General features: G+C 62.2%; 43 protein-coding genes (2 of these 43 cut by a window edge). 29 read left to right on the plus strand and 14 right to left on the minus strand.

All coding sequences use genetic code 11. The features are described from left to right. Together GM415_RS08590 and GM415_RS08595 are read right to left on the minus strand one after the other, a co-directional pair. Positions 1–1654, minus strand: partial view of a lysophospholipid acyltransferase family protein gene (locus tag GM415_RS08590; protein ID WP_158947406.1) — the 5' portion only. It extends 188 nt beyond the left edge of the window; the window shows 1654 of its 1842 coding nt (coding positions 1–1654); the start codon lies at positions 1652–1654; its stop codon lies off the left edge, out of view. 186 nt (positions 1655–1840) lie between these two features. Beyond that, complete coding sequence (locus GM415_RS08595) at positions 1841–2182, minus strand: hypothetical protein (protein WP_158947407.1); 342 nt, start codon at positions 2180–2182, stop codon at positions 1841–1843. 511 nt (positions 2183–2693) lie between these two features. On the opposite strand from GM415_RS08595, the gene groES reads away from it, so the two are divergent. The 4 genes from groES (at position 2694) to GM415_RS08615 (ending at position 7738) form a co-directional block, all read left to right on the plus strand. Continuing rightward, on the plus strand, positions 2694–2981 hold the full coding sequence (groES, locus tag GM415_RS08600; RefSeq protein WP_158947408.1) for a co-chaperone GroES: 288 nt from the start codon (positions 2694–2696) through the stop codon (positions 2979–2981). Between the two features lie 56 nt (positions 2982–3037). Beyond that, a complete protein-coding gene (gene groL, locus GM415_RS08605; protein ID WP_158947409.1) occupies positions 3038–4687 on the plus strand; it encodes a chaperonin GroEL in 1650 nt (549 codons plus the stop codon). A gap of 848 nt (positions 4688–5535) precedes the next feature. Then, positions 5536–6231: a hypothetical protein gene (locus GM415_RS08610; RefSeq protein ID WP_242012418.1), complete on the plus strand. Its 696-nt coding sequence runs from the start codon at positions 5536–5538 to the stop codon at positions 6229–6231. Positions 6232–7060: 829 nt separating this feature from the next. Then, complete coding sequence (locus GM415_RS08615; RefSeq protein WP_158947410.1) at positions 7061–7738, plus strand: PEP-CTERM sorting domain-containing protein; 678 nt, start codon at positions 7061–7063, stop codon at positions 7736–7738. A gap of 221 nt (positions 7739–7959) precedes the next feature. On the opposite strand, the gene GM415_RS18195 is transcribed toward GM415_RS08615, so the two are convergent. The 4 genes from GM415_RS18195 to GM415_RS08630 all read right to left on the minus strand — a co-directional run bounded on the left by GM415_RS18195 (position 7960) and on the right by GM415_RS08630 (position 11108). Continuing rightward, positions 7960–8082: a hypothetical protein gene (locus GM415_RS18195; protein WP_277872936.1), complete on the minus strand. Its 123-nt coding sequence runs from the start codon at positions 8080–8082 to the stop codon at positions 7960–7962. 71 nt (positions 8083–8153) lie between these two features. After that, positions 8154–8744 carry a TetR/AcrR family transcriptional regulator gene (locus tag GM415_RS08620; RefSeq protein ID WP_158947411.1) on the minus strand — a complete coding sequence of 197 codons (591 nt, stop codon included), beginning with the start codon at positions 8742–8744 and terminating at the stop codon, positions 8154–8156. 244 nt (positions 8745–8988) lie between these two features. After that, the gene (locus GM415_RS08625) at positions 8989–9327 is read right to left on the minus strand and encodes a hypothetical protein (RefSeq protein ID WP_158947412.1); all 339 of its coding nucleotides are present in this window, start codon (positions 9325–9327) and stop codon (positions 8989–8991) included. Between the two features lie 8 nt (positions 9328–9335). Continuing rightward, positions 9336–11108: a glutamine--tRNA ligase/YqeY domain fusion protein gene (locus GM415_RS08630; protein ID WP_158947413.1), complete on the minus strand. Its 1773-nt coding sequence runs from the start codon at positions 11106–11108 to the stop codon at positions 9336–9338. Between the two features lie 180 nt (positions 11109–11288). Between GM415_RS08630 and GM415_RS08635 the strand changes: the two genes are divergently transcribed. The 16 genes from GM415_RS08635 to GM415_RS08710 all read left to right on the plus strand — a co-directional run bounded on the left by GM415_RS08635 (position 11289) and on the right by GM415_RS08710 (position 32782). After that, positions 11289–12107, plus strand: a complete 819-nt coding sequence (locus GM415_RS08635) for a nitroreductase family protein (RefSeq protein ID WP_158947414.1) — start codon at positions 11289–11291, stop codon at positions 12105–12107. Positions 12108–12160: 53 nt separating this feature from the next. After that, positions 12161–12946, plus strand: a complete 786-nt coding sequence (locus GM415_RS08640) for a substrate-binding periplasmic protein (protein ID WP_158947415.1) — start codon at positions 12161–12163, stop codon at positions 12944–12946. An 88-nt stretch (positions 12947–13034) separates the two neighbouring features. Further along, positions 13035–13496, plus strand: coding sequence for a hypothetical protein (locus tag GM415_RS08645; RefSeq protein ID WP_158947416.1), 462 nt, complete (start codon positions 13035–13037; stop codon positions 13494–13496). Positions 13497–13671: 175 nt separating this feature from the next. Beyond that, positions 13672–16113 (plus strand): acetate--CoA ligase family protein, encoded by a 2442-nt coding sequence (locus tag GM415_RS08650; RefSeq protein ID WP_158947417.1) that lies wholly within the window; start codon positions 13672–13674, stop codon positions 16111–16113. Between the two features lie 38 nt (positions 16114–16151). Beyond that, entirely contained in the window at positions 16152–16916 is a 765-nt protein-coding gene (locus tag GM415_RS08655) for a substrate-binding periplasmic protein (protein WP_158947418.1), read from the plus strand. A 150-nt stretch (positions 16917–17066) separates the two neighbouring features. Further along, positions 17067–18788, plus strand: coding sequence for a sensor histidine kinase (locus tag GM415_RS08660; protein ID WP_158947419.1), 1722 nt, complete (start codon positions 17067–17069; stop codon positions 18786–18788). A 21-nt stretch (positions 18789–18809) separates the two neighbouring features. Continuing rightward, positions 18810–19241, plus strand: coding sequence for a response regulator (locus tag GM415_RS08665; RefSeq protein ID WP_158947420.1), 432 nt, complete (start codon positions 18810–18812; stop codon positions 19239–19241). 5 nt (positions 19242–19246) lie between these two features. Beyond that, positions 19247–19624, plus strand: a complete 378-nt coding sequence (locus GM415_RS08670) for a response regulator (RefSeq protein ID WP_158947421.1) — start codon at positions 19247–19249, stop codon at positions 19622–19624. Continuing rightward, a complete protein-coding gene (locus GM415_RS08675; protein WP_158947422.1) occupies positions 19621–20037 on the plus strand; it encodes a response regulator in 417 nt (138 codons plus the stop codon). Before GM415_RS08670 ends, GM415_RS08675 begins: the two co-directional genes overlap by 4 nt. A gap of 3 nt (positions 20038–20040) precedes the next feature. After that, the gene (locus GM415_RS08680; RefSeq protein ID WP_158947423.1) at positions 20041–22641 is read left to right on the plus strand and encodes a PEP/pyruvate-binding domain-containing protein; all 2601 of its coding nucleotides are present in this window, start codon (positions 20041–20043) and stop codon (positions 22639–22641) included. 159 nt (positions 22642–22800) lie between these two features. Beyond that, a complete protein-coding gene (locus GM415_RS08685) occupies positions 22801–24384 on the plus strand; it encodes a sigma 54-interacting transcriptional regulator (RefSeq protein WP_158947424.1) in 1584 nt (527 codons plus the stop codon). Between the two features lie 131 nt (positions 24385–24515). Further along, a complete protein-coding gene (locus tag GM415_RS08690; protein WP_158947425.1) occupies positions 24516–25511 on the plus strand; it encodes a zinc-dependent alcohol dehydrogenase family protein in 996 nt (331 codons plus the stop codon). A 418-nt stretch (positions 25512–25929) separates the two neighbouring features. Continuing rightward, complete coding sequence (locus GM415_RS08695; RefSeq protein ID WP_158950841.1) at positions 25930–28095, plus strand: type I secretion system permease/ATPase; 2166 nt, start codon at positions 25930–25932, stop codon at positions 28093–28095. A 7-nt stretch (positions 28096–28102) separates the two neighbouring features. After that, entirely contained in the window at positions 28103–29431 is a 1329-nt protein-coding gene (locus GM415_RS08700; RefSeq protein WP_158947426.1) for an HlyD family type I secretion periplasmic adaptor subunit, read from the plus strand. Positions 29432–29438: 7 nt separating this feature from the next. Beyond that, positions 29439–30653 carry a transglutaminase-like cysteine peptidase gene (locus GM415_RS18075; RefSeq protein ID WP_242012421.1) on the plus strand — a complete coding sequence of 405 codons (1215 nt, stop codon included), beginning with the start codon at positions 29439–29441 and terminating at the stop codon, positions 30651–30653. A 44-nt stretch (positions 30654–30697) separates the two neighbouring features. Next, positions 30698–32782 (plus strand): HD domain-containing phosphohydrolase, encoded by a 2085-nt coding sequence (locus GM415_RS08710; RefSeq protein WP_158947427.1) that lies wholly within the window; start codon positions 30698–30700, stop codon positions 32780–32782. 80 nt (positions 32783–32862) lie between these two features. On the opposite strand, the gene GM415_RS08715 is transcribed toward GM415_RS08710, so the two are convergent. Then, a complete protein-coding gene (locus GM415_RS08715) occupies positions 32863–36015 on the minus strand; it encodes an efflux RND transporter permease subunit (RefSeq protein ID WP_158947428.1) in 3153 nt (1050 codons plus the stop codon). 3 nt (positions 36016–36018) lie between these two features. Then, positions 36019–37224: an efflux RND transporter periplasmic adaptor subunit gene (locus GM415_RS08720; protein WP_158947429.1), complete on the minus strand. Its 1206-nt coding sequence runs from the start codon at positions 37222–37224 to the stop codon at positions 36019–36021. A gap of 200 nt (positions 37225–37424) precedes the next feature. Between GM415_RS08720 and GM415_RS08725 the strand changes: the two genes are divergently transcribed. After that, positions 37425–37712, plus strand: a complete 288-nt coding sequence (locus GM415_RS08725; protein ID WP_158947430.1) for a DUF1844 domain-containing protein — start codon at positions 37425–37427, stop codon at positions 37710–37712. Between the two features lie 92 nt (positions 37713–37804). Continuing rightward, positions 37805–38860 (plus strand): N-acetyl-gamma-glutamyl-phosphate reductase, encoded by a 1056-nt coding sequence (gene argC, locus GM415_RS08730; RefSeq protein ID WP_158947431.1) that lies wholly within the window; start codon positions 37805–37807, stop codon positions 38858–38860. A 1024-nt stretch (positions 38861–39884) separates the two neighbouring features. Here argC and GM415_RS08735 read toward each other — a convergent pair. Then, positions 39885–41942 carry a ribonucleoside triphosphate reductase gene (locus tag GM415_RS08735; protein ID WP_158947432.1) on the minus strand — a complete coding sequence of 686 codons (2058 nt, stop codon included), beginning with the start codon at positions 41940–41942 and terminating at the stop codon, positions 39885–39887. Beyond that, positions 41890–42573, minus strand: coding sequence for an anaerobic ribonucleoside-triphosphate reductase activating protein (locus GM415_RS08740; protein ID WP_158947433.1), 684 nt, complete (start codon positions 42571–42573; stop codon positions 41890–41892). The genes GM415_RS08735 and GM415_RS08740 overlap by 53 nt, the downstream gene beginning before the upstream one ends. Positions 42574–43237: 664 nt before the next feature. Between GM415_RS08740 and GM415_RS08745 the strand changes: the two genes are divergently transcribed. The 3 genes from GM415_RS08745 (at position 43238) to GM415_RS08755 (ending at position 46207) form a co-directional block, all read left to right on the plus strand. Next, positions 43238–44308 (plus strand): DUF6765 family protein, encoded by a 1071-nt coding sequence (locus tag GM415_RS08745; RefSeq protein WP_158947434.1) that lies wholly within the window; start codon positions 43238–43240, stop codon positions 44306–44308. A 188-nt stretch (positions 44309–44496) separates the two neighbouring features. Beyond that, the gene (locus tag GM415_RS08750) at positions 44497–44811 is read left to right on the plus strand and encodes a hypothetical protein (protein ID WP_158947435.1); all 315 of its coding nucleotides are present in this window, start codon (positions 44497–44499) and stop codon (positions 44809–44811) included. Positions 44812–45016: 205 nt separating this feature from the next. Continuing rightward, positions 45017–46207, plus strand: coding sequence for a metallophosphoesterase (locus GM415_RS08755; RefSeq protein ID WP_158947436.1), 1191 nt, complete (start codon positions 45017–45019; stop codon positions 46205–46207). Here GM415_RS08755 and GM415_RS08760 read toward each other — a convergent pair. Together GM415_RS08760 and GM415_RS08765 are read right to left on the minus strand one after the other, a co-directional pair. Then, a complete protein-coding gene (locus GM415_RS08760; protein ID WP_158947437.1) occupies positions 46204–46725 on the minus strand; it encodes a C-GCAxxG-C-C family protein in 522 nt (173 codons plus the stop codon). The two genes, GM415_RS08755 and GM415_RS08760, sit on opposite strands and share 4 nt — an antisense overlap. 50 nt (positions 46726–46775) lie before the next feature. Continuing rightward, complete coding sequence (locus GM415_RS08765) at positions 46776–47210, minus strand: MarR family winged helix-turn-helix transcriptional regulator (protein WP_158947438.1); 435 nt, start codon at positions 47208–47210, stop codon at positions 46776–46778. A gap of 246 nt (positions 47211–47456) precedes the next feature. Between GM415_RS08765 and GM415_RS08770 the strand changes: the two genes are divergently transcribed. From GM415_RS08770 to GM415_RS08785, 4 genes are read left to right on the plus strand one after another with little or no spacing between them, the layout of a single operon-like run. Beyond that, positions 47457–48149: a FadR/GntR family transcriptional regulator gene (locus tag GM415_RS08770; RefSeq protein ID WP_158947439.1), complete on the plus strand. Its 693-nt coding sequence runs from the start codon at positions 47457–47459 to the stop codon at positions 48147–48149. A 20-nt stretch (positions 48150–48169) separates the two neighbouring features. Then, positions 48170–49192: an alpha-hydroxy-acid oxidizing protein gene (locus tag GM415_RS08775; protein ID WP_158947440.1), complete on the plus strand. Its 1023-nt coding sequence runs from the start codon at positions 48170–48172 to the stop codon at positions 49190–49192. A gap of 60 nt (positions 49193–49252) precedes the next feature. Continuing rightward, entirely contained in the window at positions 49253–50053 is an 801-nt protein-coding gene (locus tag GM415_RS08780; protein WP_158947441.1) for a sulfite exporter TauE/SafE family protein, read from the plus strand. Positions 50054–50067: 14 nt separating this feature from the next. Further along, positions 50068–51441, plus strand: coding sequence for an MATE family efflux transporter (locus tag GM415_RS08785; RefSeq protein ID WP_158947442.1), 1374 nt, complete (start codon positions 50068–50070; stop codon positions 51439–51441). 199 nt (positions 51442–51640) lie between these two features. Here GM415_RS08785 and GM415_RS08790 read toward each other — a convergent pair whose 3' ends face one another. Together GM415_RS08790 and GM415_RS08795 are read right to left on the minus strand one after the other, a co-directional pair. Further along, on the minus strand, positions 51641–52966 hold the full coding sequence (locus GM415_RS08790; RefSeq protein ID WP_158947443.1) for a TolC family outer membrane protein: 1326 nt from the start codon (positions 52964–52966) through the stop codon (positions 51641–51643). Positions 52967–53092: 126 nt separating this feature from the next. Further along, positions 53093–57671, minus strand: partial view of a cadherin-like domain-containing protein gene (locus GM415_RS08795; protein ID WP_158947444.1) — the 3' portion only. The gene runs 6725 nt beyond the window's last position; 4579 of the gene's 11304 nt are visible here — the last part of the coding sequence; the start codon falls outside the window, past its right edge; the stop codon is at positions 53093–53095.

Here is a 57671-nt window from a genome sequence, read left to right on the forward strand (position 1 = left end):
TGATCTTGCCGCCCAGCTTGAGGTACTGGCGCAGGAGCACCGGGATGGAGGTGCCGCCCTCCACGTCGCTGACCAGGGCGGCGACGTCCTCGGGGTCGTTGAAGGCGCTGGCGGGCAGGGTAAAGTCCATCTTCTTGAGCTGTTTGCCCTTGGGCGGGCGCTTGGGGTGGGCCATGGAGGCCATCTCGGGCAGGGCGCAGTGGCGTTCCATGAAGTTGACGATCAGTTCACGGGACAGGCCCGAGTATTCGCCGGAGATGGACACGCAGCCGAACAGGGTGGAGTACTTGGGGTTGCGCACCACGAATTCGGCCACGCCTTTCCAGAGGAGCAGGAGCGGTTGGTAGTTCTTCTGGTACTTCGGAATGATGAACGAGCGGCCCATCTCCAGGGCCGGGCCCATTTCCTTGAGCAGGGAGGCGTCGTAGTCGAACAGGGTGGAGGTGTAGAGGCCTTCGGGGCCTTGTTCCGCCAGGATCTCGTCGGTCAGGCCGAAGCGGTAGGCTCCGGCCACCTCGCGCTCGGCGTGATTCCAGAGCACCAGGTGACGATAAGTGTCGTCGAATTCGTCGATGTCCATGGCGCGGCCCGTGCCTTCGCCCACGGCGCGGAAGGTCTTCTCCCGCTGGATGCCGATTTCGCGCAGGATGCGGGGGATGCGGAACGCGCCGGACTGGAAGACCGTGAAGTCGCCGGAGCGCATGAGCACGGCCTCGTCGGGAAGGGCGGCCACCTCGCTGGCCAGGATGTGCTTGCCCCGGGAGTTGGCGATGGGCGCGAGCTTACGCTTGCCGTCGCGGCCCTTGAGGCGGAAGCGGGGCTTGTCCTTACGCAGCAGGTAGGTGCGGAAGCGGAGGTAGTCCATGAGCTCCCGGTCGTCCTCGTATACGGCGAGCTTTTCCGCCGGGACCACCGAGCCCAGGGCCACGCGGATGGTGTGTTTGGCGGCCTGGCGCAGGTTCTCGTGGGGCAGGAGCACGGTCCTGAGCTTGGGGTGGATCAGGCCGAGGGTCTGGAACAGGCCGGAGTTGCGGCCGTCGAAGAACACGGGCAGCACGTTTGCGCCGGTCTTGTGGATGATGCGTCCGATCATGGGTGACCACTGGGGATCGGCGACCATGCGCTTGTTGACCTTGAGGCTGGAGACCTCGCCGGACGGGAAGACCACGAGCATGCCGCCGTTTTTGAGCCAGCGCATGGAGGCCTTGAGTCCGGCGATATTCTTTTTGGCCGACTCCTCCTTGCCGAAGGGGTCCACCTGGATGAGAAGATCGTCCATCTCCGGGATCATGCCGAGCATGAAGTTGGCCATGATCTTGATGTCGGACCGGACCTCGCGCAGGATTTTGATCAGCAGCAGCCCCTCAAGCACGCCGAAGGGGTGGTTGCAGACGGCCACCAGCGGGCCTTTGGCCGGGATGCGGCTGACGGGCTGGCCGTCCACGGAAAATTTGACTCCCAGGGCCGTGAGCGCCTGCTCCACGAACGGCTCGTCGCTGCCCGCCGCGTGGAGCGAGGCGTACATGCCGTTGAGGGTGTTCAGGCGAAGGACCTTGGAGAGGGGTTTCTTTACCAGAGAGAAAAGGGTGTGGCGAAGGGGGTCGCCAAAGGGTGAGTCCAGGTTGAGCAGTGGTCGGGTGCCTTGGCTGTTCATGCCGTATCCTCCGGAAGTTGGTTTGATCGATGCTATTCCGGGAGGGGGCTTCGATCACGCCGGAGGGGTGACGGATTGCCGTCAAAGGGTGACGTGTTTTCGTCCGTTTCGTGACGGCGCCGCAGGGCGCAAAAAGGCCCGGCGCACGGGAGCGCGCCGGGCCGTGATTTCATGCTTGGCAGGGGGCTAGTGGCTGTATCCGCTGGTGGGTCGGACCGCCCAGTGCGTGGAGGGAATCGGCAGGCAGAGGTTGGCGTGGGCCATCTCCGCGCACATTATCAGGCCGCCGGTATTTTCCTCCCAGTAGACCTGGTCCACGAACATGGCCACGGCCTGGGACGGCGTGAGCTTGGCCAGCTCCACGGCGGGGATGTACTGCCGGAGTACGGCCTGTGCACCCAGGTGAACCATGCGTGCACCCACCGGGGTCAGAGCCACGTCTTCGAAGTCGATGGCGTGCAGTATGGGGTCGGTTGTCGCGTAAGTCTTTGCCAGGTCCACTTCCGCTCTCTGGTGCATACCGGACATGATTGCCTCCTTTTCCTTGGTATAAGACGAGATGCAATTGCCGGTCCTCTGTCATCGTTATCGGCGTTATTTCTTTTTTCCCTTATGTCCTGGCCGGGGTTTTGTCCTGCGCATATGGTTCTCCTTACTTGCATCATAGCGCATTTCCTCCATATTGGGCAAGGTGTCCGAAATCGGGCTCGGCGGCGTAGACGATTTATCGGGTACACTTTCCATATATATGGGGCGGGGGAGTCCATCAGGAATGGAGTGTGGCTTTGCCTTGCGGCCTGTTCCGGGGCAGTTGATGGGCAAAAAACAGTGCATGACGCCGTTTCGAGTCCGGGGCGGCCGGACTTGGGAAGTCATTTTCCGGAGTGGAAACTTTTTTTACCGGGCGCGCTTGACTCTTTGTCGGGCATGGTTATCTTTCCCCCAGCCTGACGGGGTCCCTTGTGGACTCCGTCTTGGCAAGCGGGCCCGGAACGGCCCGACAATCAAGTCTAATTACTATATTCGGAGGTATAGAGGAATGAATCTGAAACCGCTGAACGATCGTGTTCTGGTCAAGCGCCTGGACGTTGAGGAGAAGACCGCCGGGGGCATCTACATCCCTGATTCCGCCAAGGAAAAGCCCTCGAAGGGCGAAATCCTGGCCGTCGGTCCGGGCAAGCTGGACGATAACGGCGAGCGCGTCTCCATGACCGTCAGCGTCGGCGACATCGTGCTGTTCGCCAAGTACGCCGGTAGCGAGATCAACATCGACGGCGAAGAGACCCTGGTCATGCGCGAGGACGACATCCTCGCCATCGTGGACTAGCATCCGATCAATCAAGCTCAATTCAAAAAAACAATTTTCTGCAAGGAGAATAGACCATGTCGAAAGAAATTCTTTTCGATGCCAAGGCCCGTGAGAAGCTGAAAGCCGGTGTGGACAAGCTGGCCAACGCCGTTAAAGTGACCCTCGGTCCCAAGGGCCGCAACGTCGTGATCGAGAAATCCTTCGGTTCCCCGGTCATCACCAAGGACGGCGTCTCCGTCGCCAAGGAGATCGAGCTGGAAGACAAGTTCGAGAACATGGGCGCCCAGATGGTCAAGGAAGTCGCTTCCAAGACCTCCGACGTCGCCGGTGACGGCACCACCACCGCCACCGTGCTGGCCCAGGCCATCTTCTCCGAGGGCGTGAAGCTCGTGGCCGCCGGCCGCTCCCCCATGTCCATCAAGCGCGGCATCGACAAGGCCGTCGAAGCCATCGTCGCCGACCTCGAGAAGGTCGCCAAGCCCACCCGTGATCAGAAAGAGATCGCCCAGGTCGGCACCATCTCCGCCAACAACGACGAGACCATCGGCAACATCATCGCCGAGGCCATGAGCAAGGTCGGCAAGGAAGGCGTCATCACCGTGGAAGAGGCCAAGGGCCTGGAAACCACCCTGGACGTCGTGGAAGGCATGCAGTTCGACCGCGGCTACCTCTCCCCCTACTTCGTCACCAACACCGAGCGCATGACCTGCGAAATGGAAGAGCCGCTGATCCTCATCAAGGAGACCAAGATCTCCAACATGAAGGAACTCCTGCCCGTCCTGGAGCAGTGCGCCAAGATGTCCAAGCCGCTGATGATCGTCGCTGAAGACATCGAGGGCGAGGCTCTGGCCACCCTCGTGGTCAACAAGCTGCGCGGCACCCTGAACGTGGTCGCCGTCAAGGCTCCCGGCTTCGGCGAGCGCCGCAAGGCCATGCTGAAGGACATCGCCATCCTCACCGGTGGTCAGGTCGTCTCCGAGGACCTGGGCATCAAGATGGAAAATCTCACCGTCAACGACCTCGGCTCCTGCAAGCGCGTGGTCATCGACAAGGAAAACACCACCGTCGTGGACGGCGCAGGCAAGCCCGAAGAAATCAAGGGCCGCATCCAGCAGATCCGCGCCGAGATCGCCGACTCCACCTCCGACTACGATCGCGAGAAGCTCCAGGAGCGTCTGGCCAAGATCGTGGGCGGCGTGGCCGTCATCAACGTCGGTGCCGCCACCGAGACCGAGATGAAGGAAAAGAAAGCCCGCGTCGAGGACGCCCTGAACGCTACCCGCGCAGCCGTGGAAGAGGGCATCGTGCCCGGCGGTGGCGTGGTCCTGGCCCGCTCCGGCGTGGCCGCCAGCAAGGTCAAGGTCGTCGATGACGACGAGCAGGCCGGTGTGAACATCATCGCCCGCGCCGTGGAAGAGCCCCTGCGCCAGATCGCCGGCAACGCCGGTCTCGAAGGCTCCATCGTCGTCGAGAAGATCAAGGAAGGCAAGGGTGGCATGGGCTACAACGCCGCCACCGACAAGTACGAAGACCTGATCAAGGCCGGTGTCATCGATCCCAAGAAGGTCACCCGCACCGCGCTGCAGAACGCCGCTTCCGTGGCCGGCCTGCTGCTGACCACCGAATGCGCCATCGTCGAGAAGCCCGAGAAGAACGACGGTCCGGCCATGCCCGGCGGCATGCCCGGCATGGGCGGCATGGGCGGCATGGGCGGTATGTACTAAGCCTCCCGGCGTTACCAAGCCAACAAATCAAACCGGCCCGCGACGGAAGTCGCGGGTCGGCTTTTTTGTTGTGTTGCGGTGGTCGTGAGAGTCGGGTGGGGTGTTACATTGATATGTCCCTTGCCACATTCAGTTAGAGAGCCGGGTTTGGGGGCTGTGCCCCCAAAAGCCCTCCATGCCCTCCCGGCGGGGTCTATTTCTTTTGCTGCGCCAAAAAAAATAGACGAAAGAAAAGGCGCTTGGAGCGTCATCCCCGCCTCGGTGCTCTCGGGCGAGAATCTCATCCAACCCGGTCGCCTCCAGACTACGTTGAGTGGGACGCTCTGCCAGTCTTATCATGCGGAGGCCGTCCCGCTCCGTGCGGGCTCTGGGACAAGAGCCGCCACCCGGCTTGGTGAGCTTCTAGGCCCGCGAGCAAGGGGCTGACGGCTGTCCTTCGGAGGGAAGTCATCGCGCTGAATTGCTTCTTTCTGATTCGCACGGGGCACCAGCGCGACTAGGCGGGCTAAGGAAAGTCGCCGCACATGGCAAATTACCGATCACCCAGGCAACGACCGGTCATCGAGCTCGGGGCTTAGAGCCGCTTGGCACGGCTGAAGCGCAGCCCGAAGCGCGCCTGCCCGCAGGCTTTCGCTTTTCGGGCAGCGGAAGCCGTGTTAGCGGCTCTTGGTCCCGAGATCGCGCTGCAGCACAAAAAAGCGCGTCTTTTGCTTACTTTTGGACGCGCCAGCCCAAAAGTAAGTCGGCCCGAAAGGGCCGAAACCCTTCAAGCGTTAATTGCCGCCGACAGGCGGCTTCCTTATTTCTTATAGTCGCGCCGCAGGCGCATCCTTCCCCTGGCACATCTTATGCTGTTCACCGAAGGTGGGCAAAATCTGCCCGTAGCGACGCATCGCACCATCGACCATCGCAACAAAGGGGACCTGACCATGTCATCGCTGTCCATCGGCTACAGCAACTACTCCGGGACGTCGTCCCTGCTCCAGACTTTGTCGGAGCAGACTTCGTCCTCGACCTCGACGAGTACCACGTCTTCCTCCTCGACGAACTCCCAGACGTGGCGGTCGGCCATCAACACGCAGATCAATGCGCTACTCGACATGGTGCCAAAGGGCGACGATGGCAAGCTTTCCTTTCAGGATGTGGACGACTACCGCGAACAGCTGGAAAAGGATTGGGACGAAGCGGTAAAAGAGGATTTCGAAGCCCTGGGCCTGGACCCGGACGCGGAGTACCCGCTCAACTACGACCCCGCCACAGGCACGGTGACCGTGACCAAGGGCCACCCGGACAAGGCGGTCATCGACCAGTATTTCGCCAACAACCCCGACAAGGTCGACGAGTTCGAGGCTATCGTCCAGCTGGGCAAGCTGACCAGCGCCTCCAATTCGACCCTGACTCAGAACGAAATGCGCCAGTCGTTGCAACAGCAGGCCATGTCCTGGTGGTTCGAGGACAACAGCGACCCGACATCCTGGTTCAGCGGCGGCGGACTCGTCCTGGGGCAGCAGACTGCCTACACCGGGCTGAACATCACGGTGTAGATTTTTTTGAATGAGACACTGCGAAGGCCGCTCCTTGGGGGGCGGCCTTTTTGATTTGCATCGGGCGTTCCCTTGGGGAAATACAAGATATGCGCCCAGTCCAAGAGGCATACATCTCCCGGCAGGAAGGAGGCGGAGCGTATGCCTTACACCCCTGAGTGGGCCAGCCGCTCACGATCCCCGCTTGCTCAGGCTGTCAGGCAATCCCGGATTGTCTTTATGAATCTATATGTAATGCATCTTTCCTTACATGAATTGTAAGGAAGTCCGACATAACGGTTAGAGGAAAATAGTCTACATCTCAAAATACTTGCCAATATGGAATTAGGTGCATTTATTGCAATAAGTCTAGTGATGACTGCTGATTGCATACTTCATAGAGAGATAACGGGGCTACATCGCATTTTATATATTTCTTAATAAGGAGGAGAGTCATGAAATAGTTCAAGGTGCCACGCGCTCACAACGTCTTCTTCATGCCGACTCCATCTGCTCTCCTCTCCCACGCCTTCACTCTCGATCCGCACGTTTCGATATCTCATCTACTGCTTCTTGACCGTTTGCTGGCGAGCCCTTTCCCAGAGGCTTGCTTCAACGAAACGCCACAGGACCACAGCGAAACTGCCATTGCGCTTCAGCGCGGGCGCTTCTCCCTGAATGGGTGAGTTCAGCGTATAGGGCATGTGCCGGACAATTGGCTTGGCGGGCCGCATCATGGCCCGGGGTCGCCCGGTCAGGGCACTTGGTACTCACTCGCGTAAAATCAATGGAAGGTGTGAACAGGAGTGGAGAGACTGGGTGAATTGGCAAACAAAAAACGAGGTGTGTTATGATGTTCGCGCGACGATTTCTTCTTGTTTTTGCTCTGACTTTCTGTGTTTTCGGCTTGCCGGTGGTGGCGCAGTCCGCAACCCTCGGAACGTTTGACCGTTGGTACGGCTCCTACATAGGCAACTTCGGAGAGGTCAACACGGCAACCTACGGTCAGATAGTGTCCAATCCCACCTCCATTTATGCGGACAGGATTTCCTTTTATCTCGATGATATTCCCGGTGATGATTTTGTTGATTTCCAGCTGATGATCGGCTCCTGGGGAGGCAGCGCCATGACGGAACTGCTGTGGGAAAGCCCTGCATACGCAACGACAAACAACGGAGGACTCGACGGTTTCGAACGGTTCGACATGTCCGTGGATCATGTGCTGTTGAACGGCGGCACCGAGTACATCATATTTCTGACCGCAAGCAATCTTTTTGACGGCTTGGATGGGAGAGCGCACGTGGGAACGACCACAGGATCAGGCTTCGTATTCTTCAGTAACCGCGATGATTTTAGCCTGCTGTATTCGGATTGGGACACCTTTTTTATCGGTCGTTCCCTGGCATACGAAATCGAATACACGCCTGCGGGGCAGGTTGTTACCCCGGAACCCTCGACATTTATCCTTCTGTGCGCAGGCCTGTTGGGGTTGATCGGCTTGGGCCGGAAGAGATTTACTGAAAAGTAGCCTGGGGCAGGGCTCTGGAAAAGGCGCAGTCCGTATCGGGACAGCGCCTTTTTTGCCCCAGAGGAGAAGGATGTCTGAGCGGGGGCAAAAGAAAAGGGAGTCGCTATTGCGACTCCCTTCCGAGGTCCCGGCATGCCGGGTTCCGAACCATGGTGATCTGGCTTGAAGGTGTGGGTTGCGGTCCAATCCTTTTATTGCCTTTGGAGGTGCTTCGGTTCGGCCTAAGAATTCGAGTTACCAGTCCAGTCCTGGGACCAGGACTTCCAGGACTCCAGGTACTGGTGCCAGCAGCGGCGGCCAATAATGATGTCCATGATCTTGGTGATATTGATATTGGAAAACATGGCGCTCTCCTTGTCTTCACAGTGTTGTTTCAGGTTGTCGAAACAGGACCTTTAACGTGCCAGGCGTTTTATCAACAGCCGTCCTGGCTTGGGCTGTTTGCAATGCTGCGTGCCACGTGGCGGATAGTCTCCTCGAAGATCCCCTCTGAATCGTAGGGAGTGAGGAGCGAGGTGCGGACGGAACCGACGATGTTGCCGTAAATGATCAACGCGGTCTTCTCCACAGGGAGGTCGCGGATCGATCCGTCTGCAATGCCCATGTTCACGCACCGTTTCAGTTCTTCAATGAAGAAGCTGAATTTCTCTGCCACCTTGGCGGCGTCAACGCCGACTTCCATGTGGCTGAAGGGCGAGCAACGAAGCAGGACTGAAAACCGTTTCCGATGCTCTTCGGTAAATTCAAAGTAGGCGGACATGTAGTTGCAGATCGCTTCCATCCCGGTCTTGGCGTCCTTGGTCGCCTCGATCAGTCGGGTGATGATCCTGTCCGCCATGTCAAATCCCGCTGCAAGAAACAGTTCCTGCTTGTTGCCGAAGTAGTGGGAGACCAATCCGAAGGATACATCAGCGCGCCCCGCCACGTCCTTGACCGTGGCATTGGAGAAACCCAGTTCTCCAAAGGCTTCTTGAGCCGCTCTCAGTATTGCTTCCTTCTTAGTCATCGACCACTGCCTTCCCCTGCGGGTACGATTTCGATTGATTGTGCAATCAACTTGTTGAGTCCTTTTTAGATTGATTGTGCAATCAGTGTCAAGCGGTTTTCGTTATTTTTTGAAGAAAATGAACTTAACACACTTGAATAATGCAATATAATTTTAACGTAAGTGAGCGCGAAAGTCGCCGTTAACATGAACAATAAGGCTCTCAAACGGCTTACGTCGGGGAAATTTGACTGGCTGTTTGCGGTCAGAAAGAGCCGCAGGGGGGCGCATAGGCCTGACGGAGATCGTCCACGACGGCCTCCCTGTTCCGGGCGTTTTCCAGGGGCAGCAGATAGACGCTGTTCCAGCATTCGTTCGCCAGGCATTCGGGGTGGTCCGGCGCGGCCAGCGTGTCTTTGAGGCTGGTTGTCCCTGCGATGGCCAGAGGATGGGCTTCGAACCCGGCGCGGTGGCCACGGGGGTGGGTGTAGGCGAGTATGCAGACGCCGGGAACGTCGGGGAACGTCGTCTGCTTCGGCCTAAAGGCGAAGCGGTAGCGTTCCCCGGAACTTCCCGTGAAGATTCTTGTTTCCCGTTCGGGCATGGATCCCTTTATTTCATGTTCTTCTGCATCTTGGCCCAGGTGTCCCGCAGGGTGGCCGTGCGGTTGAAGACGAGCTTGCCGCCGGGCTTGTGGTCCCTGGCGTCGGCGCAGAAGTAGCCGGTGCGCTCGAACTGGAAGTTGGTGCCCGGGGCCATGTCGGCCAGGGCGGGCTCCACCCAGCACTCGTCCAGCACTTCCAGAGAGTCGGGGTTGACGTAGTCCACGAAGGTCTTGCCCTCTTCCGGCGCATTGGGGTTCTCGCAGGTGAAGAGGTTGCCGTAGTTGCGCACCTCGGCCTTGACGCCGTGGGCTGCGGAAACCCAGTGCAGGGTGCCCTTGACCTTGCGGCCGTCCTTGGACCAGCCGCCCTTGGTTTCGGGGTCGTAGGTGGCGCGGATCTCGGTGATCCGTCCGTTCTCGTCCTTTTCGTAGCCAGTGCAGGTCACGTAGTAGGCGAAGCGCAACCGCACCTCGCGGCCGGGTCCGAGGCGGAAGAATTTCTTGGGCGGCTCCTCCATGAAGTCGGCCCGTTCGATCCACAGCTCCCGCGAGAAGGGGACCACGCGTTCGCCGTAGGACTCGTCCTCCGGGTGCAGGGGCATGGTGAACTCGTCCACCTGGTCCTCGGGGTAGTTCTCGATGATCAGCTTGACCGGGTCCATGACGCCCAGGTAGCGCGGGGCGCGGGCGTTGAGGTCCTCGCGCAGGCAGGCCTCAAGCAGGGCGTACTCCACGGTGGAGTCGGCCTTGGCAACGCCGATGCGCTCGCAGAAGTCGCGGATGGAGGCCGGCGTGAAGCCCCTGCGGCGGAAGCCGCTGATGGTCGGCATGCGCGGGTCGTCCCAGCCGCTCACGTGGCCTTCCTTGACGAGCTGGATGAGCTTGCGCTTGCTCAGCACCGTTCCCGTGATGTTCAATCGGGCGAACTCATACTGGTAGGGACGCTGGTTAAAGCCGGGCAGGGCGGCCAGCTCCTCGTAGACACTGCTGTTTTCGCCGAAGAGCTCGGGCTGCTTCAACCCCTCCATGAGCGTGTTCACGCACCAGTCGTAGAGCGGACGGTTGTTCTCGAATTCCAGGGTACAGATGGAGTGGGTGATGCCTTCGATGGCGTCGGAGAGCCCGTGGGTGAAATCGTACATGGGGTAGATGCACCATGCGTCGCCCGTGCGGTGATGGTCGGCGTGCTTGATGCGGTACAGGGCCGGGTCGCGGAGCATTACGTTGGGTGCGGCCATGTCGATCTTGCCGCGCAGGATGCACTCGCCGTCGGGCATTTCGCCCGCCCGCATCTTGCGGAACAGGTCGAGGTTCTCCTCCACGGTCCGGTCGCGGTAGGGGGAGTTCTTGCCCGGCTCCTTGAGGGTGCCGCGGTTCTCACGGATTTCGTCCGCGCTCTGGTGGTCCACGTAGGCCTTGCCCATCTTGATGAAAAGTTCGGCGATGTAGTAGAGCTTCTCGAAGTAATCCGAGGCGAACGGGTTGGCATCCCAGGAGAAGCCGAGCCAGGATACGTCCTCGCGGATGGAGTCGACGTATTCCACCTCTTCCTTGACGGGGTTGGTGTCGTCGAAGCGCAGGTTGCACTTGCCCTGGTAGTCACGGGCGACGCCGAAGTTCAGGCAGATGGACTTGGCGTGGCCGATGTGCAGGTAGCCGTTGGGCTCCGGGGGAAATCGCGTATGCACGCGGCCTCCGTACTTGTCGGACTCGTTGTCCGCGTCGATGATGGTACGGATGAAATCCTTTCCTTTCTCAGGCGCTTCGGGCTTATTGCTCATGGGTGCGTTTCCTTGCGTGTGTAATGGTTCCCGGAACAAGGGGTATACAGGACGTGAGCCGTTCGGTAAACGGGAGCTCGTGCCGGAGCCCTGAAATACGGGAAATCGTCTGGCCGGTCAACGCATCCCTTGCCGTACGCGGCATAAGAGCGAGGATGAACCGCAACCCAGGAGGCAGCCATGTCATTATTCACCATCGATACCGACTCATGCAAGCGCGACGGCCTGTGTGCCGCAGCGTGTCCTCTGGGCTGCATCGCTCTCGACGCGGAAGGCTATCCCATTCCCCATGAGCGCAAGCAGGCCTACTGCATCGGGTGTGGCCACTGCATGGCCGTCTGCCCCACTCAGGCCATCCGGCTCGACCGCTTCGATGATACGGGGGAGCTCCTGGACCGGAAGAATGCGGCCACGCCGGAGCAGGTGGTGCAATTGCTCAAGGGGCGCCGTTCGGTGCGCGCCTTCAAGAAGGAGCCGCTCCCCGAGGAGACCCTGCGCGAACTGCTCGACCTCACCGAGTACGCCCCCTCCGGGCACAATGCCCACCCCGTGCGCTGGAGCGTTGCGGCCACGCCCGAGCGGGTGGCCGAGGCGGCGCGTGCCACGGTGGACTGGATGCGGGGCGAGGTCGAGGCCGAAACGGAGAGGGCGGCCGCCCTGCACCTGGCGGGTATCGTCAAGGCCTGGGACAGAGACATCGACATCGTCTGCCGCGAGGCGCCCGCCCTGGCCGTGGCGCACGGTCCTGCCACGGGCATCACCCCCATGGAGGACGGCGTCATCGCCACGGCCTACCTCGAGCTGGCGGCCCACGGCCTCGGGCTGGGCGCGTGCTGGTGCGGTTACGTGCAGATGGCCGCCGGGACCGATGCCGCCCTGCGGGAGCTCCTCGGCATCCCGGAGGAGGGCCGGGTTTACGGCGCGCTCCTCCTCGGCAGGCCCGCCCGCCGCTACCGGTTCATACCGCCCCGTCCGGGCGCAAATGTGCATTGGGTCTGATATATAAGGAATACCCAACTGGACGGCAGGTTGAATTTCTGCAATGGATGGGCATGCGGTCCGCATCTCTTCGTTTTGTCCCTGTTCTGTGGGGTTTGCTCTTCCTGCTTTTCGCGGTTGATTGCCAGGCGCGCACGGTCCGGGTGGGCATCGGTTTCGCCATCCCGCCTTATGTGATCCGGGAGTCGCACGCGGGCATCGAGGTCGACGTCATCCGGGAGTCGCTCAAGGCCGCCGGGCTCGAGGTGGAATTTGTCTACCTGCCCAACCTCCGCCTGCCTGTGGAGTACGCCGCAGGCAACGTGGACGGCATCGCCACCAACACGGCCTATGATCTGGCCGGGGACTCCGGGCGCGAAACCTACTCTTCGGGGACCACCATTATTCTTCAGAACTATGCCGTGACTCTGCTTACCGCGGAGCCGGTGAATTCCTTTGACGACATGGAGGACAAGCGGGTGCTCGCCTTCAACAACGCCGTCAAATATCTTGGTCCCGATTTCGGGAAGATGACCAAACGGAACGACCGGTATTCCGAGCTGGCCGATCAGTCCCTCCAGGTCAGGATGCTCTATTCGGGCCGGGTGGACGTGGTCGTTGCGGACAAGCGCATCCTGCTCTGGTGGCGGGACAAGCTGGCCAACTCGCCCCTGGCCCAAAAGCTGGAACTGAAAAAGCCGTTGCGCTTCAACGCTGTGTTCCCGCCTTCGCCGCGCCACGTGGCCTTTGCCGATCCCGGCCTACGCGACGCCTTTGACCGGGGGCTCGATACGATCAGACGGTCCGGGCTCCATGCCGCCATCCTACAGCGGTATCTGAAATCCTACGCCGTGAAGTAGGGGCGCGCCACATGTTGTCACGCTCCCCGGCATGGGCTATCCTGCGCATCGAATGGAGCAACCGTCCGAACCAATCCCGGAGAAATTCATGAACCAAGCAATGGGGCCGCACTCGGCCGAAGACTACGCCGCGTTCATCGACAGGAACGTCCACAAGTTCCTGCCCAAGTTCAGCACCTACTGCGCCAACCCCGCCTCGTTCCATCCCGGCTGGAACTGGGCCGCCTTCTTCTTCACCTTCTGGTGGTATCTTTACAGAAAGATGTACCTCTGGGCCGCGCTCTGTTTCGTGACCATGTGGCTGCCCTATTTCAATCTGATCATCTGGATCGGCTGGGGCGTGGCCGCCAATTCCCTCTACTTCCGGCACGCCAACACCAAGATCGCCGAGGCCAAGGCGTTTTACGGCAGCGGTTATCAGGTATACCTGCGCGATGCCGGGGGCGTGAACACCTGGGTGCCATGGGTGGCCCTGCTTATCTCCGGCGGCTTCTTCCTGCTGGCCCTGCTTGGGTTTATCAGCATGGCCTTCTTCGCAGCCGCCTTCTGACTGCCGTCGATGGGCGTGCCGTCCACGCCCGGCGTGGGAGTCTGACCGTTCGTTGCCGCGTTTGTTTTGTGGCGCGGCGTGTGACCGGCAGTCATTTTCCTGCGCCCCCCATTGACCCGGCGGGGCGGGTGCCGTACCGTACCCCCATTTCGCCAACGAGCCTTCCGGGGGAACAATGTCCAGTCAAAACCACGCGTTCGGGTCCGTTCAGGTCGCCATAGACTACCACTCCATCACCACGCTCTTCGAGCGGGCCCACGCCGAGGGGCGCGACGCCCTGTTCGAGCACGAGGTTTACGACCTGCTGCGCGACTCCGGGGCCGAGACCCCGCCCCGCACCGTGCTTCTGGAGCGGGACGCGCGGCCGAGCGACGAGGAGCTCGACGCGTTGCCCGGCGAAAAGGTGGTCCTCAAGATCGTATCCCCGGCCATCGTGCACAAGACCGAGGTGGGAGGCGTGCGCGTGGTGGAGAATACTCCGGGCCAGGTGCGTTCGGCCTGGCGGCGCATGCTCCAGGAGGTCCCCGAGAATTTCGCGGCCATGCTTGAGCGCGACCCGGCTCACGCCCCGGCCCGTTATGCCGGGCTTTCGGGCGGAGAGCTGCTGGACGCGGTGCGGCGGGATATCTGGGGCGTGCTCATGGTCCAGTTTCTGCGCCCCGACTCCCAGGCCTTCGGCAACGAGCTGATCGTGGGTATCCGCCGGACCAGGGAGTTCGGCATGATCATCGGCGCGGGGCTGGGCGGCACCGATACCGAACTCTACGCCGAGCGTTTCCGCAAGGGACAGGCCATGGTCGCCACGTCCACTGCCCTGGCCGACGGCGAGGCCTTTTTCGAGCTCTTCCGCAACACCTTGTCCTACAAGAAACTGGCCGGGCTGACGCGCGGTCAGCGGCGCATCGTCACCGACGCCCAGCTCATCGAGTGCTTCTCCTCATTCATTGACATGGCCAACCATTACTCCCCGGAGAACCCGGACGCGCCCTTCGTCATCGAGGAGCTGGAGATCAATCCCTTTGCCTACGCCGACTATCTGATGGTCCCCCTGGACGGCATGTGCCGGTTCTCCCGTCCCGGTTCCCTCCCGGTCCCGCGTCCGGCGGGCAAGATCGGCAACCTGCTGCACCCGGAGACCATAGGCATCATCGGGGTCTCGTCCACGCGCCGGAATTTCGGGCGGATCATTCTGGACAACGTCATCGAGGCCGGATTCGATCCCGCGAAGATGACCGTGATCCGGCCCGGCCTGGAGGAGATCGGCGGTGTTCGCTGCGTCCCCTCACTGGCCGATCTTGAGGAAAAGCTCGACCTCTTCGTGGTCGCGGTGGGCGCGGAGCAGGTGCCCAGGTTGGTGGAGGATCTGGTGGAGCTGGACTGCGCCGAGTCGGTCATGCTCATTCCGGGCGGCATGGGCGAAACCGCCGAGAGCGAGGCGCGTGCCCGCGAGGTGATCGGCCGCATCCAGGCCGCCCACGCGCAGGGCGGCGGGCCGGTCTTTCTGGGCGGCAACTGCATGGGCGTGGTCTCCCGGCCCGGCAACTACGACACCTGGTTCATCCCGGACGAAAAGCTTCCCGATTTTTCTCACGGCAGACATCACCGGGCCGCGTTCATCTCCCAGTCGGGCGCGTTCATGCTCACCCGGCTCTCCCAGTGCCCGCTGTTGGACCCGGCCTACATGGTCTCGGCGGGCAACCAGACCGACCTGACCCTGGGCGATCTGCTGGGCTGGTTTGCCCAGAGCGATGAGGTGGACGTCATCGCGGTCTATGCCGAGGGCTTCAACGACATGGACGGGCTGGCCTTCTGCCGGGCCGTACGCAGGGCGGTGCTGGCCGGGAAGGAGGTCATCTTCTACAAGGCGGGCCGTACTCCGGAAGGGCGCTCCGCCACCAGCGGCCACACCGCTTCCCTGGCCGGGGACTACGTGGTCTGCGAGTCCTGCGTGCGCCAGGCCGGCGCCGTGGTGGCCGATTCCTTTACCCAGTTCGAGAACCTGTTCATGCTGGCCGAGCGGCTGCACGGCAAGACCATCCGCTCCAACCGCCTGGCCGCTGTATCCGGGGCCGGGTTCGAGGCAGTGGGCATGGCCGATTCCATCCAGTCGGACTCCTACCGCATGCGCCTTGCCGCATTGGCCGGCCCCACCAGAGAGCAGCTTGACGGATTATTCATGGACCACCGGTTGAGCAAGCTGGTCACCGTTACCAACCCTCTGGACATGACCCCGGCGGCCAACGATTTCGTGCACGCCGAGGCCATCCGCATCCTGGCGGGCGATCCCGGCGTGGACGCAGTGGTGGCCGGGCTGGACCCGCTCTCGCCGGTCATGCGCACCCTGGCCGACCCGGAGCACAAGGCTTTTGACTTCGCGGACGAGCGGTCCATCGCCGCCCGCCTGGCCGACCTGCTGCCCACGCTGGATACCCCGGTCATCGGCGTGGTGGACGGCGGACGGCTCTATGACCCGCTGGTGGATCGGCTCAAGGAGGCCGGACTGTGCACCTTCCGCACTTCGGACCAGGCTGTGGCCGCCATCGCCCAATACATCGAAGGCAGGCTGGCCGCCGACGCAATCCGGCGTTCGGCGCGCCAGGGCGCAATGTCCCGATAATAACTGACAGGGGTTTTTATTTTCCGTAAATTGTAGTCATGCGCAGGTATGTCCTTCTTGCCATGGCCTTCCTGGTCCTGCTCCCGGTCCCCGGCTGGGGCGCTGAATACTTGCATGTCATTTCCATGGTGGCCCCGCCGCGGGTCATGCTCATCGACGGCGAGGTCACCGGCATGGCGGCGGACCTGGTCAAGGAAGGACTTACGCGGGCCGGATACCAGTTCGATATCGAACTGGTCCCGTGGAAGAGGGCGCTGTACATGATTCAATCGGGCACTGCGGACGCGCTCTTCTACCCCATCTTCACCAAAGAGCGGACCGAGTACTTCCACTATTCTCCCACCCCCCTGTTCCGCATAGGGCTTGCCGCGCTGAAACGAGCGGATTCCGATATCGTGATTCGTCCCGACTTCGGAGGGCTCGACCACCTTGTCCTGGGCATCGGGCTGGGGTTCCAGTACGGCCCCAAGGGGAAGGAGTTCATGGAAAAAGCCCACTTTGTGAAAATCGAGGCCACTTCAAGCAATAATCTCGGGTTCCTGAAGCTGCTGGACGGTCGCATTGATCTTCTGCTCATGGACAGCACCCTGGCCACGCACTACCTGAAGCAGAGGTCGACCCTGGGCAAGGTTGACTTTGCCCGTGACGAGCAGGGACGCATTGCTATCCTCGACTATCGGGAAGGGTACCTGGTCTTTTCCAGGAAAACCGCTACCGCCGTGGATGCGGCTAATTTTTCCAAGGCGCTGGACTCCATGATACGAGACGGCACTTATGACGATATAGTCAATCGTTACAAGTGATCGGGCTGTTGTTGTCCCCAATCTTTCAGGATATCCTGCTTATTTATTGAATCCTTCCGGGATGTTTGCTACGGTTTGTCAGGCTGGGAAAACCAGGCCTGCGGTATGCCCGGACCCCCGCCCGGGCCGAAAACGCCGTGGAGGCGCACCGTGTCGGATGCCCATTACTACCAGGGATTGGCCAAGAGCATGATGTTCACCATCATCCTGGTCTCCTACGCTCCCCTGCTGCTCATCACCCTCATCGCCGGATACCAGTATTCCGTGGCCTACCGCGCCAAGGTGGACGCCCACCTGCGCGAGCTGGTGCTCAAACACGACCAGGCCGTGGACGCCTATCTGGAGGAGAAGGTCGAGGAGCTCCAGGTACTGGCGGAGGCCGTGGGGGTGGAGCGGCTGCGCGGCGACGCGGGTGTGGCCCGGTTGCACGACGTGCTGGCTCGGGTGCACGGCAGCGACTTCGTGGACCTGGGACTGGTTGACTGCAAGGGTGTTCAGGTGGCCTACTCCGGTCCATACAAGCTCCTCGGGGCGAACTACGCGGACGCCCCCTGGTATCGTGAGGTGCTGGAGCGCAAGGTCTTCATCAGCGACGTATCCCTGGGGTTGCGCGGGGTGCCGCACTTCACCATCGCCCTGCTCGTTCCGGTAAACGGCCAGGATTGGGTGCTCAGGACCACACTGGATTTCATCGGCTTCAACAAGCTGGTGGAGGACATCCTCGTCGGCGAGACCGGCATGGCCTACATCATCAACCGCAAGGGCGAATTTCAGACCACGCCACGCCGGGACATGTCCGGCGAGCTTTCCTTTCTGCGCAAGCTGGCCGCGGGCAGGGCAGGTGACAGCGAGCTGGCCCACGGCAGGGCCTCCATGACGGTCGAGACCAACCCGGCCACGGGCCGCGAGACCCTCTTCGTCACCAGCCCGCTCAAATCGGGCGATTGGCTGATGGTCTACCAGCAGGACGTTGACGATGCCTTTTCCGCCCTGGACCAGGCGCGCAACCTGGCCGTGGTGGTCCTGCTCCTCGGCGGCATCGCCATTACGGTCATGGCCTACCTCATGAGCCGCCGCATGGCGCGCAAGGTGGAGCTGGCCGACGTGGAAAAGGAGATGATGAACGAGCAGGTCATCGAGGCGGGCAAGCTGGCGAGCGTGGGCGAGCTGGCGGCGGGCATTGCCCACGAGATCAACAACCCCGTGGCGATCATGGTCGAGGAGGCCGGGTGGATTCAGGACCTTCTGGACGAGGGGCTGGACCAGGACGACAACGAGCGCGAGGTGCAGCGCGCCCTGCGCCAGATTCGCGAGCAGGGCGTCCGTTGCCGCGAGATCACCCACAAGCTGCTCAGCTTCGCGCGCAAGATAGACCCCACGGTGGAGCGCATCGACGTCAACGACATGATCATGGAGATGGTCGAGTTTTGCGAACAGCGGGCCCGCTACGCCAATGTGGCGATGGAGGCCAGCCTGGCCGACGACGTGGCCGAGGTGGAGGGGAGCGCCTCAGAGGTGCAGCAGGTGCTTCTCAACCTGATCAACAACGCCATCGACGCCATGGACCCCGGCGGCGGCAATCTCGACATCATGTCCCGCATGGAGGACGGCGTCGTGGCCGTGTCCATATCCGACACCGGGTGCGGCATCCCCCAGGCCAACCTGCAACGCATCTTCGATCCCTTTTTCACCACCAAGCCTGTGGGCAAGGGCACCGGGCTCGGACTGTCCATCATCTACGGCATCGTCCACAAGATGGGCGGCGACATCGCGGTCAAGTCCGTGGTGAACCGGGGCACGACCTTCACGGTCCGCTTTCCGGCCGCCGAGTCTTCGGAAACGGTGGATGCCGGTGACGGCGAGGAACTCTGACCGGGGCCAATGGAGGAGACAATGGCGGCACATCTTCTGCTTATCGACGACGAACAACCCTTCGTGGAGACCATGGCCAAGCGGCTGGGCAAACGGGGGTATACCGTGGCTACGGCTCTTAGCGGCGAGGACGGGCTCAAGGCCCTGGACGCGGACCACTCCGTGGACGTGGTCATCCTGGACGTGAAGATGCCGGGCATGGACGGCATCGAGACGCTGAAGCGGATCAAGGCGGAACACCCGTTGGTGGAAGTACTCATGCTCACGGGCCACGCCACCGTGGCCAGCGCCATTGACGGTATGAAAAGCGGGGCCTATGACTACATGATGAAGCCGTGTGATATCGACGAGTTGCTCGCCAAAGTAGGCGAGGCGTACGATCAGAAACAGGCCCGCGAGACCCGGATTTTGGAGGCGCGCGCACGGCATATCGAACTCAGGCGGGGGGATTGATGATCATGCCCGACACAGCCATTCGTGTGTTGCTCGTGGATGACGAGGCCGGATTCGTGGACGTGCTCAGGAAGCGCATGAACAAGCGCGGGTTCGCGGTGAGCACCGCCGTGAGCGGCACCAAGGGTATCCAGGCGCTGCGCGGGGATGATTTCGACGTGGCCGTGCTCGATCTCAAGCTCGAGGATATGGACGGCATCGAGGTCCTGGATATTTTCAAGAAGATGGTCCCGTCCATGCCGGTGATCATGCTCACCGGTCACGGCAGCGAGCAGGCCGCGCGGGACGGTATCGCGCGCGGGGCTTTCGACTACCTGCTCAAGCCGTGCGACCTGGATGATCTGCTGGCCAAGATCCGTGAGGCCGTGGGAGTCGAGTCATGACCTTCGACGTACTGCTGGTGGACGACGAGGCGGACTTCCTGACTCCGCTGCGCAAGCGCCTTGTCCGGCGCGGCCTTTCCGTGCGCGAGGCCAATGACGGCGAATCCGCGCTTGAGGCCATGACCGCCGCCCCGGCGGACGTCTGCGTGCTCGATGTGAAGATGCCGGGGATGGACGGGCTGACCCTGCTCACCCATATCAAGAACGAGTGGCCGCTGACCGAGGTGGTCATGCTCACCGGGCACGCCTCCCTGGAGGTCGCCCTCCGGGGCATGGAGCTGGGCGCGTTCGACTATCTCATGAAGCCCGTGGAGTTCGAGGAGTTGTTCTACAAGCTCGAGGACGCTGCCGGACGTAAACGGCTGCACGAGGAAAAGCTCCGTCGGTCCGAACCGGGCGGGCGGGTCGGGTAAACCATGTCCATCCTCGATTGGCTCCCCTTCACCGGGAAAAAGAAGAAGACTCCCGAGGAGCTGGCGGCTATCCGCCGGACCTTTGCCGCGCGCTACAACCATTTTCGGCTGCTCATCCAGGCCAACACCCGGGCGCACGATCTCATCGGCGAGTTAGAGGACGCCCTGCGGGGCTATACGCCTTACGGCATGCACTACGTGCGCACCCTGTGCACTCGCATCTCCACGTCCATATTCCAGATGGTGCGGCATCTCAACGAACTCAATCCGGGCGCGTACGAAGGGCTCAACGGCCGGTTCCAGGCCATCCAGGAACGGATCATGCCGCATATCGAGCCCGAGGTGCTCCGCCGACAGGAGCACGCCCTGGTCATCAATCTTGCCGACGTGGGGCGGGATCATGCAGACCTGTGCGGCCCCAAGATGGCCATGCTCGGCGAGGCCGGGCGGCAGCTGGGCATGCGCATCCCCGCCGGGTTCGTCATCACCACCGAGGCCTATCGCCGGTTCGTGGCCTCGGACGATCTGCGCATGGAGGTGGACCGGCTGATCCAGACCGCCGATCCTTCTGACCGCGAGGCCATGTTCCAGCTCTCCTCGCGCATCATGCAGATGATTATCGCCGCCGAGGTGCCCGACGAACTGGTCGAGGCCGTGGAGACGGCCTACGGACGGCTGTGCGAGGCCGCCGGACACGAGGTCAAGCTCGCGGTGCGTTCCTCGGCCCTTGGCGAGGACATCGAGGGCGCCTCCTTTGCCGGACAGTACCGCTCCATGCTCAACGTGGACCACTCCTCTCTGCTCTATGCCTACAGGGAAGTCGTGGCCTCCAAATATTCGCGGCAGGCCATGGCCTACCGGGTCTCTCGCGGCATCCGTGACGAGGACGTTGCCATGAGCGTGGGCTGCATGGTCATGGTCGAGGCCCGCGCCTCGGGCGTGACTTATTCGCGCAGCCCGGTAAACGTCCGCGACGACAATGTGGCCATCCAGTCGGTCTGGGGACTGCCCAAGACCGTGGTGGACGGCTCCGCGGAGACCGACGAACTGGTGGTGGCGCGGACTGAACCCATGAGCGTGGTTCTGCGCGAGGTGGCGCACAAGAAAAGCCAGTACGTCTGTCACGAGAACGTGGGCGTGTGCCGCACCGAGCTGCTGGACGGCAGGGGGGACGAGGTCTCTCTCACCGACGAGCAGGCCGTGCGCATTGCCGGACACGCTGTTCGGCTTGAGGAATATTTCGGCACGCCCCAGGACGTGGAGTGGGCCATCACTGAGGACGGCAGGTATCACCTGCTCCAATGCCGCCCGCTCATGCTGGTGGAAGGGGAGGAGCCCGAAGAGAAGGCTCGGCCCGCCGTGGCCTCCCCGCTGCCCGAGCCCGTTCTCTCGGGAGGCCGCATCGCCAGCCCCGGCGTGGGCGTGGGGCCGGTCCATGTCATCCGCAAGGACGCGGACACCCTGACCTTCCCGGACGGCGGGATCATGGTCCTGTCCCAGGCGTTGCCCAGCCGGGCGGCCCTGCTGGACCGTTGCAGCGCGGTGGTCTCCGAGCAGGGAGGTATTGCCGGGCACCTGGCCAACGTGGCCCGCGAGTTCGGGGTCCCGGCCCTGTTCGGCGTGAAGGGGGCGACGGATCGCCTTGAAAACGGCGCGATCGTCACCGTGGACGCTGACGGACATGCGGTCTACGACGGGGCGGTGGAGGCGCTGCTGGTGGAGAAACCCCGCCAGCGGGTCATGCGCGGGAGCCCGGTGCAGGGAGCGCTGCGCAAGGCGGCCCGGCACATCGTTCGGCTCAACCTGACCAACCCGGATTCCCCGGAGTTCCGCCCTGAGGGGTGCCGCACCCTGCACGATATAATGCGCTTCTGCCACGAGATGGCCGTGCGCGAGATGTTCGAATTTTCCACCCACGACGAATATGTCCAGGCCGCATCGCGTCAGCTCATCTGCGGCGTGCCCAAGCAGTTCTGGGTCCTGAACCTGGACGACGGGATCAAGCCCGAGGGCGAGCAGCGGGAGGACCGGTGCGTGCTCCTGGAGCACGTGGACTCCTTTCCCATGCGCGCCCTGTGGGAGGGCATGCAGGCCGTGCCCTGGGAGGGGCCGCCGCCGGTGCACGGCAAGGGACTCATGGCCGTCATGTTCGAGGCCACGGCCAACCCCAACCTGGTCACGGCGGGTCAGTCCCTGTACACGCAAAAGAATTATTTCATGATTTCGAAGAACTACTGCTGCCTACAGTCCCGTTTCGGGTTCCACTTCTGCGGGGTGGAGTCCCTGGTGGGCGAGCGCACCAGTGAGAATTACGCCTCCTTCCAGTTCAAGGGCGGGGCCGCGAACATGGAGCGGCGCATCCTGCGCGCCCGGTTCGTGGGCGACATTCTGGAGGAGTTCGACTTCCGTGTCCGCGTCCGGGGTGACAACATGCACGCCCGCGTGGAGGGGCTGGACAGGCAGGCCATGGCCTTCCGGCTCAAGGTTCTGGGCTATCTCATCACTCATACCCGTCAGCTCGACATGATCATGACCAACAAGGGTGAAGTGGCGAGGCGGCGTGAGCGCTTCTTTGCCGACTTCGCCATGTTCGGTGAAAAATAACTACCACGCCGGAGCGGTTGTTAGCAGATATGTACATTCTCGGCAGTAATATATAACAAGAATGTAAAAAAATGGATGACCGGCTGCGCGCCATCCGCCCGGAGATGGCGGCGGCAAGCCAACTGTCGGGAATGGCATCGTGTTTGCTTTATGGCCGCCATGCATCCTACCGTCCACGGGCTGAAGCTGACAGCCCTGCTCGCCATTTGCCAAGTTATCGACCAGGCCCTCGATCTGGAGTCGGCCCTGGAGGGCGTGCTGCGCATCATGTCCGAACAGCTCTCCATGCAGCGCGCCACAGTCACCCTGTACGATCCGGATACCGGAAATCTTTCCATCAACGCCTCCTACGGACTGACCAGCGAGGAGAAGCGGCGCGGCGTGTACAAGTTGGACGAGGGCGTCACAGGACGCATCTTCCAGACCGGCGAGCCGTACTACGTGCCCGACATCGACAAGGAACCGCTCTTCCTGGACAAGACCGGGTCCCGCAGGGTCAAGCGCGGCATGATCTCCTTCATCGGCGTGCCCATCATCCTGCATGGCGACCCCATCGGCGTGCTCAACGTAGACCGTCTCTTCGAGGACGAGATCGGCTTCGAGGAGGATGTGGATTTCCTCAAGGTAGTGGCAACGCTCATCGGCCAGTTCCTCAGTCTGAACGAGAAGATCCTCAAGCGGGAGGCGGTGCTCAAGCGCGAAAACACCTCCCTCAAGTACCAGATATCCAAGAAGTCCAAGGGTCCCTACATCGTGGGTCAGTCCGCGGCCATGGTCGAGGTCCAGCGCCAGATGGAGAAGGTGTCGCCCACGCGGGCCACTGTGCTCCTGCTCGGCGAGTCGGGTGTTGGCAAGACGCTCATCGCCCAGATCATCCATGAACTTTCGGAGCGCCAGGGCCACCCGTTCATCAAGGTCAACTGCGCCTCCATCCCCGGCAACCTGCTTGAGTCCGAACTGTTCGGCTATGAGAAGGGCGCGTTCACCGGGGCCTCGAATTCGCGGCCGGGCCGGTTCGAGGAAGCGGATACCGGCACCATCTTTCTTGACGAGATAGGCGAGCTGCCCATGGGCCTCCAGGCCAAGCTGCTGCGCGTGCTGCAGGAAAAGGAGCTTGAGCGGCTGGGTTCCAACCGGACCCGGACCATCGACGTGCGAATCCTGGCCGCCACCAACCGCGACCTGGGAGACCTGGTGGAGCGGGGCAAGTTCCGGCTCGACCTTTACTACCGACTCAATGTTTTCCCGGTCCGCATCCCGCCCCTTCGCGAGCGCAAGGAGGACATCACCGCGCTGCTCAACCATTTTCTCAAGAAGATGGCCGAGGACTACGGGCGGATCATTCATTTCACCTCCACGGCCCTGGACGCGCTCATCCGTTACGACTGGCCGGGCAACGTCCGCGAGATGCAGAACCTCATCGAGCGGCTCGTAATCATGTCCGATACAGACCGTATCTCACTGGAGTTCCTCAAGTCCTACCTCGCGCCGGGCCAGACAGCCGCAGTGCAGGAGGTGGTCCATTTTTCCGAGGAGACCCCGCGCTACACCTCCCTCAAGGAGTTCGAGCGCAACGAGGTCCTGGCCGCCTTGGAGCGCAACGGCTGGATCCAGTACAAGGCCGCCGAGGCCCTGGGGCTGTCCGCCCGTCAGATGGGCTACCGGGTCAAGAAGTACGGCCTGGAGTCCATGATCGCCGAGGGACGGGCCAAATTGAGGCGGCTCAAAGAGGTTGGCAACTGAATTTCAAGCGTACCTCCGTCAACCTCAACCCTTGCAGCCGACAGGCCCCGCCGTTCGCAACCGGCGGGGCCTGTCTGGTTTTACAAAAGAGCGGGGCCGGGCTACGCTCCGCAGGAATCAAGGAGGCGTCCATGAAAGCCATGCTGCTTGAATCCTTTGGCAACGGTCACGATTTTGTCCAGGGCGACGTTCCCGTGCCGTGCCCCGGTCCCGGTGAGCTTCTGCTCAAGGTGGCCGCGTCCAGCTTCAACCCCATCGACAACAAGATCGCCGTGCTCGGCGGCCAGCTCGGCTTTGCCCCGTCCCTGCCGCATATCCTCGGCATGGACGTGTCGGGCGAGGTGGTGGAGGTGGGCCCGGGCCGGTCCCGCTTCAAGCCGGGAGACCGGGTCTTCGGCTGCGCGGGCGGGCTTACGGGTATTCCCGGCGCTCTGGCCGAGTACATGACAGTGGACGAGCGGCTGGTGGCCCGCGCCCCGCAGACCATGGCTCTTGCCGATGCCGCGGCCATCCCGTTGGTGGCCATCACCGCCTGGCTCGGTCTGTCCTCCAGGGCGGGAATACGCGCGGGCGAGACCCTGCTGGTCCAGGGCGGCGCGGGCGGAGTGGGGCACATGGCCGTGCAGCTGGGCGTACATGCCGGGGCCGAGGTTCACGCAACTGTCTCGTCGGACCTGAAGGGAGCGGTGGTCGAGGCCCTGGGCGCGGTCCCCATCGACTACACACAAACTTCCGTGGATCAGTACGTGGCCGATGCCACCGGCGGCGACGGCTTTCACGTGGTCTTCGACACCGTTGGAGGGGTCAGCCTGGACAACTCCTTTCTTGCTGCGCGCCGGGAAGGCCGTGTGATCACCACCGTGGCCCGTTCCAGCCATGACCTGAGCCCCATGCACGCCAGGTCGCTGTCTCTGCATGTGGTCTTCATGCTGCTGCCGTTGATTACTGGTGAAGGGCGTAGCGCCTACGGCGAAATTCTCGCCGAAGTGGCCAACCTGGTGGACAGGGACCGTCTTGCCGTGCTCCTGGATGAGGCCCGATTCCCTTACACGGAAATCGCGGCGGCTCACCGCTACTGGGAGGCTGGAAAGGCGCTTGGCAAAATCGTCATTGACGTGGCTCCCTGAGCTTGTAGCGTAGCCGATGTCCTTTCACATGTTGAACGCATTGAAATAGTTATAATAATTGTTTCCGCGATCCCGGTGGTGGCCGTTGGCTGGCCGATGGTGTATTCTCTTGAAATAGTATAGACTGTCGGCGCGAACCATGGCGGCGTCGTTTTCGGCCTGCCGCCTATAACCCGATCCAGGCGAGAGCATGACATCAGACCAGAACACACCTCCCGGAAAAGGGGGAAAGCCCGAGGCTCCGACAGGCGGGGGACGGAAAGAGTCCGGTCCCGCCAAGCCGGGCACGGCGCAGGGCGCGGCGGCAAAGGGCGGCGGTCCCGGCAACGGGACGTCCCAACCCGGCGCCGCACGGCAATCCGCAGCGGCCGGGTCGGCCCAGGGACCTGTCGCCGGCAAGATTGATCAGAGCTGCAAAATGGACGCCGACTGCACTGCGCGGGACGAGCGCCTTTCCCACAAGGATATCGACTTTCAGCCTCCCCTGGCCATCTGTCTTTCCATCATCAGCCGCTTGTTGGGCAAGCCGGTTTCCGCCGCCACTCTCAAGGCGGGCGTCCCGCAGCGGGAAGGCTTGATCACGGCCTCTTCCATCGTTCGGGCGGCCGAGCGTATCGGCATCAAGGCCAGGACCGTGCACCGCAAATCCATCCGGTCCATATCTGGCCTCATCCTTCCGGCCATTCTGTTGCTGGAGGGCGGAAACGCCTGTGTACTGGTGGACAAGGACGACAAGACCGCTCGGGTCATCGCCCCGGGGCGCGGCATGGACGAAATGGAAGTGCCCCTGGAGAAGCTGGAGAAGGAGTACACGGGGTACGCCATCCTCTGTCACCGGGAGTCCAAGCTGGACAAGCGGGCCAGCGAACTCAAGCTGCTCAAGACCAAGCGCTGGTTCTGGGGCGTGATCCTGCGCTTCTGGCCCATCTACAGGCACGTCATCCTGGCCTCGGTCATGACCAACCTGATCATCATCGCGGCTCCGCTGTTCGTGATGAACGTGTACGACCGGGTTATCCCCAACAACGCGGTGGACACGCTCTGGGCACTGGCCATCGGCATCGGCATCGCCTACCTGAGCGATTTCCTGCTCAAGAACCTGCGCGCCTATTTCGTGGACGTGGCCGGACGCAATGCAGACGTGCTCATCGGCTCGCGCATCATGCAGCACCTGATGTCGGCTCGTTTGGATCACATGCCGGAATCCGCAGGCGCCGTGGCCAACAACGTGCGCGAGTTCGAGTCCCTGCGCGAGTTTTTCAGTTCCAGTTCCCTGGTGGCGCTCATCGACATGCCGTTCCTGTTCATGTTCATGTTCGTCATCCACTACATCGGCGGGGCTCTGGCCTGGCCCATCTTCATCGCCGTGCCTCTGGTGGTCCTTTTCGGTCTCTTTCTCCAGGTGCCGTTTCAGCACATCATCGAGAACCACTACAAGGAATCCACTCAGAAATACGCGCTGCTGTATGAGATCGTCCAGGGCCTGGAGACCATCAAGACTTCCATGGCCGAAGGGCGGATGCAGGCCCGCTGGGAAAACGTGGTGGGCATGTCCGCCCACTCCAACTCGCGGGCCAAGGTGCTGGCCAATCTGTCGGTCACCTTTTCCGTTTTCGTCACCCAGATGGTTTCGGTGGCGATCATCATTACCGGCGTCTACCTCATCTCCAAAGGTGAGCTGACCGTGGGCGGGCTGGTGGCCTGCAACATCCTTGCGGGTCGGTCCATGGCTCCCCTTAGTGCCGTGGCCGGGCTGCTGTCGCGGTTCCAGCAGTCGCGCATGGCCCTGAACGCCCTGGACATGCTCATGGAGATGCCCAGCGAGCGCCCGGTGGACAAGGAGGCCTTTCACTACGGCGACATGGAGCCCTCCCTGACCCTGGAGAATGTTTCCTTCAGCTATCCGGGTACGGACAAGGCGGTCCTGACAGGCGTCAACCTGCACCTCAAGCCCGGTGACAAGGTGGGCATCGTGGGAAGGACCGGCGCGGGCAAGTCCACGCTGGGCAAACTCTGCGTGGGGCTGTACCAGCCTGTGGCCGGGGCCGTGAAGCTGGGGGACATTGACCTGCGGCAGATGGACGTGGCCGACCTGCGACGCAAGGTGGGCTACGTGTCCCAGGATTCGCTCCTGTTCTACGGCACCCTCAAGGACAACATCGCCTTTGGCCTGCCCGAGGCGGACGACCAGTCCATCAAGTTCGCGGCGGACATCGCCGGGGTCAACGACTTCGTGCGCGATCACCCGGCCGGGTTCGGCATGATGGTTGGGGAGCGCGGCTCCTCGCTCTCCGGCGGCCAGCGCCAGGCGGTATCCATCGCCCGTGCCGTGCTGCCCGATCCCGAGGTCCTGATCATGGACGAGCCGTCCTCGAACATGGACAACCAGTCGGAGTACAGGCTCAAGTCCAAGCTGGAGCCCTTCATCAAGGACAAGACGGTCATCGTCATCACCCACCGCCACTCCATGCTCGACCTGGTCAACAGGCTTGTGATCATGGACAAGGGGCGCATTGTGGTGGACGGACCCAAGCAGGCCGTGCTCGACGGGCTGCGGTCCGGCAAGATCAAGGTTTCCATGTGAGGTGGACATGAGCAAGAAAGAGTACGACAGGGAAACGCTGCTCTTCATGAGCGAGGTGGACCAGGCCATGTACGGCAAGGGCCGCAAGTACGCCTACGTCATGTCCACCTGTATCCTGCTCATGTTCGCGGGGTTTCTGCTGTGGGCCAAGTGGGCGGTGCTGGACGAGGTCACGCGCGGGTTCGGGCGGATCATTCCCTCCCAGCGCGTGCAGGAGATCCAGAACCTGGAAGGCGGCATCCTGAGCGAGATTTTCGTCAACGAGGGGCAGGTGGTGGAAAAGGGCGACGTGCTCTGCCGCCTGCGCAACGAGCAGGCCGCCAGCTTCTTCCGCGACGCATCGGCCAAGGCCCTGGAGCACGAGGCTGCCATCGCCCGGCTCAACGGGGTGGTGGACGGCGAGCCGCCGGTCTTCAGCGCGGAGCTCAAGGAGAAAGCCCCGCAACTGGTGGACGACCAGATGCGCATCTACAAGGCCGATATGGACCAGTTCAACATCGAGGTGTCCCTGCTTCAGGATCAATACGAGCAGAAGAAGCAGGAGATCGCCGAGATGCGCGGCCGTCGCAGGCAGCTCCAGAGCAGCCTGAAAGTGGCTCAAAAGCAGCGCAATATCGCCAAGCCGCTGGTGGAGAAGCAGATTCATTCCGAACTCGACTATCTTGCTTTGGAGCAGAAGGTCCTGGAACTGCGCGGCGACGTGGAGGCCCTTAACCTCGGCATCCCCCGTGTGGAGTCGGCGGCCAAGGAGGCTTTGGGACGCGTCGAGCGGCGCAAGGCCGAGTTTCGGGCCGACGCCCTGGAGGAGATCAATAAACGTCGCCAGGAGCTTATCTCCATCCGCGAGTCCCTGTCCGCCGGCAGCGACCGGGTGACTCGCACGGACGTCCGCTCGCCGGTCAAGGGCATCGTCAAGTCCATCTACATCAACACCCTGGGCGGCGTGGTCAAGCCCGGTCAGTCCATCATGGAGGTGGTCCCCCTGGACGACACCCTGCTGGTGGAGGCGGAGATCAAGCCTGCGGACATCGCATTCCTGCATCCCGGGCAGAAGGCCAAGGTCAAGATCACGGCCTACGACTTTTCCATCTACGGCGGTCTGGAAGGTACGGTGGAGCACATCTCCGCCGACACCATCGAGAACGAACGGGGCGAGAGCTTCTATCTGGTGAAAGTGCGGACAACCAAGAGCGCCATGGAGTACCACGGCGAGAAGCTGCCCATCATTCCGGGCATGACCGCCCAGGTGGACGTGCTCACCGGCAAGAAGTCCGTGCTCGACTACCTGCTCAAGCCGATTCTCAAGGCCAAGCAAAACGCGCTCAGGGAGCGCTGACCGGCGCATGGCGTCGGGCAGGCTCATACGCTGGGCGGGGATGGGCGCGCTGGCCGCGCTCGTTCTGGCCGTGTGGCTGGCCGTGGGAGGCGTGGCCCGCGAGGGCGGCACCGATCTCGGGCCCGAGCCGGAAGCCCAGGCGGCACCATCCACGGAGGCCGGAGCCATGCCGCGGGATGAGCCTCCCCCCGCGTCTGAGGAAAATCCGCCGCAAAAGGAGGACGAGCCCGCCCTTGATGGGGCGAACCAAGCCGGGGAACCGGCTCCCGTTACGGAGCAGTCGTCTTCCGTGGAGGAGAACGCGACCGCTCCCGCCTCCACCTCGGTTCCTGAACCCGAGCCCGCTGTGCAGCCGGTGGACGTGCCAGCCTCGACGCCGAAGCCCGGCCCTGCGCCCGGTCCCGAGCCTTCCACAAAGCAGCAACCTGCTCCGGCCCCCGCTGAAGTACGGGAACGGAAGCCGGAGAGCGCCCTCAAGTCGGAGCCGGCACCGAAGGTCGTGCCAAAGCCCGCACCCGCACCGGTTCCTGAACCTGCGAAAGCAACGGTCCCGGCCGTCCCCGCGTCTCTTCCCGACGCGAAAGAAGTCAAGCCAGCACCCAAACCCGCGCCCAAGGCCGTAGCCAAACCCGCGCCCAAGCCCGGCATCAAGCTTTTCGGGACCGTGGAGTTCAAGGGCAGGCTCACGAAGCTGCCCCTGTGGACTGCGGTGCTCAAGAAGATGCGCGGCTGGAAGGGGTACTTCCGCGATCCGTCCATGGCGAAGTTGCCCTCCAGGTCCGGTTGGAACAAGCTCGTGCGGGAGACCTCCTCCCTGTCGCTCATGGGGCGGCTCAAGGCGGTGAACAAGTTCTTCAACCGCTGGCCCTACCGCCTGGACGCCGCCAACTACGGCAAATCTGACTACTGGGCGACGCCCAAGGAATTTCTCATGAAGTCGGGTGATTGCGAGGATTACGCCATTGCCAAGTTCTATGCATTGCAGGAACTGGGCTTCCGGAACGTGCCCATGCGCATCGTGGCCGTCCGGGACGTGATCCGAAATATCGGGCACGCGGTCCTGGCCGTCTACCTGGACGATCAGGTGTACATTCTCGACAACCAGACCGACATGGTCCTGCCGCATACCCGGTACAAGCACTACGTGCCGCAGTATTCGGTTGACGAACACTATCGCTGGATGCACATCCCTGTGTCCGGCAAGGCCAAGCAAAGACAATGACCGGACGGCAGGGGAGCGTTCGGAGAAACCAGATGGAGTCAGTCATGACAAAACGAAACGACACGGTAGGAGTGCCCCGGGGCATCGGCGGGTCAAATCAGAAGGTGAAGATCACGGTTGTCCTGGTCTTTGTCCTGCTGTTCTCCGCGGGCGTCCTTTTCCTGGCCAACAAGGCCGTCAAGGAGAAGGAGCGGGTAACCCTGGATCACCAGGAAAAACGGCTGGGGCTGCTGGCCGACAGCCGGGCGCGCATGGTGGAGGCGTGGCTCAAGAACCTCTCCCATCAGGGCGACCGGCTGATCAAGTCCGACCTGTTTCGGCTCTATGCGGCCGAGGTGGACTCCGTTGAAGGCGACCTGGCGGGTATCTTCGGGGCTGCGGCCACGGACGGCGGAGACGGCGACTTGCCGGGTGTGGACCTGGCTGCCCAGTTGCCCATGATGCAGAACATGCTCAGGGAATTTTCCGACTACTCCGGATTCGTCAAGGCCCGCATCCTCAATCGGAAAGGGCAGGCCTACATCGCCACCGACGGGTATCTGCCGCCTCTGAACGACGGGCAGCTCAAGCAGGCCAGGGCCGCCGTGGAACAGGGTTCGCCCCGTTTCTCGCCTCTGCGCCGGACCCCCAAAGGCATCGAGATGGACGTTTACGTTCCGGTCTACTCGCCCGAGGCGCAGGCCGGGGATGACAAGCCCGTTGGCGCGTTGATGATGACCCGCCAGGTGTCCGGCGAGATAACCGACCTGCTTGCCAACTCCTCGCTCTCGGCCAAGGGGGATCAGACCCGCATGATGCAGCGCGATGACGACCGTTTCTTCGAGGTCGCGCCGTGGACCGTTGAGGGGTTCTCTCCCGTGACCGCCGAACTTTCCCCGGACGAGCGGGGGAACATTCCCTTCGGGCCCCGTACGAGCTTGTCGGACATGGGCCGGGTGGTCTTTTCCGAGGGCGTCCGGGTGGCCGGTCCCGAGTGGTGGATCGTGCAGGAAGTGGACGGCATGGACGCCATGGCCCCGATCCTCGCCTTCAACAACACCGTCTACCTGCTGGCCGGGTTGGGTATCGTCACGGCCCTGCTGGCCGCCGGTCTCGCCTGGTGGGTGCTTACCGGCGTTCAGTCCCGCCGGGTGGCCGAGGAGTTTCGCAGTCTGGCCAATCAGATCGATGATCAGAAGCGGTTCATCGATTCCATCAACGCCAACGTGGACGAATTCATCACGCTCAAGGACACGGAGGGCAAGTTTACCTATGTGAACGACGCCTTTGCCGAGGCCGTGGGCCGTGACAAGGAGGAATTGATCGGCATGGATGTCGAGGCCGTTTTCGGGTTCGATACGGCCAAACGCCTGACGGCCCAGGACGACATCGTGTACCGCGAGGGGCGCAAGGTGACCATCAACGAGGCCGTCTATCTGCGTTCCAGCAAAAGGCAGTTTCAGATATCCAAGTCGCAGTATTGTGATCAGAGCAACACCTGTATCGGGATAGTGGAAGTCTATCGTGACATGACCGAGTTCGTGGCCGCCCAGGAGCGGAACAAGCGCCTGGCCCAACGCGCCGTGGAAGCCCTGGCCTCCACCATCGAGGCCGCCGACCCCTATCTGGGCGGGCATACCAAGCTGCTGGCGGGGCTCTCCTCGGAGGTAGCCCGACTGATGCGGCTGCCTGACGCCGAGGTGGTCGAGATCGAAACCGCAGCCAACCTCTCCCAGATCGGCAAGATGTTCGTGCCCAACGAAATCCTGACCAAGCCGGGCAAGCTTGACGCCGAGGAGATGAAGGTCATGGAGGGGCACGTGGAGCACGCCCACCGCATTCTCAAGGATATCGACATCGATGAGGGCGTGCTCACGGCCATCTATCAGATGAGCGAGCATATGGACGGATCAGGCTATCCCCGCCATCTGTCCGGCGAGGAGATCATCCCGCCGGCCCGCATCCTTTGCGCGCTCAACGCGTTCTGCGCCATGATCCGCCCCCGCTCCTACCGCGGGGCAAAGAGCGCTGAAGAAGCTCTGGACATCCTGTCTTCGGAGAACGCCAAGTTCGATCCCGCCGTGGTGGCGGCCCTGGCCGAAGTGCTCAGGACCCCCTCTGCCGAGCGGCTCCTGGCGGGCAAGGCGTAACCGAACCAATCCATCTGGCAAAGGAAAGGCCCCGGAGCGTGTTCTCCGGGGCCTTTTTCTATTTCTGTAGGGTCGTCCTATCATTCCTTGGAGGACTTGAAGCCGATTACCTTCCGCAGATACGAGCCTATGTTGCCCGCCGCACCTTGCACGGCGGTGTACAGGGCAGGCACCACGAGGACGCCGAGCACCGTGGCCGCGATCATGCCGCCGAAGACCGAGGTTCCCAGAGCATGGCGGCTGGCCGAGCCCGCTCCCGAAGCGGTCACCAGCGGGATGACGCCGAGGATGAAGGCGAAGGAGGTCATCAGGATGGGCCTGAAGCGGAGGTGCGCGGCCTCCATGGCCGCGTCCGTCAGGGACATCCCTTCCTTGTCATGCTTTTCCTTGGCGAACTCCACGATCAGGATGGCGTTCTTGGCCGCCAGGCCGATGAGCATGACCAGCCCGATCTGAGCGTAGACGTTGTTCTCAAGCCCGCGCATCCACTGGGAGGCCATGGCTCCGAAGATGCCCAGGGGCACGCAGAGGATGACCGCGAACGGCGTGGCCCAGGATTCGTACTGGGCCGCCAGGACCAGGAAGACCATGACGATGGCCAGGGCAAAGATGAGCCCGGTCTGGCCACCCGCGTTCTTCTCCTGGTAGGCGATGCCGGTCCAGTCGTAGCCGTAGCCCTCGGGCAGGTTGCCTGCGGCGGCCTTTTCCAGGGCGGCCATGGCCTGGCCCGAGCTGATGTCCGGGGCCGGGTTGGCCGTTATCTCTACGGTGGGGAAGATGTTGTAACGCTGGACGTACTCCGGCCCGGTGATACGGGACGCTTCGCTCAGGGTGGAGAGCGGAACCATCTGGCCCTCCTGGGAGCGCATGTAGAACTGGTTCAGGGAACTGAGGTTGGTCCTGAATTTGGATTCGGCCTGGGCCATGACGCGGTAGGTGCGCCCGTACTTGTTGAAGTCGTTGATGTAGTAACCGCCCAGGTAGGTCTGCATGGTCTGGAAGACCTCGTTGACCGGCACGCCTAGTTTCTTGACCTTGTCGCGGTCGATCTCCACGTAGTACTGCGGCACGTTGGCCGAGAACGTGGTGAAGGTGGAGGCGATCTCCGGGAGCTTGTTGGCCTCGCCCATGAAGCTGCGGGATACGGCGTACAGCTCATCGATGGAGCCGCCGGTGCGGTCCTGCAATTCGAACTGGAGGCCGCCAGTGGAACTCAGGCCCCGGATGGGTGGCGGGCCGAAGGCCATGACGATGCCGTCCTGGATGCCGTTGAAGGCCTTTTGCGCCCGTCCCATGATGGCCGACAGGCTCAGGTCCGGTGTGGTCCGTTCGGACCAGTCGTCCAGGATGACGAAGAGGGCGGCGTTGTACGAGGAGTAAGCCCCGGTCATCAGGCTGAATCCGCCCAGGGTGACGTAGCTGCGGATGCCGGGGGCGTCCTTGAGGTAGTCCTCGATCTGCTGGACCGCCTTTTCGGTGCGTTCCAGGGAGGCCGCTTCCGGCAGCATGGCGTTGACGATGAAGTAGCCCTGGTCCTCGTCCGGGACGAAGCCCGAAGGCAGGATCTTGAACAGCCCGCCCGCGCCCGCAAGGAAGACGCAGACCACCAGGATGCCCAGGACGGAGCGCCTGACCATCATGGAGACGCCCTTGTTGTAGCGTTTGGTCACGGCGTCGAAGACCAGGTTGAACTTGTCGAAGAACCAGCCCAGGGGACCGCGGATCGGCTTGTAGGGCCGCAGCAGCAGCGCGGACAAAGCCGGGGACAGGGTCAGTGCGTTGATGGACGAGATGACCACCGAGACCGAGAGGGTCAGGGCGAACTGCTTGTAGAGCTGGCCCGTGATGCCGCCCATGAAGGCGACCGGGATGAACACGGCCACCAGCACCAGGGTGGAGGCGATGACCGGGCCGGTGACCTCGTTCATGGCCTTGCGGGTGGCTTCCTTGGACGAGAGCCCCTCCTCGTCGATGATGCGCTGGGTGGCCTCGACCACGACGATGGCGTCATCGACCACGATGCCGATGGCCAGCACCAGCCCGAACAGGGTCAGGGTGTTGATGGAAAAGTCGAGCAGCGGGAACAGGGCGAAGGTTCCCACCAGTGAAACCGGCACGCAGACCATGGGGATGATGGTCGTACGCCAGTTCTGGAGGAAGACGAAAACCACGATGAAGACCAGGATGAGCGCCTCGACAAGGGTGTCCGTGACCTCGTCGATGGACGAGTTGACGAAGAGGGTGGTGTCGTAGGGAATCTGGTATTTGACGCCTTCCGGGAAGAACGCCGACAGCTCGTCCATGGTCTTGCGCACGTCGTGGGCCACGTTCAGGGCGTTGGCGCCGGGCAGCTGGTAGATGAGCAGGGACGCGGTGTCCTGTCCCTCCAGGCGGGCGAATGTGTAGTAGTTGCGCGAGCCCAGCTCCACGCGGGCCACGTCCCGGATGCGCACGTTTGAGCCGTCCTCGTTGGCCTTGAGGATGATGCCGCCGAACTCTTCGGGATCGGCCAGGCGGCCCTTGACGCGCAGGGACATCTGGAACTGCTGCCCCTCGGGCGTCGGCGGCATGCCGAGCTGACCGGCCGGGGCCTGGACGTTCTGCTCCTGCACGGCGCTGATGACGTCGCTGACGGTCAGCCGGTAGGTGGCGAGCTTGGCCGGGTCCAGCCAGAGGCGCATGCCGTAGTCCTTGTCGCCGAACAGGGAGACGTCGCCCACGCCCTGGATTCGCCGAAGCGCGTCGTACAGGTTGATTTTGGCGTAGTTGTTCAGGAACAGGGAATCGTACTGGGGCTGGTCCGATGTCAGGTTGATGATCAGGACGATGTCGGGCGACTGCTTCTTCACCGAGATGCCCGAGGCTCGGACTTCCTGCGGCAATTGCGAGGTGGCCAGGTTGACGCGGTTTTGCACGTCGACAGTGGCCAGCTCCAGATCGCGGCCCAGCTCGAAGGTGACGGTCAGGGCCATGGAGCCGTCGTTGGAGGAGATGGAGGACATGTAGAGCATGTCCTGCGCGCCGTTGACCTGTTCCTCGATGGGCGTGGCCACGGACTGCATGACGGTCTCGGCGTCAGCGCCGGTGTAGGTGGCCCGGACAGACACCGAAGGCGGCGAAATTTCCGGGTACTGCGCAATGGGCAGGGAGATGGCGGCCAGTGTGCCTACCAACAGGATGATGATGGCCATCACCGAGGCGAAGACCGGACGGTCGATGAAAAAGCGGACCATGGGCTAGCCTTCCTTGTTTCCGGCGTCGGTGGCGTTCTGGCCTTCCACGGGCACGGCCTCTCCCGCCGGTTTCGTCATGGGCACGACGATGGGTTTGACCTCCATGCCGGGCCGGATGCGCCGGATGTCGCCGGCAACGACCATGTCGCCGGCCTTGATGCCCTTCCTGACAATGACCAGGTCGCCCTGCTCCAGTCCGAGCTCCACCGGCTGATTGACCAGCTTGCTGTCCTCGCCCACCTTGTAGATGGATTTCATGCCCTGCACGTCGATGATGCCGCGTACGGGAACGACCACGGCGTCGCGGACACGCTCGATGAGCACCTGGACCTTGGCGTACTGGCCGGGCCTGAGCATGCCTTCGGGGTTGGGAAAGGATACCCGGATGCCGAGGGTTCCGGTCTGCGGGTCAACGGCCCGGTCCACCATGCTGAAAGTGCCGTTGTGGGGGTATTCGCTGCCGTCCGCCAGAATCATTTTGATCTTCGTGTTGCGGGTTTCTTTGCTGTTCCTGTCACGGCTGGCGCGGACATAGTCCGTCTCGCTGATGGAGAAGCTGACGTAGACCGGGTCCACGGTGGAGACCGTGGCCAGCAGGGTGGATTCGTTTTGGCCGACCAGGTTGCCCACGTCCACCTGCATGCGGCCGATGACGCCGTCTATGGGCGAGTACACCTTGGTGTAGCCGAGCTGGATGCGGGCGTTCTCCACCTGCGAGCGGTTCTCGTTGACCTTGGCCTGGTAGGTGGTGAAATCAGTCAGATACCCTTCATATTCGTTCTGGCTGACCACGCCTTCGTCGAGCAGTTTCTTGTAGCGCGCCTGGTCCTTCTTGGCCTTATCCAGCAGGGCCTGGTTGTATTGGAGGGCGGACTGGGCCTGCTTCAAATCCTCTTGGAAGGTCTTGGGGTCGATGACGAAGAGGAGGTCGCCCTTCTTGACGTGGCTGCCTTCCCTGAATTCCTTTTCCAGCAGGAAACCGGCGACTCTGGCCCGGACATCAACAGTGTCCACGGCGCTGATCTGGCCTATGTACTCACCCCAGTTGGGCATGTCCCTGGTTTCGGCTTTGACGACCTTCAACGGCATGGGACCGTTTTGCGCGGCCTGCTCGGTTTTTTCATCCCCTCCGCAGCCTGTCAGGAAAAGGGCGGTGAAGACAAAAAGTGTCAAATACGGAACATAGCGGAATTTTGGAGATTTCGTCATGTAAGCAACCTTGTGCTGGTTTGTGGAGTATGCTTGATCACACAAGCGAACGAAAGGATAATAATCAGAAAACGCCGGGAGATACCAGTATTTTATACATCCGTTTTATAGGGGGCCGTCCATTCAGCCGTTGACTCCGCATCTCCCACGCCGTACTTACATTGCCTACGAGTAACGCATTTGCTGAAACGGAGGCGAGGATGGCTGACCAGAAGTGCAAAGAGAATCCCATGAAAGGGATTCCGCTGAGTATCAATTTCACCACCTTCATTTATTCCCTGTCTTCCTCGGCCATGGTCGCCCTGGGCGAGGCCGAGGATCCGAGCACGGGAAGAGTGGAGTTCCAGCCCCAGATGGCCAAGCACACCATCGACGTGCTCGGCATGCTCAAGGAAAAATTCGAGAAGGGGCTGGAAGAGGACGAGCGCAAGTTGCTGTGCGACATCGTCTACAATCTCAGAATGGCCTACGTGAACAAGAATAAATAGGCGTTGCGCTCCGGAACGGCGCTCGAGCCGCAAGGCCTGGCCCTTTCCCGCATTTTCGGCTTTTCGGCGACAACGCGACGAAGGAAAAAGATATGTCCCAAATAATCAAGGCGGGCCTGGTCGGCGTGACCGGCTACACCGGCATGGAACTGGCGCGGCTCATGATCCATCACTCCTCCATGGAGCTGGTGCGGGCTACCTCTCGTTCCGAGGCGGGTAAGACCCTGGCCGACATTTATCCCTTTCTGGAGCGGCTGCCCCTGGGCGAGCTGGTCATCACCCAGCCCGATCCGGCGGACCTGGCCGCCGAGTGCGACGTGGTCTTCCTGGCCGTGCCGCACAAGACCGCCATGGAGATCGCGGCCTCGCTGCTGGAAGAGGGCGTGAAGGTCGTGGATCTGTCCGCCGACTTCCGCATCAACGACAAGGCCACCTACGAGGCTTGGTACGCCACCGAGCACACCCGTTCAGACCTGCTCTCCGAGGCCGTGTACGGCCTTCCCGAGCTCTATCTCGATCAGATCATGGGCGCGCGGCTGATCGCCAACCCCGGTTGCTATCCGACTTCGGCCATTCTCGGCCTGGCTCCGGCCCTGGACGCCCAGTTCGTGGAGACCGACAATATCGTCATCGACTCCAAGTCCGGCGCTTCCGGTGCAGGGCGCGGCGCCAAGGTCGGCTCGCTCTTTTGCGAGGTGCACGATTCCTTCCGCGCCTACGGGCTGCCCACGCACCGGCACACCCCGGAGATCGAGCAGGAGATTTCCAAGATCGCGGGTACCGACATTACCGTCAGCTTCAATACCCACCTGCTGCCCATCGATCGGGGCATTCTCTCCACCATCTATACCAAGTTGACGGCGGAGAAGACCCTGGACGAGGTGCATGCGGTCTACACCGCGTTTTACGCCGACAAGCCGCTGGTGCGCGTCCTGCCCAAGGGGCAGTTGCCCGAGACGCGATTCGTGCGAGGCACGGTCTTCTGCGACATCGGCCTGGTGGTCGATCCCCGGACCGGGCGGTTGATCATTCTTTCCGCCATCGACAATCTGTGTCGCGGCGCGTCGGGTCAGGCGTTGATGAACGCCAACCTCATTTGCGGGTTGGACATTGACGAGGGGATACCCATGGCGCCGGTGATGCCCTAAAGGGTGGTTGGTGGAGGTTGCTGCGCAGCCTTTGAAGAAAATAGTTTTAATGCGAAAGGCCGTCCGATTGGACGGCCTTTCGTTTTTTGTTTTTTGAGGAAAGAAGAGTAAGAGAAAAAGGAAGCCGCCTTTCAGGCGGCGATTGATGGGTGAAGGGTTTCGCCCCTTTCGGGCCGACTTACTTTTGGGCTGGCGCGTCCAAAAGTAAGCAAAAGACGCGCTTTTTTGTGCTGCAGCGCGCTCTCGGGACCAAGAGCCGCTAACACGGCTTCCGCTGCCCGAAAAGCGAAAGCCTGCGGGCAGGCGCGCTTCGGGCTGCGCTTCAGCCGTGCCAAGCGGCTCTAAGCCCCGAGCTCGATGACTGGTCGTTGCCTGGGTGATCGGTAATTTGCCATGTGCGGCGACTTTCCTTAGCCCGCCTAGTCGCGCTGGTGCCCCGTGCGAATCAGAAAGAAGCAATTCGGCTCTTCGGCATTCCCTTCGGCGGGCTGCAGTCAGCCCCTTGCTCACGGGCCTAGAAGCTCACCAAACCGGTCGGCGGCTCCAGTGGAGGAACCCGCAGGGCTTCGGACGGCCTACGAACAATAAAGCTGGCAGAGCAGTCCACTCAACGTAGTCTGGAGCCGACCGGGTTGGATGAGATTCTCGCCCGAGAGCACCGGGGCGGGGATGACCCTCCAAGCGCCTTTTCTTTCGTCTATTTCTTTTGGCGCAGCAAAAGAAATGGACCCCGCCGGGAGGGCCTGGAGGGTATTTGGGGCGCAGCCCCAAACCCGGCTCTCCGCGCGCGGCAAGCGCGATTCCCGGAGGGGGAGGAGCGGGACGCTCCAACATCGGCTCTTATCTCGCCACAGGCGAGATACCTGGAAGCGAGGGGCCGCAGGCCCCAAAGCTGGCTCTCAGGCTGCGCCGCAGGCGCTCCCCACCAATGCGCGAGGCCCCCGATGCGCATTGCATCGGAGGCCCCACATTCCCATTATCCTCAAATCCTGCTTCCTCAAACAGGATAGGAGAAACTATCTGACTAATTGCACAGGCAGTCGCTGAACACCACTCGGTCGGCGTATTCGGCCTGTTTGCCCTTGTTCCACCGGGAAACCGGCCGGTAGTACCCGACAATGCGGGTGTAGACCTCGGCCTCCTCACCGCAGGTGGGGCACTCGAAGTGCTCGCCCAGCACGTAGCCGTGCTCCTTGCAGATAGAGAAGGTCGGGGTGACCGACACGTACGGAATCTTGGTCTTGGTGAACGCCTTGAGGATGAAGTTCTTGAGCGCCGCCGGGTCCGGGACCGCTTCACCCAGGAAGGTGTGGAAGACCGTGCCGCCGGTGTAGAGCGGCTGGAGCTGGTTCTGGTGTTCCAGGGCGTAGAGCACGTCGTCGGAGATGCCCACGGGCAGGGCCGTGGAGTTGGTGTAGTAGGGGGTGCCGTTGCCCTGGGCCTGGATGTCCGGGTAGAGCGCCTTGTCGATCTTGGCCAGGCGATAGCTGGTGCCTTCGGCGGGCGTGGCTTCGAGGTTGTAAAGGGAACCGGTTTCCTCTTGGAAGCGGGAGGTCAGGCGCCGCAGGTGGTTGAGCACCCGGCGCATGAGCCGCACACCGCCCTCGGTCTCGATGCCGCGGCCGATCAGGTTGAGGCACGCCTCGTGGCCGCCGAGCAGGCCGATGGTGGAGAAGTGGCCCTTGTAGCCGTTCTTGAGATAGCGCTTGGACCAGGGGAACATGCCCGCGTCCAGGTTGTTGTTGATGACCTTGCGCTTGAACTCCAGGGAGTCCTTGGCCAGCTCGGCGTATTCGGAGATCAGTTCGAGGAAGTCGTCCTCGCTCTGGGCCAGGTAGGCGAGCTTGGGCAGGTTCAGGGTGACCACGCCGATGGAGCCGGTCAGGTCGCCCGCGCCGAACAGGCCGCCGGTCTTGGTGCGCAGCTCGCGCAGGTCCATCTGAAGACGGCAGCACATGGAGCGCACGTCCTCGGGGTTGAGGTCGGAGCTGATGAAGTTCTGGAAGTAGGGCACGCCGTACTTGGCCGTGAGCTTCATGAGCAGTTCGCCGATCTCGGACTCCCAGGGGAAATCCTCGGTGACGTTGTAGGTCGGGATCGGGAAGGAGAAAATGCGGTCGTGATAATCGCCTTCGAGCATGACCTCGATGTAGGCCTTGTTGATCATGGCCATCTCTTCTTCGAAATCGCCGTAGGTCAACTCGTCGTCGTACTTGCCGCCGATGATGATCGGCTCGGAGGCGATGTGCTTGGGTGCCACCAGGTCGAAGGAGAGGTTGGTGAACGGTGACTGGCCGCCCCAGCGGGAAGTGGTGTTCAGGTTGAACACGAACTTCTGCATGCACTGGCGCACCTGCTCGTAGGTCAGGCCGTCCTGGCGCACGAACGGGGCCAGGTAGGTGTCCACGTTATTGAAAGCCTGGGCTCCGGCCCATTCGTTCTGGAGCGTGCCCAGGAAGTTGTTCATCTGACCCAGGGCGGTGTCAAAATGCTTGGCGGGACCGGCAGAGGCGCGGCCTTCGAGATTGAAGCCCTCCAGCAGCAGGTCGCGCAGGGACCAACCGGCGCAGTAGCCGGCCAGGCCGAAGGAAAGATCATGGATGTGGAAATAGCCGTGCTCGTGGGCAAGGCGGATTTCCTCGGGATACTTCTCCAAGGCGTAGCGCGCCTGGACCGTGCCGGACAGGTGCAGCATGAGCCCCTGGAAGGAGTGGGTCATGTTCGCGTTTTCGTTCACGCGCCAGTCGGCCTGATCAAGGTAGTTGTCGATAACTTCCTTGATGTCCAGGTAGGCCTCTTTCTGGCTGCGGAGCTGGCGGCGCTGCTCGCGGTAGAGAATATACTTCTTGGCGATCTCGAACTGCCGGGACTCCATGAGAATCTGCTCGACCGTATTCTGGACATGCTCCTGCTCGGGGATGTCGATGGTGCCGAGTTTCTTCTCGACCTTGCCTGCGAGACGTTTGGCGAGGAGCGGGTCCTTGATCCCGCTGGCGGCGAGCGCCTTGAAGATGGCTTGGGCGATGCGGTCAGTTGACCACGTTTCCAACCTGCCGTCGCGTTTCATTATCTGGCTTGGCATGCTCGGGAGTCCTCCTTGGGGGAACATATTGTTGGATTTTCAGTTCATGGCCTTGCGGCAGATAGCTTCTGGCCGTGTCGATGTCTTCCTGGGTCAGACCGGGAACGCCTGTGATGCGGAAATAGAAAACGCCGGGATTGGCATCGGCGAGCGCGAAGATGCGCTCCATGTTGGCCTTGGCCGCCACCTCGGAGATGGCGTCGCCGGTCAGGGCCGGGTACATGGAGTAGGGACCCTTCACGTCCACGGCGAAGACGTCGGCCAGCTTGTAGGCCATGAGGTCTTCGATCACTTCGGGGCGCATGCCGTTGGTGTCCACCTTGATGGGCAGGCCGAACTTCCTGATTTCGTACAGCAGTTCACCCACGCCGGGGACCGTGGTGGGCTCTCCTCCGGTGACGGTCACGCCGTCGAGCCAGCCCGCGCGATCGCGCAGGTACGCCTTGACGTGCCCTGCGTCGATGACGGGCACGGAGTGCATGTCCCAGGCGAGCTGGAAATTGTGGCAGGTGGGGCAGTGGAGGTTGCAACCGCCAAGAAAGATGATGCACGTGGATCGCCCGGGCCAATCACACAGGCTCAGGTTCTCAAAACCGCGTACATAGCTCCAGACCCCGGCGGGTTCATTCATAATCCATAGCTCCCTGAGAAAAAAAGAAGTTCGCGCAAGGCGCGTTTCCGCCTCGCTCCGTCCGTCGCTCATGGTCCCCCGAGTGAGGTCGAATCGAGGCGCTTCGGGCTATATCCGCACGGGCCGGGAACAGCCGAAGCACGTCTCCAGAGATAGCCCAAGGATGGGATTTTGTACAGGGGGGATTTTAAAAATATTTGATGAATCAGGTGGATAATAGCTGTTTTGGTTGATTATCAGTAAATATCAAAGATGGGCAAAAGTTTTAAACAGACGAAGAAAGTGGGAGGGGGCAAGATATTTAACTTTTTTCTAGAGCTAGTTTAGAAATTTTATTTTTCGATTTCGGCGGGATCAGTTTTCGACAGGTGAGGTGTCGGAGCGCGGTGGAGGCAAGGGGGGCGGCGCGGGAAAAACGACTTACCACAAGGGCTGCCGATAGGGAACAGGTTTTCGGGCGAATTCCACAGCGGAAATGAACAATATTGTAGTGAAACTGTTCCTTATTTGGCCAACCCCCGGCTGGCTTGGGTCGAGGGTTTGTCAACCGCATTAGAAGGGAAATTTTCGCGAAATTGAATTGTGGAATGTGGTGACTTGTATTTTTATAAAGTATTCAGTATAGACTGAAAGCATAGACGCAAATTCAGCCTCGGAGGCATCCATGCAGCTCGACATGCATTTCTATGGAACATATGCAGTGGCCCGCATTGCCGGGTTTACACCGGAGTCGGCACTGACCGTGGCAACGGCAGCGCAGTTCGTGGATGAAGCGGTTTCCGCCACACCCATTGAGGTGGCCGAGCAGCGGTACATGCTGCCGGTGGTATCGGCTCACGCCATGCTGGAATTGGGCAAGAACTTCGATCTCATGGACCAGTGGAACGTGTGGGTCCCGTTCCACTTCCTGCCGGGCGGCATGGGCGACAATGCGGACGAGCGGCTGGTCTGCCTGTTGGGAGATCCCGGCAACGACGCCGTGGACGAGATCATCAGGTTTGCGCTGAAGGCCGGAGCGGAGGGGAAGCCCTATGCCCTGCACCTGCTGGGCATCGTCACCCATGTCATTCAGGACACGTATTCCCATTATGGTTTCTCGGGCATGGCTTCGGCCCTCAACGAGGTGAAGCAGGATACGCTCACGCCGCTCAATGTGGTTCGGCTCCAGGATTACATCAGTCGCAAGCTTGATACATTCTTCGAGCGTGTGGCCGCGTCCTTTGCGGAGGCCTCCAAGCTTGGGCACGCAGGAGCGGCGACCTTCCCGGACCGGCCCTACCTGAAGTGGGCCTTCGATTATGCCGTCCCGGGCGGACCGGACGTGGACTACCTGGATGCGGAGCGGGACAACCCGGCGACTTTTCTGAAGGCCTGCACCCGGCTGCACGCTGTGTACAGCGCATACCTTGACGGGGCCACCAGGGTGGAGCAGGGACACCTGCCTTTTGAAGCGGGCGTGGCAGGCGAGATCGCGAACATCCTCGTGGAAGAGGGCACCAAGGAGGAGCGGTGCGGTTATTGGAGGCGACAGATCCAGGCGGGAGCACTTTTCCCGGAGGTGGCCGACGAGGACCGCGCACTGGTTTATTCCGCTCAGGGATGGGGCGTTCGGGCCATGCTGGACAACCCGCTTGCCGTAACAACGGACGCCTACCAGTTCCATCGCGCGGCCGGAAAATATCTGGACAAGGTCCGGCTGGACATTCTTACGGCGCTTGGCATCCTGCTCGATTGATCCTCCGGTCGGCACGAGGGCGGGGCAGGGAGTGAGGATGCCGGAAGTGTGGCGAGGCCATGCTTCCGGCATTGCTTTTGCTTGGGGTCCCGAAGCCGTCAAATTTCAGCCGCCGCCAACTCTCGCTGTATCGCCTTCCGGGTGTGACTCGCCGCGACAGGAGTGTGCGGCACGCAAAGGACAAGCCCATGATGCGCCGGAAGGTTCTGGAAAAGATCAGGAAGCTGCATACGTTCAATGCGGCGCTCAAGGACGTTGCCCGGGGGACCGATCCCCTGGATATGCCTCACCACCTGGAAGATGCTGCGTACCTGCTTCAGGCGGAATGTCTTGACCTGAGCGAACATCTGACCCACTACATCGGCTCCCGCATCTACCGCCAGGACTCGCGCGACGGCCATCCCAACTCCAAAGGGAGCCGGATCATCGCCGACCACCTGGCCGGGCGGGTTCGCGCCATGCTGTCCGATTGCGGCGGCCGGAACCTATATCCATTATATTGAGTGGTGTCCGGCCCATTGCTCCGCGCACAAACGCGACGAGGTCTGCCGGAGGGAATCGGACTGGCAGGAAACATTTCGGAGCCATTCCGTTGCTGTGCGGAGAATAACGACTTTTTCGAAGCGATGTGCATCCGGTGCAGGCATTTGACAAGCGGCCTGTTAAAGATCATGGGAAAATGATCAAACCACGGAGATTGCCCCCTTGATGCTTATGTGGCTTACCATCGTCCTTACCGTCGCCACCCTGCTGACCTGCTATCTGGGTTGGCGGCTTATCAACCCCGCCCCCCTGACCCGCAAGTGGAAGCTTGTGGGGTGGGCACTGGTGGCCGTGCTGCTGTTCGGCCAGTGGCTGATCCGTTTCCTGGGGCGCGGCGCGCTTGAAGGAGAGTTGATGAATCTGGTCCAGTGGGTGGGCTATATCTTCCTCGGGCTGGTTTCCATCCTCGTTGTCCTCATGCTGGCCCGTGATTTTCCCATCCTGGTCAAGCGGGTTATGACCGTGCTGGAGACCCTGTTCGGACATCGGAGCCGCAGGCCCTATTTCATCAGACCCAATCGGGAGCGCCGTCGTTTCCTGCTGAACGCTTCCAACGCAGTCATTCTCACGGCCACCATGCCGATCACCGGCTACGGCATCTTCGAGGCACGGCGCACCCCGTCGGTGATCCACAACGACCTGCCGGTCCCGGACCTGCCGGAGGGGCTGGACGGCTTCACCATCGCCCAGATAACGGATACGCACATCGGCCCGACCATCCGGGGCGAATGGCTGCAGCGTGTGGTGAACGAGGTCAACGCGCTATCGCCGGACATGATCGTCCACACCGGCGACATGGTCGACGGCACGGTGGCCGCGCTCAACGGTGCGGTCGGGTCCCTCGGCGAGCTCAAGGCTCCCTACGGGACCTGGTTCTGCACCGGCAACCACGAGTATTACTCGGGAGTTCAGCCCTGGCTGCGCAAGATCCGGGAGCTCGGCATGACCCCCCTGAACAACGAGCATCGGCTCATCGACACGGGCCGGGGGCGCATCCTGCTCGGCGGCGTCACGGACATCCGGGGCGGCAGCGTTTATCCGTCGCACAAGTCCTCGCCCACACAGGCCATGGCCGACGCTCCTGAACACGACGTCTCCATCCTGCTCGCGCATCAGCCGCGTTCGGTCTTCGAGGCGAGCAAGGCGGGCTTCAACATCCAACTCTCCGGTCACACCCACGGCGGGCAATACTTCCCGTACACCCTCGCCATCCATCTCTTTCAGCCCTACGTGCGCGGCCTGCACCTGCATGAGAACACGCTGCTCTACGTGAGCATGGGCACCGGCTACTGGGGGCCGCCCGTACGTCTGGGCACCGAGCCCGAGATCACCCTGCACACCTTGCGGCGAGTCTAAACGCGGCTTGCCTCCGATGCTTTCCGAATCGCCGCCTCTCTTGCCTGGTCCATTTCAGCCAGCACATCGTAGAGCAGGCCAGCTCCGCTTCGAATGAGTTCCTCCGGCCTGCCGCTGCGGCGCAGGGCCGCCGCCTCTTTCGGGTCGTGAACGTTTTTAAGGCCGGACAGCCGGTCGCAGCGAGTGGAACCGTGCCTCTCGATGAAGCGGTCGAGGAAGAGCTGAACTCCCATTTTCATCTCGCGCCGTTCCGCCGCGATGGGGGCCGACGGACCGAGATGCAGCCCGATTACGAGCACTGCGGCCGTGACAACACCGCAGGTTCCGCCCGGCAGGCCCATACCTCCGGCCAGGCCGCTGGCCAGGCGCATGGCGGTGGCAGCGTCAATGCCTTCGCCGGGGCAGAACGTGCAGGCAATGGCCTCCGAGCAGGAACCGCCGTCCTGGCCGCCGTGTTTCCCTGCTGCCTCCACCAGATGGTCCCGCGCAGTCGGATCATTGTTGTTCGGAGTAGTCATGTTTGCCTCCAGAGTAGTATTTGCCTAGGCAAATAAATGGGCCGCTCACATCAGCGGCTCAGGTTGCCCAGGATGGTTTGCAGATTGGTGATGAGTGAGCTCACGTCATTCTGGTCCAGGCCGTCGAAGAACTCTGCCTTGGCTTCGATCAGGTCCGGGAGATGCTCATTGATCAGCGCCTGCCCCTGTGGGGAGACCGACACCACATGACTGCGCCTGTCTTCGGGGTGGCGGGTCTTGACGGCCAGCCCCAGAGATACCAGGCCATTGACCTGCCGGGTCACGTTGGGGTGGTCGTTGGCCAGGGGGTCGGCCAGGTCGCCTAGCGTGGGCGTTCCCTTTTCGGCTATCCGAAGCAGCAGCTCCCATTGCTCCGGGCTGATATCCAGACCTTTTTCCGCGAAATGCTGCACCACGCGGATACGCAACAGGCGGCCGACACGGTAGATAAGATAGCTCGCGGTTTGCTCGATGTCGTATTGCATGTGTTTCCCTTCTTTTATTTGCCTAGGCAATCATATTTGTGATTTCATGTCAAGATGGGTGAAATTGAGGTTGACTCGCTGGTCAATATGGTCTAATTGGAATTTTGGTCCAACCAATTTGCGCAGCCGTGAGGTGTCGGCACACGCAGTATTGCGAGGATCTGGTCCGGGCGCGGCGGTTCACATGAAACGAGGCCTAAGAAAGAACCTTCGTGCCCGGACCTCGACCGTAGCGAGGTGGCGGAAATGGACGTCAAGCCGATAGCCAGAAAGAATATTTATGAAGATATCGTCATCCAGATTCGTGGGATGATCGATCGCGGCGAATTGGCTCCCGGAGACAAGCTGCCGCCCGAGCGCCGTCTGGCCGAAATGTTTTCCGTGTCCCGCAATACCGTGCGGGAAGCCATCCGAACCCTTGCCGAAAAGAACGTTCTGGAAAGCCGTCAGGGCGCGGGCACCTTTGTCCGCGTGTCCGACGGCGATAGCTTTGCGGCCTCCTTTGCCGGAGCCATCCTCCGGCGCAGGCCGGAGCTGCGGGACGTGTTCGAGGTGCGCAAGCTGATCGAGCCGGAGATCGCGGCCATGGCCGCGCGCAACGCCTCGCCCAGCCAGATTACCCGCATGGAGGCCATCGTCGGCGAGCAGGAGCGGGCGCTCCTGTCCGGCGAGCCGGGCAGGGCGTATGACCAGGAACTGCACGAACTCCTGGCCGAGGCTTCGGGCAACGAAGTCATGCGGGCTATGGTCGTGGCCCTGCACGACGAATTCACCCAGAGCCGCGCCGAGGGGCTTCAGTCTCTTGAGCGGCAGGCCGCTTCCCTGGCCGCGCACCGGGCCATCGTGGACGCCGTGACCGGCGGCCACGTCATGCAGGCTGAGAAGGCCATGCGGGAGCATCTCGAAGAAGTTGAAGCAATTGTCTTTGCTGACAAATAAACCCCGTATCGGGAGGAATAATGAAGGAAGTAAAAGAGAAAGCACGTGAATTGATGCAGGGCTTCTGCCGAGTCTGCAAGGTCTGCGACGGCAGGGCGTGCGTGGGAGAGGTCCCCGGCATGGGGGGCCTCGGCACCGCCGCGTCCTTCAAGAACAATATTTCCGCCTTGGCCTCGGTCAAGCTGAACATGCGCCTGCTGCACGGCGTGACAGAGCCGGATACCTCCTGTTCCGTACTCGGTTACGACCTGGCCATGCCCGTCATGGCCGCGCCCATTGGAGGGGTTTCCTTCAACATGGGCGGCAAGGTCGGCGAGGAAGACTACATCGACGCCGTGGTGAGCGGCTCCAAGGCCTGCGGCGTGATCGGCTGCACCGGCGACGGCGTGCCCCCTTTCATTCATGAGGCGGGTTACGCCGCCATCGTGAAGAATGGCGGCCTGGGCATCCCGTTCATCAAGCCCTGGGAAGGGGGCGAGCTTGACGAAAAGCTCGAAAAGGCCCGGGCCACGGGTTGCGCCGCCTTCGGCATGGACGTGGACGCCGCCGGATTGGTGACCCTGCGCCAGATGGGCCGCCCCGTGTCGCCCAAGACGCCCGCCGAGCTGGAGAAGATTGTGAGCAAGGTGCACGGCTGGGACGCCAAATTCATCCTCAAGGGAATCATGACTCCGGACGAAGCCCTGCTTGCCGCCGAGGTCGGGGCCGACGCCATCGTGGTCTCCAACCACGGGGGCCGCGTGCTCGACCACACCCCCGGCACCGCCGAGGTGCTGCCCGCCATTGCCGAGGCCGTATCCGGCAAGCTCGCGATCCTGGTGGACGGAGGCATCCGCGACGGAGCCGACGTGCTCAAAATGGTCGCCCTGGGCGCCGATGCCGTGATGATCGGCCGTCCCGTTTCCGTTGCCGCCGTAGGCGGACTTCAGGAAGGGGTGGAGACCTACTTCAATACCCTCAAGGGACAGTTGGTGCAGGCCATGATCCTGACCGGCTCCCAGACCGTGAAAGACCTGACTTCCCGCGTCATCCATCGGGGATAGCATCCAATTCAACAAACAACCTCGGCCCGCTCCCCGTCAGGGGAGCGGGTGGGACGGATCATGATCACCACCTATCTGCTCTACATCACTCTCGGCGCCGTGGCCGGGGTTCTTGCCGGACTGCTCGGCATCGGCGGCGGGCTCGTCATCGTGCCCATGCTCAATATCGCCTTCGAGTTTCAGCACTTTCCGGACGTGCACATCCAGCACGTGGCCCTGGGAACCTCCATGGCCACCATTATCTTCACCTCGCTCTCCAGCATGCGTGCCCACCACAAGCGTGGCGCCATCAACTGGGGCGCGTTCTGGCGGCTGGCTCCGGGCATCATCACCGGCACCTACCTCGGCACCTGGATCGCCTCGATCCTGTCGACCATGATCCTCAAGGCGCTGTTCGGCTTCTTCCTCTATTATGTTGCCACCCAGATGCTCTTGGGCAAGAAGACCGAGGCGGAGCGCGATTTGCCCGGCCCCGTGGGCATCTTCGGAGCGGGCAACGTCATCGGCGTCTTTTCCGCGCTGGTGGGCATCGGCGGCGGCACCCTGACCGTCCCCTTCCTTTCCTGGTGCAGCCAGACAATGCACACGGCCATCGCCACGGCCGCCGCGGTGGGATTGCCCATCGCTCTGGCCGGTACCGCCGGGTACGTGGTCAACGGCCTGGGCGTGGACGGCATCCCCGGTCCCCACGTGGGCTACGTGTATATCCCGGCTTTTCTCGGGATCATCGCCACAAGCATGCTCACCGCCCCCTTCGGTGCCAAGCTGGCCCACTCCCTGCCCGTGCTGAAGCTCAAGCGGATCTTCGCCATATTGTTGTATGCGGTAGGCACTAAGATGTTGTGGAGCGCTTTCCTTTAGAGTAAGCCTCCTCCATGCTTGAACGCTGGGGTGCAAAAAACGGCTACCGGGAGTCTCTCAAGATAGGCATGCCGCTGGTCATCAGCATGCTGTCCTCCACGGTCATGACCTTCACCGACCGCATCTTCCTGGGCAACTATTCCCTGGAGGCGTTGGGGGCATCTCTCCCTGCGGCCATTGCCGCGTTCCTGTTCCTTTCGTTCTTCTTCGGCGTGGCCGAATACATCGGGGTCTTCGTGTCCCAGTACACCGGGGCCTTGAAGCACGAGCGGGTGGGCGCGGCCCTGTGGCAGGGGCTCTGGTTCTGCATCCCCTCCGGGCTGATCCTCGCCTCCCTCTGGTTCATTGCCGGGCCGCTCTTCGACCTGGGCGGACACCCCCCGGCCATCCGCGAACTGGAGGTGGTCTACTTCCGCATCCTGACTCTGGGCGGCGGTCCGTTCCTTGTGGGCATCACGCTCTCCTGCTTCTTTTCCGGACGGGGCATGACCAAACCTGTCATGCTTGTGAATCTGGCCGCCGCCGGGATCAATATCCCCCTGGACTACTGCCTGATCAACGGTTCCGGCCCCATCCCCGAGCTGGGCATCGTGGGCGCCGGGCTGGCAACTGTCTGCGGCTACACCCTGCCTGCCGTCTGCTTCGCCTTCATGGTCTTCACCCCGGAGAACGAGAAGTGCTACCGGGTTCGCTCCGCGCGTCGCCTGGAACCGGAGCTTCTCAGCCGGTTCCTGCGCTTCGGCCTGCCGGGCGGTGTGCAGTTCTTCCTGGACATGTTCGGCATTTCCTTTTTCGTTTTCATGGTCGGACGCATAGGTGAGATCGAGCTGGCCGCTACCAATATTGCCATCTCCATCGACACACTGGCCTTTCTGCCGACCATCGGCATGCACATCGCCGCCTCGATCATGGTCGGTCAGGCCATGGGCAAGGAGGAGCCCGAGGGCGCGGCCTACGCCACCACCTCGGTCCTGCATTTGGCCCTTGGCTACATGGCCTTTATGGGGCTGATGTTCGTGGTTTTCCCGGGACCGCTGCTGGAACTCTTCCGCACCAGAGGCGAAGCCGGTGCCGACTTCGGTGCCGTTTCCGCCCTGGGAACGGTTCTCTTGCGTTACGTGGCCGCCTTCACCGTCATCGACGCCGTGGCCATAGTCTACATCGGTGCGCTCAAGGGCGCGGGGGACACTCGGTTCACCATGCTGATCATCGGCGTATCCTCCATCGGGTGCCTGGTAATCCCGAATTTCCTGCTCAACTGGTTCGGTGCCGCCAGCATTCACGGCCCCTGGATCTGTTTGCTGACCTACGTGTTGGTTCTCGCCATCGCCTGCGTGGTTCGTTTCCGCAGGGGAGTATGGCGCTCCATCCGGATTATCGAATCCTGAGCCGCCAACCGGCCGGGGACCCCTCCGGTTCATTACTCTCAATTCATCGGACGCTTCATTGTGTCCTGTCTGATTCGATCTCGGGTTACGTCACGTAATGTTGTCCTGCCGCAGGTGTCGACGTTGGGTCTTCCACAACAAAAACAGCCCCGGACACCAAGGCGTCCGGGGCTGTTTCATTTTTTATACGGGGGCCGTGTTACTTGGTCTGGGGGTCGAAGTTGGCGGACTTCACGTCCAGATGCCTGACCAGTTCGCCTTCCAGGGCGAGGAAGCGGTAGACGGAGTAATTGCGGTTGGACTTGGCCGTCTCCAGGAGCACGGAGTTGCTGAACACTTCGTTGATGGAGTCGAGCACGTCGAGCAGGGAGCGTTGGCCCACATTGAACTGCATGATGTACATGTCTCTGGACTGCTGGGAGTAGTCCAGGGCCTCCTGGTGCTTGGCCACGGACTGTACTGCGGCCTCGTATTCGGCCCAGGCGGTGGCCACCTGACGGGCCAGATCGTCCTGGGTGTTTCTGAGGTCCGCTTCGGCTTCCTGGACACGGGATCCGGCGGCCTTGGTGGAGTAGTAGTCCGAGGTGCCATTGAAGAGATTCCAGTTGACGGCGACCATGGCCCGGTTGTCCTGAAGCCAGTCCTCGGAGCCGTCAAGGCGGTCCGTGTTGCGGCTGGAGAGTTCGAGGTCAACGTTGGGCATGAAGCTGGCGCTGCTGACGTCCTTGTCGCGCATGGAGGCCTCGACCTCGGCCTTGTACACCTTGACCTTGGGGTTGCCGACCATGGTCTTGTCCATGACGCCATCCATGGTGCCGGGGAAATAATCCGGGTGGTAGCCTGCCGGTGAAAGGGGGCCGGGGTGTATGCCCGTCACCCTGAAATACTGGGCTTCGGCGGCGCGAAGATTGCCCGTGTAGGAGATGAGCGTGGTCTCGGCCCGGGCCACGCGGCCCCTGGCCTGCATCTCGTCGGCCTTGCTCCCGGCGCCTGCGGTAACGCGCTCGGCAATGGAGTCGAGAATTTCCTGGTGGGCGCGGATGTTCTCTCCGGCCAGGGTGGTGAGCTTGCGCTCGCGAACGATGTCTATGTGAGCGCGCACGGCATCAAGAGCCACGGTCTCCACGTTGTCGTAGAGGCGGTATTCCGCTGATTCGAGCCTGGCCTGCGAACCCTGGTAGGAGTTATAGCGGTCCAATCCGTCAAACACGTTCTGAGTCAGGGTCACTGTCGAGTCTGCGGCAGTGCGGCTGCGTCCGTCCGTGCCTCGTCCTCTGGTGGTGTTGGAGGAGTATTTCTGGAGGCCATAATCCGCGCTGAAATCGAGGGACGGGAAGAAACGGCCCAGTGCTGCCGAAAGGTTGTTCGAGACAGCGTCCCTGTTGTGCAGCAGGGATTTGATTTGCGGGTGTTGCTTTACGGCGGCCGTCACGCTTTCCTTAAGGCTGGTGGCGCCGTCGGTTCCGGCCATGGCGGGCAGGGCGCAGAACAGACATATCAGGGCAGACAGAAGCAGGCGTTTCATCTGAGTCCTTGGGGGTTGATTAATCTACTATAATGTATCTGACTGCTTTTAGCCGGAAAATCCAGAGAAAGCAAGGCCCCTGAAGAAGGAGGCGACCCGGCCGGAAAGGGTCGGGTCGCCGTGTCATCAGCAGTTGTTGCCGGAGTCGATGATGTATTGGATCAGATCGTCTCCCTGGTGTTCCGCAGCCACGTCGGACTGGTGGGACGAGATGTCGGTCTGGCTTACGCCAAGCAACCTGACCACCACGTCGTTTCCGTGCTCGTCGCCGACGAGGACCTCGGTGTAGTTGATGGAGTTGTCGCTGCCCGAGGTGATGTCCTTGACGGTCATCCCTTCACCCAGCTCCAGGGCGTCGTTGCCCAGCTGGAAGTCGTTGACCACGATGTCGCCTCCGCCGTTGTCCAGGACGGAATGGTCGATGAACAGCGTGTCGGCGCCCTCACCGGTGGTGATGGAGTCGCCGCCGCTTTCGGGCGCGATGAAGTCATCGCCTGCACCGCCGTTAATGAGGTCGCTGCCTGCGCCGCCATGGATAGTGTCGTTGCCATCCCCACCCAGGAGGATGTCGTCGCCGTCCCCGCCGACGAGCAGGTCATTGCCCGCGTCACCCGAGAGGAAGTCGTCGCCGCCTTCCCCATAGAGGGTGTCGTTGCCGTCGGCGCCCATGGCCGCGTCATCCCCGTCCGTGCCGTTGAATACGCCGCTTTCGGAGCCGGAGAGCGAAATCGTCAGATCGTCAAAGTCGTCATCGTCGAACCAGCTGGTCTGATCGTCCGTGTGCACAATCTCCGTCTCGCCCGGATCCACGGAAAGGCCCGCACGCATTCCGGTGGGCAGGTCGAATGTGGCCTCCTCAAAGCGGCTGTTGAATGCCGGGTCGTCGAACTGCACATCCACGTATTCCGTATGCCCGTCAGTGCTTGACACGGACAGCTCCCAGTGCCCATGGGACTGGACAAAGTCGAGGCGGCCTTCGCCGTCCAGGTCATGGCTTGCTCCGTCGGGGATGAGGAAGAAACGGACATCCTCGTCACCGGCAAAGGTCTTGAGCACTTCACCGATCATACTTGCGTCCCGGCTGTCATTGAGAATGATTTCAGGGTCGGAGGGCTTGCCGTTGACCACGGAGTAGATGCCGAGCATGTTGTGATAGCCCGCATGCTGATCCTCGAAGACAACATTCTGGCCCGTGACCTCCACCGCATTTGCCGGAGCGATGTTCAGGGTTACGGTTGCAGTGTCCGTTCCGCCATTGCCATCCTCGACCGTATACTCGAAGGTGGCCCTGCCGAAGAAGCCGTCGTCAGGTGTGAAGGTGATGTTGCCGTCCTCATCCATGGAGACGGTGCCGTTGGCGGCGCTGCCCACGCTGGCCACGGAGAGAATATCCCCGTCCGCATCGGAGTCGGAAGCGAGCAGGTCCGCAGTGGTGAGGTGGATGGTCTCGCCTTCAGTGTAAGTGCCCTCCACCGAGGGGCCGGTGGTGGCGGTTACGGACTTCAGCAGGAAGTCCGAATTGTTTGCCTGGGACAAAAGGCTGAAGTTGTCCAGGGGGGTCAGGGCCACCATGGTGATGTCGTGTCCGCCAAAGTCGGAGGACTCGAGCACGATATCCACTAATCCGTCGTATTCGCCTTGGGTGACGCTGGCAGTGCCCAGGATCTGGTCGCCGTGGCTCTCGTCCGCGCCGTGGATGATAACTTGTCCGTTGTCATCCGCCCGTACATCCAGATAACCGAGAAGGGTGGGCTGATCGCTGTCGCCGGTAGGTTCGCCATAGACCGCTATGCGGGCCGTCTCGACGTTCCCGTCGTCATAGCGGATTCCGTCGAACAGGGCGGCCAGCTCAAGGGAGACTGTTTCCTTGCCTTCGTCGAAGGAGACAGTCATCACTTCGTTGTAATTGTTTTCATACCATTCGAACCCGCGCAAGATGTCGATCTCGCCGCCGTCGATGTCCCCCGGGGAGGATATGCCGAGCCCGGCATATTCCGCGCCCTGGGTATAGTCCGCGTTTACATTCTTGCCGCTGATCTGCATGGCCGGGTTGGTTGTCCAGGAATCCTGCTCCAACGCATTACCCGTGAAGATCCGGACATTGACGCCGGATTCAGCCCACTGCTGTACCACGTCATGCGGCTCGCTTCCTATGGGGGTGTCGACGCTGATGGTGTGGCCGGGCTGCACGGTAATCGTGCCGAACTCGTCGTCTACCGCAACGGGGTCGTCGTTGACCGCTGCGACCACGACCGAGCCGGAGCCGGTGGCCTCGCCGCCCGCGCCGTCAGTCACGGTGAAGGAGTAGTCCACGGTGCCGTTGAAGTTCTGAGCGGGAGTAAAGGTCCAGGTGCCGTCGCCGTTGTCGGTCAGGGTGCCGTCGCCCGCATTGGCCAGGGCGATGGTCGCCACGGACACGGTGTCGCCGTCGATGTCGGCCGCACCGGCCAGGATGTCGGCCTCGCTGATGGTGATGGAACCGGAGTCCTCGTCCATGGACAGCGCCGCGGTGTCGGAGACCGTCGGGTCGTCGTTGACCGCTGCGACCACGACCGAGCCGGAGCCGGTGGCCTCGCCGCCCGCGCCGTCAGTCACGGTGAAGGAGTAGTCCACGGTGCCGTTGAAGTTGGCGGCCGGGGTAAAGGTCCAGGTGCCGTCGCCGTTGTCGGTCAGGGTGCCGTCGCCGGCATTGGCCAGGGCGATGGTCGCCACGGACACGGTGTCGCCGTCGATATCGTCAGCGCCTGCCAGGATGTCGGCCTCGCTGATGGTGATGGAACCGGAGTCCTCGTCCATGGACAGCGCCGCGGTGTCGGAGACCGTCGGGTCGTCGTTGACAGCCGCCACTACCACCGAGCCGGAGCCGGTGGCCTCGCCGCCCGCGCCGTCGGTCACGGTGAAGGAGTAGTCCACGGTGCCGTTGAAGTTGGCGGCCGGGGTAAAGGTCCAGGTGCCGTCGCCGTTGTCGGTCAGGGTGCCGTCGCCGGCATTGGCCAGGGCGATGGTTGCCACGGACACGGTGTCGCCGTCGATGTCGTCAGCGCCTGCCAGGATGTCGGCCTCGCTGATGGTGATGGAACCGGAGTCCTCGTCCATGGACAGCGCCGCGGTGTCGGAGACCGTCGGGTCGTCGTTGACCGCCGCCACTACCACCGAGCCGGAGCCGGTGGCCTCGCCGCCCGCGCCGTCGGTGACGGTGAAGGAGTAGTCCACGGTGCCGTTGAAGTTGGCTGCCGGGGTGAAAGTCCAGGTGCCGTCGCCGTTGTCGGTCAGGGTGCCGTCGCCTGCGTTGGCCAGGGCGATGGTTGCCACGGACACGGTGTCGCCGTCGATGTCGTCAGCGCCTGCCAGGATGTCGGCCTCGCTGATGGTGATGGAACCGGAATCCTCGTCCATGGACAGCGCTGCGGTGTCGGAGACCGTCGGGTCGTCGTTGACCGCCGCCACCACCACCGAGCCGGAGCCGGTGGCCTCGCCGCCCGCGCCGTCGGTGACGGTGAAGGAGTAGTCCACGGTGCCGTTGAAGTTGGCGGCCGGGGTGAAGGTCCAGGTGCCGTCGCCGTTGTCGGTCAGGGTGCCGTCGCCTGCGTTGGTCAGGGCGATGGTCGCCACGGACACGGTGTCGCCGTCGATATCGGCCGCGCCGGCCAGGATGTCGGCCTCGCTGATGGTGATGGAACCGGAATCCTCGTCCATGGACAGCGCCGCGGTGTCGGAGACGGTCGGGTCGTCGTTGACCGCCGCCACTACCACCGAGCCGGAGCCGGTGGCCTCGCCGCCCGCGCCGTCGGTGACGGTGAAGGAGTAATCCACGGTGCCGTTGAAGTTGGCTGCCGGGGTGAAGGTCCAGGTGCCGTCGCCGTTGTCGGTCAGGGTGCCGTCGCCGGCGTTGGCCAGGGCGATGGTTGCCACGGACACGGTGTCGCCGTCGATGTCGTCAGCGCCTGCCAGGATGTCGGCCTCACTGATGGTGATGGAACCGGAGTCCTCGTCCATGGACAGCGCCGCGGTGTCGGAGACCGTCGGGTCGTCGTTGACAGCCGCCACTACCACCGAGCCGGAGCCGGTGGCCTCGCCGCCCGCGCCGTCGGTCACGGTGAAGGAGTAGTCCACGGTGCCGTTGAAGTTGGCGGCCGGGGTAAAGGTCCAGGTGCCGTCGCCGTTGTCGGTCAGGGTGCCGTCGCCGGCATTGGCCAGGGCGATGGTTGCCACGGACACGGTGTCGCCGTCGATGTCGTCAGCGCCTGCCAGGATGTCGGCCTCGCTGATGGTGATGGAACCGGAGTCCTCGTCCATGGACAGCGCCGCGGTGTCGGAGACCGTCGGGTCGTCGTTGACCGCCGCCACTACCACCGAGCCGGAGCCGGTGGCCTCGCCGCCCGCGCCGTCGGTGACGGTGAAGGAGTAGTCCACGGTGCCGTTGAAGTTGGCTGCCGGGGTGAAAGTCCAGGTGCCGTCGCCGTTGTCGGTCAGGGTGCCGTCGCCTGCGTTGGCCAGGGCGATGGTTGCCACGGACACGGTGTCGCCGTCGATGTCGTCAGCGCCTGCCAGGATGTCGGCCTCGCTGATGGTGATGGAACCGGAATCCTCGTCCATGGACAGCGCTGCGGTGTCGGAGACCGTCGGGTCGTCGTTGACCGCCGCCACCACCACCGAGCCGGAGCCGGTGGCCTCGCCGCCCGCGCCGTCGGTGACGGTGAAGGAG

Source organism: Pseudodesulfovibrio cashew, assembly GCF_009762795.1.
Taxonomy (GTDB): Bacteria; Desulfobacterota; Desulfovibrionia; order Desulfovibrionales; family Desulfovibrionaceae; genus Pseudodesulfovibrio; species Pseudodesulfovibrio cashew.

Excerpts from the sequence above, each read along its gene's own strand:
- GM415_RS08680 (WP_158947423.1), top strand. The coding sequence starts at position 20,041 with ATGTCCATCCTCGATTGGCTCCCCTTCACCGGGAAAAAGAAGAAGACT.
- GM415_RS08760 (WP_158947437.1), bottom strand. The coding sequence starts at position 46,725 with ATGACTACTCCGAACAACAATGATCCGACTGCGCGGGACCATCTGGTG.
- GM415_RS08785 (WP_158947442.1), top strand. The coding sequence starts at position 50,068 with ATGCTTGAACGCTGGGGTGCAAAAAACGGCTACCGGGAGTCTCTCAAG.
- GM415_RS08640 (WP_158947415.1), top strand. The coding sequence starts at position 12,161 with ATGCGGTCCGCATCTCTTCGTTTTGTCCCTGTTCTGTGGGGTTTGCTC.
- GM415_RS08655 (WP_158947418.1), top strand. The coding sequence starts at position 16,152 with ATGCGCAGGTATGTCCTTCTTGCCATGGCCTTCCTGGTCCTGCTCCCG.
- GM415_RS08690 (WP_158947425.1), top strand. The coding sequence starts at position 24,516 with ATGAAAGCCATGCTGCTTGAATCCTTTGGCAACGGTCACGATTTTGTC.
- GM415_RS08615 (WP_158947410.1), top strand. The coding sequence starts at position 7,061 with ATGATGTTCGCGCGACGATTTCTTCTTGTTTTTGCTCTGACTTTCTGT.
- GM415_RS08780 (WP_158947441.1), top strand. The coding sequence starts at position 49,253 with ATGATCACCACCTATCTGCTCTACATCACTCTCGGCGCCGTGGCCGGG.
- groES (WP_158947408.1), top strand. The coding sequence starts at position 2,694 with ATGAATCTGAAACCGCTGAACGATCGTGTTCTGGTCAAGCGCCTGGAC.
- GM415_RS08625 (WP_158947412.1), bottom strand. The coding sequence starts at position 9,327 with ATGCCCGAACGGGAAACAAGAATCTTCACGGGAAGTTCCGGGGAACGC.
- GM415_RS08595 (WP_158947407.1), bottom strand. The coding sequence starts at position 2,182 with ATGTCCGGTATGCACCAGAGAGCGGAAGTGGACCTGGCAAAGACTTAC.
- GM415_RS08770 (WP_158947439.1), top strand. The coding sequence starts at position 47,457 with ATGGACGTCAAGCCGATAGCCAGAAAGAATATTTATGAAGATATCGTC.
- GM415_RS08695 (WP_158950841.1), top strand. The coding sequence starts at position 25,930 with ATGGACGCCGACTGCACTGCGCGGGACGAGCGCCTTTCCCACAAGGAT.
- GM415_RS08700 (WP_158947426.1), top strand. The coding sequence starts at position 28,103 with ATGAGCAAGAAAGAGTACGACAGGGAAACGCTGCTCTTCATGAGCGAG.
- GM415_RS08775 (WP_158947440.1), top strand. The coding sequence starts at position 48,170 with ATGAAGGAAGTAAAAGAGAAAGCACGTGAATTGATGCAGGGCTTCTGC.
- GM415_RS08790 (WP_158947443.1), bottom strand. The coding sequence starts at position 52,966 with ATGAAACGCCTGCTTCTGTCTGCCCTGATATGTCTGTTCTGCGCCCTG.
- GM415_RS08715 (WP_158947428.1), bottom strand. The coding sequence starts at position 36,015 with ATGGTCCGCTTTTTCATCGACCGTCCGGTCTTCGCCTCGGTGATGGCC.
- GM415_RS18075 (WP_242012421.1), top strand. The coding sequence starts at position 29,439 with ATGGCGTCGGGCAGGCTCATACGCTGGGCGGGGATGGGCGCGCTGGCC.
- GM415_RS08740 (WP_158947433.1), bottom strand. The coding sequence starts at position 42,573 with ATGAATGAACCCGCCGGGGTCTGGAGCTATGTACGCGGTTTTGAGAAC.
- GM415_RS08630 (WP_158947413.1), bottom strand. The coding sequence starts at position 11,108 with ATGAGCAATAAGCCCGAAGCGCCTGAGAAAGGAAAGGATTTCATCCGT.
- GM415_RS08765 (WP_158947438.1), bottom strand. The coding sequence starts at position 47,210 with ATGCAATACGACATCGAGCAAACCGCGAGCTATCTTATCTACCGTGTC.
- GM415_RS08750 (WP_158947435.1), top strand. The coding sequence starts at position 44,497 with ATGATGCGCCGGAAGGTTCTGGAAAAGATCAGGAAGCTGCATACGTTC.
- GM415_RS18195 (WP_277872936.1), bottom strand. The coding sequence starts at position 8,082 with ATGTTTTCCAATATCAATATCACCAAGATCATGGACATCATTATTGGC.
- GM415_RS08650 (WP_158947417.1), top strand. The coding sequence starts at position 13,672 with ATGTCCAGTCAAAACCACGCGTTCGGGTCCGTTCAGGTCGCCATAGAC.
- GM415_RS08635 (WP_158947414.1), top strand. The coding sequence starts at position 11,289 with ATGTCATTATTCACCATCGATACCGACTCATGCAAGCGCGACGGCCTG.
- GM415_RS08620 (WP_158947411.1), bottom strand. The coding sequence starts at position 8,744 with ATGACTAAGAAGGAAGCAATACTGAGAGCGGCTCAAGAAGCCTTTGGA.
- GM415_RS08665 (WP_158947420.1), top strand. The coding sequence starts at position 18,810 with ATGGCGGCACATCTTCTGCTTATCGACGACGAACAACCCTTCGTGGAG.
- GM415_RS08675 (WP_158947422.1), top strand. The coding sequence starts at position 19,621 with ATGACCTTCGACGTACTGCTGGTGGACGACGAGGCGGACTTCCTGACT.
- GM415_RS08735 (WP_158947432.1), bottom strand. The coding sequence starts at position 41,942 with ATGCCAAGCCAGATAATGAAACGCGACGGCAGGTTGGAAACGTGGTCA.
- GM415_RS08670 (WP_158947421.1), top strand. The coding sequence starts at position 19,247 with ATGCCCGACACAGCCATTCGTGTGTTGCTCGTGGATGACGAGGCCGGA.
- GM415_RS08755 (WP_158947436.1), top strand. The coding sequence starts at position 45,017 with ATGCTTATGTGGCTTACCATCGTCCTTACCGTCGCCACCCTGCTGACC.
- GM415_RS08720 (WP_158947429.1), bottom strand. The coding sequence starts at position 37,224 with ATGACGAAATCTCCAAAATTCCGCTATGTTCCGTATTTGACACTTTTT.
- GM415_RS08610 (WP_242012418.1), top strand. The coding sequence starts at position 5,536 with ATGCTGTTCACCGAAGGTGGGCAAAATCTGCCCGTAGCGACGCATCGC.
- argC (WP_158947431.1), top strand. The coding sequence starts at position 37,805 with ATGTCCCAAATAATCAAGGCGGGCCTGGTCGGCGTGACCGGCTACACC.
- GM415_RS08685 (WP_158947424.1), top strand. The coding sequence starts at position 22,801 with ATGCATCCTACCGTCCACGGGCTGAAGCTGACAGCCCTGCTCGCCATT.
- groL (WP_158947409.1), top strand. The coding sequence starts at position 3,038 with ATGTCGAAAGAAATTCTTTTCGATGCCAAGGCCCGTGAGAAGCTGAAA.
- GM415_RS08745 (WP_158947434.1), top strand. The coding sequence starts at position 43,238 with ATGCAGCTCGACATGCATTTCTATGGAACATATGCAGTGGCCCGCATT.
- GM415_RS08725 (WP_158947430.1), top strand. The coding sequence starts at position 37,425 with ATGGCTGACCAGAAGTGCAAAGAGAATCCCATGAAAGGGATTCCGCTG.
- GM415_RS08710 (WP_158947427.1), top strand. The coding sequence starts at position 30,698 with ATGACAAAACGAAACGACACGGTAGGAGTGCCCCGGGGCATCGGCGGG.
- GM415_RS08645 (WP_158947416.1), top strand. The coding sequence starts at position 13,035 with ATGAACCAAGCAATGGGGCCGCACTCGGCCGAAGACTACGCCGCGTTC.